Source organism: Cutibacterium sp. LaCa_89 (assembly GCF_058177555.1).
In genome coordinates, this window is the sequence record NZ_CP190889.1 from 2,474,130 (window position 1) to 2,531,800 (window position 57,671).

Below are 57,671 nucleotides of genomic sequence, written 5' to 3' on the forward strand. Positions count from 1 at the left end.
CATCGTCTCGGGGTCGTCGTCGGGGTCAGGAATGTCCTCGCCCAAGAAGTCAGCGACGTCGCGAGCAATCGGCCAGTCATTGGCCTGGGTGGAGTCGGACAGGAAGACCTGCACGTTGCGGCCGCGAACCCGGACGATGACGTAGAACTGGTGGTCGATCGAGACCATGCCGACGGCTCCTGCGTCGCCAGGGAGACGGCGCAGCTGGGTGATGAGCTCGTCGAGATCGTTGGCGAGCATCGGCTCCATGGGGACCGCGGTCCGCTCGCCATCATCGTTGTAGAGAGCTACGACGAAGTCGATCTCGTCCTCGCCTGCGTCCTCGAGATCATCGTCGTCATAGTCATCGTCATCATCGTCGTCGTAGTCGTCCTCGTCATCGGGCAACTCGTCGTACTCATCGAGATTGTCGTAGTCATCGACGTCATCGTCGGGAACAAACTCGTCATCGCTGAACCGGGACATGACGACCTCCTTGGGGGCGAACGTCTCCATCGTTGCAGACATCTGGCCGCGGAAACAGTCGCAGGGCCGATTTGAGCGCGAACTTCTCGACGGAAGGAAGGTCCGGGGCAGTGTGGACGGTGTTGTACCTGCCGTTATCGGCGAAATTCGCCGAGGATTGGCCGAATCTTGCCATGGCAGCGTCACCCCCTACCGACAAGCTCCCCGACAGCAGCTGCTTCCGTACACCGGCGCCACACATCCCCCACCCATTCACTCCTCGGCCCCCGAATCTGGTGGCCGAGTGCCGCCAGTTACTCCTCATGTGCCAAGGTTGGTTTCGTGGAACTCAATGTCATGGATCATCCCCTCGTCTCCCACAAGCTGACCCTGTTGCGCTCGGTGGACACCCCCAGCCCGGTCTTCCGCCAGCTCGTCGAGGAGCTCGTCACCCTCATGGCTTACGAGGGCACCCGCGAGGTGCGCATCGAGCCGACCACCGTCACCACCCCGCTCACCACCACCGAGGGTGTCGCCCTGGCCCGCCCCAAGCCGCTCGTCGTCCCGATCCTGCGCGCTGGCCTGGGAATGCTCGAGGGCATGATGCGCCTCGTCCCGTCGGCCGAGGTCGGCTTCGTCGGCATGACCCGTGACGAGGAGACCCTCCAGCCGATGACCTACGCCGAGCGTCTTCCCAAGGACCTCTCCGGCCGTCAGTGCTACGTCCTCGACCCGATGCTGGCCACCGGTGGTTCTCTGGGCGGCACCGTCGAGTTCCTGGTGCGCCGCGGCGCCGACCACATCACCTGTCTGTGCATCCTGGCCGCCCCAGAGGGCATCGAGAACTTCCGCAAGCTCGTCAGCGATCTCGAAGTCCCCTGCCACCTCGTCGTGGCTGGCGTCGACGATCACCTCGACGAGCACGGATACATCGTCCCCGGCCTCGGTGACGCCGGCGACCGTCTGTACGGCCTGGCCGAGTGACGCAACTGCGCCCCGACGACCTGCGCGGTCTGGCAACCCTGCTGGGTTCCCCCGAACCCAACAGGGTCGTCCCGCCGTGCTGGCACTGGGTCCTCCTCCTCGACCCGGTCAACCCCGCCAGCCTCGACGAGGACGGGTACACCATCGGCTCCCCGATCACCCCGAAACCGGGTATGACGAGGATGTTCGCCGGCGGTCGGGTGCGCACCACGGCCCCGTTGGCCCTCAACCGCGAGACCACCCGCACCACTGAGGTCGCCTCGGTCACCGACAGGCAGGGGCGTCGCGGCCCTCTTCACTTCGTGACGATGAGATCCACCTGGGCACAGGACGGCCAAGACTGCCTGGTCGACGAGCAGGAATACGTCTTCCTGCCAATCCAGTCCTCCGATCCCTCACCCGCGGGTGCCGGGCAGACCGACGGCGACGGGTTCCTGGCCACCGAGCCTCTGTTGGTGACCTTCTCGGCCCTGACGGCCAACCCGTACCGCATCCACTGGGACCGCAACTTCTGCCGTCGCAACGGTCACGACGGACTGGTCGTCCACGGACCGCTGCAGGCCCTCCTCATGGCGCAAGCCTTCCCAGACGAGACCTTCGTCGGGAAGGAGTTCTCCTACCGCTTCCGCGCCTCCGTGACCGCCCCGACCCGACTGACGGTCGGCATCGAGGACGGCGAGGCCCAAGTCCGTCGCCCCGACGGTACGGTCACCGCGACAGCAGCCCTCGAGGAGTTCTGACCCAGACGCCCCGTTCGGACTTCCTGGGCCGCAATCCCATGAGGCAGGGAGCGAACTCAGTTCGCCAGTCCCTCGACGACCTCAGCTCCTGGCAGGGACACCAGATCAGCACCACTGACGATGAGCTTTGAGCTGCGCAGCCCCGATCCGATGCACACGGCCTGGGCCTCGGCGACGCGCGGATCAATCCAGATCGGCCACTCAGCGGGCAGGCCCACTGAGGTGATCCCGCCGTACTCCATTCCGGACAGGCTGACGGCCTCGTCCATGGGCGCGAAGGACGCCTTGCGGACGTCGAGCTTCTTGCGCACCACCTTGTTGACGTCAACCCTCGTCGTGGCAAGGGCCAGGCAGGCGACGTACTTCTCGACGTCACCGCGCTTTCCCTTGACGATGACGCAGTTGCCACACGTCTCGGGACCCTCACCGAAGGCCTCGCACAAGGCGTCGGTGTCCGCGATCTCGGGATCAATGCTGAAGACGACTGCCGAGGGCAACTCGGCGGCTCGTCCGGCGACCGTCGCGGCCAGCAGCTCAGGGTGATCGGCAGCAGGCAGGTGTTCAACGGAGTCGTACATGCGACCCACCGTAGTCACCGTGATCACACGATGGGACCACCTCTCACACCACGGACGGATACCGTTGACCGTGGTTGTTTCGACGACAAGGAGAACGATGACCGACGATACGAAGGAAGCGACCGGCGAATCCCGCCCGAATGCCAACGATCCAATTCCCACCGACTACGCCGGCCGTGCCAAGGGCATGGGTGTCTCGCTCATCGACGGTGGCGCCGCGTTCCGCGTGTGGGCCCCGCACGCCGAGACAGTCGCCGTCACCGGAACCTTCGACGACTGGGCAGCCCAGCCCAGGGGAGACAATGACGACGCCGAGAAGGTTCGCTCGGCCAAGTTCCAGCTCGTCAGCGAGAACAACGGCTACTGGTACGGCCAGGCCGCCGGTGCCACGGTGGGCGACGAGTACCGTTTCGTCCTCATCAACGGTGACCAGGTGATCTCCCGCATCGACCCTTACGCCCGCCACGTGACGAGCTCGGTCGGCAATGGCATCATCACCGATCCCGGCGCCTACGACTGGGAGGGTGACGACTTCACTCCCCCGACCCTGAACGAGCTCGTCATCTACGAGATGCACGTCGGAACCTTCTTCGACAAGGATCCTGACGACGACAAGCCCGCCGACTTGGCCGACGTCGAGTCGAAGATCGACCACCTCGTCCACCTGGGCGTCAACGCCGTCGAGCTCATGCCTCTCATGGAGTTCGCCGGGGACTACTCGTGGGGTTACAACCCGGCCCACATCTTCGCCGTCGAGAGCGCCTACGGCGGCCCGGAAAAGCTGCGCGACCTCGTCAAGACCTGCCACAAGCACGGCCTGGCGGTCATCATCGACGTCGTCTACAACCACTTCGGCCCCTCGGACCTCGACCTGTGGCAGTTCGACGGATGGAGCGAGAACGACAAGGGCGGCATCTACTTCTACAACGACTGGAAGTCCTCGACCCCGTGGGGCGACACCCGTCCCGACTACGGCCGCGGCGAGGTCCGCGAGTTCATTCGCGACAACGCCATGATGTGGCTGGAAGAGTTTCACGCCGACGGCCTGCGCTACGACATGACCCCGTACATGCGCAGCGTCGATGCCGGTGAGATGAACATCCCCGACGGTTGGAGCCTCACCCACTGGATCAACACCGAGATCCGCGAGAAGTTCCCACGCGCCATCACCATCGCCGAGGACCTGCACGGTGAGCCCAAGGTCGTCTCCACCGCTGACGACGGTGCCGCCTTCCACGCCCAGTGGGACAACCATTTCGTCCACCCGATCCGCGCTGCTGTCATCACCGCCTCCGACGAGGCTCGTGACATGGACGCCGTGCGCGATGCCGTCGAGTTCTCCTACGGTGACGCCTTCTCCCGCGTCATCTACACCGAGTCCCACGACGAGGTCGCCAACGGTTCGGCCCGCGTCCCCCAGGAGGTCGACGACGACGATCCGACCGGCTACTACGCCCAGAAGCGCTCCACCCTGGGAGCGGCCCTGGTACTGACCTCGCCGGGTCTGCCGATGATCTTCCAGGGCCAGGAGCTCTTGGAGGGCGAATGGTTCCGCGACACCGTCCCGCTGCATTGGGATCAGGGCGCTCAGTTCAAGGGCATCTTCCGGATGTACCGCGATCTCGTCAGTCTGCGTCTCAACGAGGAGGGCCACACCAAGGGCCTCACCGGACAGAACGTCGACACCCTGCACCTGCACCCGGACAACCACGTCTACGCCTTCCACCGCTGGGCTGACGGTGGTCCGCACGACGACGTCGTGGTGGCGGTGAACCTCGACTCCAAGGCCTGGGGCGAGTACACCATCGGGATGCCGGCTGCCGGCCGCTGGGTGACCAGGTTCAATTCCGACGCGAAGGTGTACTCGGACGCCTTCGACGGGGTCGACGTCCCCGAATGGTTCGACGCCGTCGAGGACGATTACGACGGCCACCCGGCCTCGGCGACCCTTGTCCTGCCGCCGTACAGCGCGATCATCCTGTCGCGCGATTAAGGCCGTCACCACACCGATACGTGCGACGACAACAGCGTCGCCGGGGCGGAGGGACGTCACGACGATTCTCCCTGCCCTTCTTGCGTCCGAGCTTCCTTCTCTGTTCGATTTGTAGTTGGGACCACGAGGTCCATACTTTTTGGAGTGAGTCGCAGACATGGACGGCAGGCAGTGGCAAAGGCCACCCAGCCGATCAGTGATCCTGAACCGATCCGAGCCATGAAGCCGGGGCTGGCCCTGGCTGCGTTGGGAATCGTCTTCGGTGACATCGGAACCTCGGTGCTCTACTCCCTTCAAACGATGTTCTCGATGGAGAACCATGCCGTTCGCCCCACCCACGGTGACGTCATGGGGATCATCTCGATGATCTTCTGGTCGATCCTGCTGGTGGTGTGCGTCAAGTACGTCATCTTCGTGATGCGTGCTGACAACGACGGTGAGGGCGGCATCCTCGCGCTTATGGCCTTGGTGCGTCGTCTTATGGCCAGCCGCAAGGGCACTGGCATGACGGCAATGTTGCTCGGCATCATCGGCGCCGGGCTGTTCTACGGAGATTCCCTCATCACCCCAGCGATCTCGGTGATGAGCTCGGTGGAGGGCATCACGGTAGCCAATCCGGGCGCCGAGATGATCGTTCTGCCAGCCTCGGTCGTCATCCTGACGATCCTGTTCATCGTGCAGAGACGAGGGACGGCAGTCATCGGCAAGGCCTTCGGGCCGGTGATGGGTATCTGGTTCCTCACCCTGGCCGCCCTGGGCATCCCGTGGATCATCAGCAAGCCCTTCATCATCACGGCCCTGTCCCCGCACTGGGCGATCCTCTTCGCCATCGAGCGACCCGGGATGGCCTTCATCGCGATGGGCGCTGTCGTCTTGACGATCACGGGCGCCGAGGCCCTCTACGCCGACATGGGTCACGTCGGCGCCCCGTCGATCCGACTGGCTTGGTTCGCCGTCGTGCTGCCGTGTCTGCTCATCAACTATCTGGGGCAGGGAGCGATGATCCTCGAGCATCCCGACTGGATCGACAATCCCTTTTTCCGGCTGGCACCCGGCTGGGCGACGATCCCGCTCGTCGTCATTGCCACGATGGCTACCGTCATCGCCTCCCAAGCCGTCATCTCCGGCGCCTTCTCTATGAGCTCGGAGGCGACCCGTCTGGGACTGTTGCCACGTCTGAGCGTGCGTCACACCTCGAAGTCCGAGGGCGGCCAGATCTACATCCCGGAGATCAACTGGATCCTCTTCGTCGGCGTGCTGGCGCTCATCCTCATCTTCCAGACCTCGACGAAGCTGGCCACCGCCTATGGCCTGGCCGTCACCGGCACCTTCTTGCTGACGACGAGCCTGTTCCTGGTGCTGGCCCACCGAGCGTGGCACTGGCCCATGTGGGCTCTCATCCTCTTCGGTGTCGTCGTCGGTGGCGTCGAGCTGTCGATCTTCGCCGCCAACCTGCTGAAGATCGCGTCCGGCGGCTGGATTCCGCTGGTCTTCGCGGCCATCATCATCGCCATCATGACGACCTGGCGACGCGGTACCGCCTACATCGCCAAGCAGCGGCAGAACGACGAGGGTCCGCTGGACGACTTCCTCGACTGGGTCCATGAGACGGAGCCGACCCGCGTGCCCGGACTGGCGATCTACCCACATCCGGGACGGGCGACGACCCCGTTGGCCATGCTGAACAACCTCAAGTTCAATCATGTGCTCCACGAGCACAACGTCATCATCTCGATGGTGGTGGAGAACGTCCCACACGTGCGTCACGTCAATCGCATCGAGAAGGTCGATCTCGGCAAGCCGACCGACGGCATCGTCTACATCGCCTGCCACGTCGGATTCGCCGACTCCCAGGACGTCCCGAAGGCACTGGCCCTGGCGGCAGACAAGTGCCCGGTGCTCAAGGAGCACCTTGACGACGCGATCTATTACCTGTCGCTGGTCGACGTGAAGCGCTCCGAGTCGGAGCAGGGGGCCAAGATGACCGCCTGGCGCAAGGTGCTCTACGTGGGTCTAGCACGCAACCAGGCTGACCGGACGCGAGTGTTCCGCATTCCGCGCACCCGTGCAGTGGTCATGGGTGAGGCCGTCGATCTGTGACGATCCGGCACTGACGTCCGTGTGATTCTCCGGGGCTCGAGGGCCCCGGGGAATCACGCCGTTGTGGGGGCGATGAGTTCCAGGAACCGCACCGCGAAGGCCTTCTCGGCGGTGACGACGTCCTCGTCACGACGCACTGCTTCGGCAGCCGAGATGGCCTCTGACCAGGGGAGACGCTGTTTCCACTCCTTCTCGGTGTGGCCGATGGTCCAGCCGTCGAAAATCTCCGGGGTGCATTCCGGGTGGAACTGGACTCCCCAGACGCGTTCGGCGAATCGGACCGCCTCGATCTGTCCGGAGGGATCGCGGGCAAGCAGCACGGCGTCCTCGGGCAGGACGACAGCGACGTCATTGTTGAAGTGGATGCCACGGTGGCCGGAGTAGACCGACAGCAACGGGTCCTTCTCCCCGTCCGGGGTGAGGTGCATCTCGGCCGGTCCGAGGCAGAGATGGTCTGAGGTGCACACCCGGCCTCCCAGGGCGACGGTGGCGAGCTGGTGACCCAGGCAGACACCCAGGAAGGGGATGCCCGCGTGGACGGTGCGCACGATGAGTTCTCGGGTGGGCGCGAGCCAAGGAGCCTGGACGTCATCCAGGCAGCCCATGGATCCACCCAGCACCACGAGGGCGTCGGCGTCAACGGTGGGTGGCACCGGGTGGTCCCAGGCATTGACCTCGACGACGTCTGCGCCGGCGTCGCGCCAGAGCTGTCCGAGCCTGCCGGGGTTGCAGGAGGACTCGTGGACGATGACCAGGATCCGCGTCATGGCGGAAAGACTACGGATTTTCTGTCACCGCCGTGTGCCAGAGCTGTTGCGAACCGTGTGCGGATCGTGACGTGTCGGAGGGGTTCTCGGTTATGGCGCGCTGGCGCTGGGGTCAGTCCTCCGCCAGGACTCGCTGGGCAGTTGCCGGGTCATTGGTGATGACGGCGTCGACGTCGAGGATCCGGGCAGCACGCAGGTGGTCGGGGGTGTCCAGGGTCCATGTGCGCACCGTGAGGCCGGCGTCGTGGAACGTCGGGACGTCATCGCGATCGGCGAGGAGATGGGCTCCTGGATGGACGGCCTGGACGTCGAGGTGGCGGGCGTAGTCCCAGGGATCGACGATGTCGTCGGCGTAGAGGATGGCGCGTTCGACCCGGTTGTGAGTGCGCTCGGCGACTTCGGCCATGCAGCGGTGATTGAACGAGGAGATAACGATGCGGTCGGCCATGTGGTGGGTGTCGATGGCACGGGCGACGGCCTCGATGAGGCTCGGGTAGCGCTCGACGCTGTTCTTGAGCTCGATGTTGAGGCCGAGGGTGGTGGGGACGAGCAGGTCGAGGACCTCGTCGAGGAGGGGGACCTGGGCGGGCGGGTGGTCGGTGTTGGCGGCCGCGTTGAGGGAACGGACCTGGTCAAGGGCCATGGAGACGATGGGGCCGTGTCCGTCGGTGGTGCGATCGACGGTTTCGTCATGACAGACGACGACGTGGCCGTCGCTGGTGAGTTGGACGTCGAGTTCAATGCCGTCGGCGTCGAGGTCGATGGCGTTCTGGAAGGCGGGAAGGGTGTTTTCCGGGAACTGCATGCTCGAGCCGCGGTGGGCCCACACGGTGGTCATGTGGTCATGATGCCACGGGCATTGACCAGGGTGCCTGCGCCAGTACGCTGGATGGCATGGTCATGACCGGTATCGTGTTCACCATTCTGTGCATCCTGGCCGTCGCTGTCCCACTCGCGCTGCTCATTCTCGCCCTGCTGTCAATCCTCAGCTCGGACATGCTGACGGGAGCCTGGAAGCTGATCTGGATCGTGGTGTGCTTCTGTTTCCCGATCATCGGGCCGATCGTGTGGTTCATCGCCGGGAAGAACATGGCGTTGAGCTGAGTTCCCAACCAGGGAACATGGTGTACACGCCGTGCCAATGGACGTCCGTGGAGCATTGATCCGGCGTCCTTGCCACACTCCTCCAAGAACCACGAAACCCCGCCACGAGGGCGGGGTTTCGATCTTGCGCGCCCGGAGGGATTCGAACCCCCAACCTTCTGATCCGTAGTCAGATGCTCTATCCGTTGAGCCACGGGCGCTTGGCGCTGCGCGCGTTGCTAAACGTTACAACGCTCGATCCTGCAACGCAAACTTGAGGACCTCCAACCCCATCCAACCCGCTTAAACAACGGATCTGAGAGCCATCGGCACCCGAACTGCCGTCTGGCGCCCCAATGGGCACCTGGCAGTAGCACTCCAGGAAAGCACCGCACCCGGCGCCCTCCAAAAAGGAGTCACCGGGCATCCGCGGAGGTGGCGGGATTTGAACCCGCGATGGGATTACCTCCCAAACCCGCTTAGCAGGCGGGCGCCATAGACCTGACTAGGCGACACCTCCAAGTGCCGTGTCAGCCTACCGTCTCAACCCCCATCCCTCCAATTCCGGCCCCTTTTCGCATCCGCGTCAACACCACGGCGCCCCAGACAAGAGCAGCCGCTCGCGGCTGTCTCCCCGCGTGTCGCGATTTGCAGACCCTTGGCCAGCCGGTCCCACGCCCCATTGGTGCCAGCGGTTACGATGGGGTCCGCCCCATCGACATTTGCGGAAAGGCACGAGCATGGCTGACGAGTCACACGGCGCCAACTCGCCGTCTCCACGTCACGCCGCCAGACCGGACTGGATGGACGACCCGGAGGCCAACGAGGACACCCATGTCCTGCGTCGCGCGGACCTCGAGGCCGCAGCGCGAGGACCCGTGTCCTTTCCCCGTCCACGTCGCTCAGCCACCGAGCCCCCCATCAATGCCCCGCAGCCGCCCCGCGAGCCAAGACCATGTCCCACCCCGGCCCGACGCGCCGCGTCGTCATCACCGGCGAGCAGAGGTCGGCACACCCCATTGCGGTGGAACGAGGAGGCCAGACTCAATCATGCCTTCCGCACCTGTCTGGGATGGACCGTTCTCGGAGCGATCGTTCCCGGCCTGACCCTGTCTCGCAGCCGCACCCCACGTCGCCGGGTCGCGGGACTGACGGTTACCGGCTTCCTCCTCATCGCGCTAACCATCGCCGTCTTCTTCATCCTGACCAACCCGACGGTCGCAGCAACCGTCGTTGCACGTCCAAAGCTGCTGACCGCGCTGACCTGGGGCCTGCCGATCCTGGCCATCGTCCTGGTCGCTCTGCTCACCTTCTCCCACCTGGACCTCCGCCCCCGCGGTATCACCCAGGGCCAGCGATGGCTCTCGACCGTCCTCGTCACCGCGTTGTGTACCACCATCGCGACCCCCTTGGCCGTCGCCGGGCGCTATGCCTACGACGGGGCACACATGCTCGGTCGGATCTTCACCGACCAGCGCTCCGGCACTCGTCCCTCCATCGACTACAACCAGGACGTCAAGGCCATTTGGGCCTCCAAACCACGGGTCAACGTTCTGCTCGTCGGAGCTGACGACACCAAGGCGCGCAACTACAGCGCCGATAATTCCATGAACACCGACACGATCATGGTGGCGTCGATCAACACCTCCAACGGTGACACCTCCATCTTCCAGATCCCCCGCAACACTGCGAAGATGCCCTTCCCGGCTGATTCGCCACTCCACCAGGACTTCCCTGATGGTTTTGTCGGGAAGGACGGCGACGGCAGCAACCCCGACTACATGGCCAACGAGATTTGGTCGACGGTGTCGACCCACCACGTCGATCGCATGGGCGAGACCGACTACCCCGGCGCTGACGCCCTCAAGCTGGCCACCGGTGAGGCTCTCGGCCTCAAGATCGACTACTTCGTCATGCTCGACATCGACGGCCTTCAGAAGCTCATTGACGCCCTTGGCGGCGTGACCGTCAACGTCAACGAGCGTCTGCCCATCGCTGGCAACACCGAGGGCAAGAAGCCCGACGGCTACCTCAAAGTTGGCCCTGACCAGCACCTCGACGGTTACCACGCCATGTGGTACGCCCGGTCACGGTCGGAGAGCACCGACTACGACCGCATGGGACGTCAGTCCTGCCTCATGAAGGCTGTTCTCGACCAGGCCAGCCCGCAGACCGTCCTGACGCGCTTCGAGTCGATTGCTGACGCCTCCGGTCAGATGGTCGTCTCCGACATCCCGCAGGGCATGTTGCCGGCCTTCGTCGACCTGGCCATCAACATGCGTGACGCCAACATCAACCGCGTCGTCTTCACCAATGGCAAGCACGGGTTCGTCTCGGCCAATCCGGATTACGACCTCGTCCGCAAGCAGGTGGATGCCGCCATCCACGGCGTCTCAGAGTCCAGGAACAAGAACAAGCCGGTGACGGGAGCCTCGGCAGCCAAGCCCAGCAAGACGGCCACACCGACACCGACCCGGAGCGAGTCGAAGAAGTCCTCGCACAGCGCCACCCCAAGTTCCGCGTCGACCAACCGTGACGTCTCGCAGTCGGTGACTGACGCCTGCGCCTACAACCCTCAGGAGCCGTGACGAGCGGCGCTTGGGCAGGATCTCCCTGGGTTGCACACCTCGCTGGCTGCCCCCGTGCAGGCGGGTGAGTCGGCTAGAGCCTCGCAGGCGGGTGACCTGAGCAGGTGAGGCCCGCCGTCGTCAGTGGTGTGGGGCCGCAGTACTCCCTCGAACGACCAGCGGAGCCGACACCATCTCCGAGGTGGGCTCATGACGAGCCCCCTGCAATTGAGCCATGAGTTCCTCGGCAAGACGCTGACCGATTGCGGCAAAATCCTGACGCACCGTCGTCAACGTCGGCCACACCAGATTGCCCAGGATGTCATCGAATCCCACCACGGACACGTCCTCAGGCACCCGGACCCCCATGTCCAGCAGACCGATGATGAGGCCTGCCGCCATCTCGTCATTACTGGCCACCACTGCGGTCGCGCCGGCGGCCTTGAGGTGGCGAGCGGCCTCGCATCCCGACGAGGCCGTCCAGTCTCCGACGACGACGTCGGGAACATCACAGTCGTTGGTCTCCAAACACTCCTGCCAGGCTTGACGACGCACCGCGGCCTGGCGGGAGTAGGCCGGCCCGCTGACGAGGTGGACGGTTTGGTGCCCCAACGCCAGGAGGTAGTCGACAGCAGCGCTCACCCCAGCGGCTTGGTCGCACCCCACGGTCGAGAATCGGCTGCACGTCGGACCGGCCACGACAACCGGGGCACCTGGCGGCACCTCGAGCTCGTCAAGTCGATCGAGCTCAAGACCCTCGATGATGAAACCGTCGACCCGCCCCGACATCCGCTTCATGGCGTGCCCGTAGGCCCCGACGAGGTCATCGGTGGGCTCGAGGCGATCCAGGACGACGGCGAAATCACTACGCCGGGTGGCGTCGACGATGGCCTGAACAGTGCGCAGCTCGCCGGTGCGAGAAAGATCCGTGGCAAGGACGCCAATGGCACTCGTGCGCCCCGAGCGGAGGCTGCGAGCGGCGAAATTGGGCGAGTACCCCACCTCGGCCATGGCCTGGAGAACCTTCTCGACGGTCTTCGGTCGGACCGCGTCAGAGTGATTGACGACGCGTGACACAGTCTGCTGAGATACTCCGGCAGCTGCGGCGACATCGCCCATCGAGGGTCGGGACGATCCACGACGCTGTTGCTCGGTCATCACAACACCCTTCACGACAGTGGGCCATCTGCCCGCATCCGGCTCGCCACCGCGTCCACCGTCGGACGGGCGTGAAACTGGCGAATTCTGGCCCACATCATTGCACCCGGAGCGCGGCCGGACCCGGGGTGACGACATAGAGATCAGGGTGGGTGAATCCTGCGTCACGGAAGGCCTTGACGACCTGCCTGGCAGCGTCGTTGCAAACGTCGCGGTCGACCAGGGCGATGGCACAACCACCGAATCCACCACCGGTCATCCGCGCGCCGAGGGCCCCGGCAGCGCGGGCTGCGTCAACGGCGGTGTCCAGCTCGGGGCAAGTGACCTCGTAGTCGTCACGCAAGGAGTCGTGGGAGGCGTCCATGAGCGGTCCGACCTCGCGGATGCGTCCGGCGTCGACGAGCTTGGCGAACTGAGTGACGCGGTCATTTTCGGTGACGACGTGACGGACGCGGCTGGCCATCTCCTCGTCGTCGAGGGCTGACAATGCGGCGCCGAGGTCGCCGACCTCACGCAGGCTGGCGACGCCAAGAATGCGGCAGGCGCTCTCGCAGGCGCGACGTCGTGCCTCGTACTGACCGTCGACGAGGCGGTGGGAGGCTCGGGTGTCGATGACGAGGAGTTCCAGGCCGGCGGCGTCGAGGTCGAAGGGAACCTGACGAACCGACCAGTCGTCGCAGTCAAGGAGGATGGCGTGGCCGTCGGTGGTACGCAGGGACGCCGTCTGGTCGAGGCCCCCGGTGGGAGCTCCGGCGACCTCGTTCTCCGCGGCGCGGGCGGCATTGACGAGGTCGGTGCGGCCAGCGTCAGAGTCGGACAGGCCGAGGTCGTAGAGATCCGCGAGAGCCAGCCCGACACCACACTCGACGGCTGCCGACGAGGACAGACCTGCCCCCAACGGGACGCAGGTGACGAGAGCGGCCTCGAACCCGCCGATCCCGTAGCCAGCCTCACGCAGGGCCCATGCGACGCCGGCGGTGTAGGCCTGCCAGCCATTGACCGACCCGGGAGCGATCTCGTCGAGGGTTCCTTCCCAGGAGAGGATGGAGTCGGCAAGCTGGGAGACGAGGACAACCTTGTCGTCGTCTCGACGTCGGGCGGCGACGTAGGTGCGGTGAGGCAGGGCGATCGGCAGGCAGAAGCCATTGTTGTAGTCAGTGTGCTCGCCGATGACGTTGACACGTCCGGGAGCGGCCCAGACGCCGTCGGGAGTGCCGCCGATGTGCTCAGCGAAGAGGTCACGGGCGCGGCCTGCGCCATCCTCAGTCGACCACGCCGTGCCAATCGTGGTGGCCTCGGGATCCGCCGCGAAGGCGTCAGTTGTCTGCGACATAAGTGGCTCCTTTGCCCGTCAAAACCGTTGTCAGTGAGGAAGACCGCACCGCCGCTGCCGACGATGGCAACGGCTCGGCGGGCACTTCGCTCACTCATAATGTTTACGTACTCAAAAATAGCGGGTCGGGGTGTGACCCTGCCACGTCGGGAGCCTATGGTTCCCCGAGGGGGCGGTGCCCACAACGCCGTCACTGCCCTCGTAATGACAGAAAGGACCACCCCACACAATGCCGTTGGAGACGCTCATCAACGCGGGATTCGTTGACTACCTGATCCTGCTCATCTATTTCGTGTTCGTTCTCGGAATCGGGCTGGCTGCCAGACACCAGGTGTCCGACTCCCTTGACTTCTTCTTGTCCGGGCGAAGCCTGCCCGGGTGGGTAACGGGGTTGGCATTCGTATCAGCCAACCTCGGTGCCGTGGAGATCATGGGTATGTCGGCAAATGGAGCCCAGATCGGCATCCCGACCGTGCACTACTTCTGGATCGGAGCCATCCCGGCAATGGTCTTCCTCGGCATCGTCATGATGCCCTTCTACTACGGCTCTGGGGTGCGCTCGGTGCCAGAGTTCATGCTCAAACGATTCGGGCCGGCTGCGCACTTGGTCAACGCGATCTCCTTTGCACTAGCCCAGTTGCTCATTGCCGGTATCAACCTCTACCTGCTCGGGACGATCGTCCACGCCCTACTGGGATGGCCGCTGTGGGTTGCCCTCATCGTTGCTGCGGTGATCGTACTTGCTTACATCAGCCTTGGTGGCTTGTCGGCAGCCATTTACAACGAGGTGCTGCAGTTCTTCGTCATCGTCGCCTCCCTGCTGCCGCTGGTCATTATTGGTCTGCACCGTGTCGGCGGATGGAATGGACTCAAGGCCAAGATCACCGCCGCAGCGGAGGCCCATCCTGATGCCGTGACCCCGGCTGCCCAACAGTTGCATTCCTGGCCTGGACAGGCGCTGTCGGGATTCACCGACCCGGTGATGTCGGTCATCGGCATCACCTTGGGCCTCGGATTCGTGCTGTCCTTCGGCTACTGGACGACGAACTTCGTCGAGGTGCAGCGCGCCATGGCGTCCGACTCGCTGTCGTCGGCGCGCAAGACTCCGATCATCGGCGCTTTCCCGAAGATGCTGGTGCCGTTTCTCACCGTGCTGCCAGGCATGCTGGCTGCGGTGCTCGTGCCGGAGATCGCTCGGATGAAGGCGGGCGAGAAGATTGCCGGTGGCGCGTCGGGCAACGTCGTCCAATACAACGACTCGGTGTTGTTCCTCATTCGCAACCTGTTGCCGACCGGCCTGACGGGTGTCGCGATCACGGGCCTGCTGGCGGCGTTCATGGCCGGTATGGCCGCGAACATCTCGGCGTTCAACACCGTCTTCAGCGTGGACATCTGGCAGCACTACGTCATCAAGGACAAAGCTGACGTCTACTACGTCAAGGTTGGCCGAATCGCCACGGTCGTCGCCACGGTCGTCGCGATTGGGACCGCGTTCCTGGCGTCCGGCTTCTCCAACATCATGGACTACCTCCAGACCCTCTTCGGGTTCTTCAACGCTCCGCTGTTCGCGACGTTCGTCCTCGGCATGTTCTGGAAGAAGTCGACACCTCACGCCGGTTGGTCGGGACTCGTCGTCGGTACTCTCAGCGCCGTGACGGTGTGGGTCATGAGCCTGACTGGTGTGTTCACCTTGCCAGGTCAGGGAACCGCGTTCCTTGCTGCCACGGTCGGCTTCCTCGCCGACATCATCGTCAGTGTTGTAGTTTCGCTGTTCACGACGCCGAAGCCGGCTGCGGAACTCGTCGGTCTGGTGTATTCGGAGACGCCGAAGGAGAGCCTCGTCGATCCGCACGAGAAGAGCCTCCCGTGGTATCGACGCACGGTTCCGCTCGGCATGACCGTGCTTGCCATCACTGTCGTTCTCAACATCATTTTCTGAGGAGGTTGTCATGCCGAACGGAACTTCCACGGCCCGTCGCAATCGTCGCAAGGTCGCCCGCGCGATGGATATTCGTACCGTCATTGGTGACTTGCTTGCGCTCTACGGAGCCATTCTGACGATCACTGGTCTGGTCAGGGGGGCAGACGCTCGAGCTGACGTGTGGGCGGGGATCTGCCTGCTCATCGCCGGGGCAGCGTTCTTGTTGTGGGTGAAGGTTCGCCCCATCGAGGTGCCGGAGGATCTCAGCAAGGCGGATGCTGGAAAGCATGAGGAGAGCTGACACCAGCTGGTTGAACTTCGTGCTGAGGCGTGGCCGGGCCGTGGGTAACGCGGTCCGGCCACGTCGTCATTTACCATCGCTTTCCTCGCACACTACCGATCCCGTCCTGGTCCGGGGCATGCATCGTACGTCCTCGTCCCCTCCTCTCCACATACACGTTGGACACGCAAGAAGGCCGCGGCATACCGAACTACTTCTGGAATGCCACGGCCTTCTTGGGCGGTGATTGGGGTCAGACGCTTTGACGGTAACCGCGTGAGTTGTCGAGGCGGTGTGCGACGTCGACGGCCAAATCATCCATTTCCTGAGGGTTCCCGACGCCGGGACGAACGATGTGAGTGCGCCCGACTTGGCCGTGGTAAAGGGTGAGACGGGAACGCGACTCCGTGAGGGCTGCCTTGGTGACCTTGTCCCAGGTGCCGCGGCGATCCTGCCCAGCACCATGGATGTGGTAGCCCGTGTCATCGAGGTCAACGTACAGCTTCATATGGAGCATCGACCAGGCTGCCGTCACCGCGAGGGCAATGCCACATGCGAGAACAGCAATGAAGAGGATGGTCACGGCTTCATGCCAGTTGTTGGCGATGCTGATGATCATGAGGACAGCACCAATGATCGAAAGGATGCCGGCGATGACGAAGCCACGGATCGGAGGCTCCGGCGACATGACGTGCCGGGTCGTGCCAGGCGGAAGATCCGTGAGGTTCTTCTTGGCCATCCCCATCTCCCGTCGCTGCAAGGTTGATCTGTGAGGGCTCGGCCCCCGGGTGCCAGGCCTGAGGGGCTGACCTCATGGCGGCGAGAGTGGGATTCGAACCCACGGAGGTTGCCCTCGGCCGCTTTCAAGGCGGCTGCACTCGTCCACTATGCGATCTCGCCAACCGAGCTCTGCCCGGTGGTCACATCTTAGCCATGATTCGGCGGTACTACCCACCGTCTCGGGCAACGGCAGGATATGAGGCCTGCACATGGCCATTGATGTGCGCTTTGGTTCTCCGGCGCTGCCCGGAACATTCACGGTGACAACACCCACCCCGGAACGTCCGGCTCGGAAGCTCCTCCTTCCCCCCTCCTCTCCCACACACGGAACACTTGCCCCCAACAGGACCACCTCCGGTGGCATCCAGCCATCGGGGCACTGACGCGGGTATCGGAACCGCGAGCCCCTGGGCCTGCTCTCACCGCACTCCCGGTTTTGTCAGCACTCCAATGAGCTCGTTGACCTTGAGTGGCTTGGAGGACGACCGCGTCGTGACGATCTCGCCCGACTGGTCACCCGATTGCCACCCGACTTTCCAGACCTCAGTCATGCGAAGGGTGTAATTGCCCGGATGCTGGTAGATGTAGCCGCAATGTGGGGATTGGGCGCGCGGATCGGCGTTTGCGGGACGAGGGGTCGAGTGAGTGCAGCGGATGGTCTTCTCACCGGTTTCGTAAACGGTATCCACTCGCTGTGCGTCGAGTGATACGACGATTCCATGTGCGGAGTCGCTCGCGGTGTGACGCTCAGCCCCTGGGTTGTGGAACCACAATGGCTGCCCTACGGCCGTGATGTTCCACTTGTTGGCCGAGGGACGCGGCTCGATGTCGATGACGGGTTTCGCCAATCGAATGCCCGTCGCGATGTCGATGGACCAGGCTCTGATCTCATCAGGTGTGGGGCCAGCAGGTCTCGTCGGTGCAGGACGCGGGGCTCGACGACCCGGCTTCGGCTTGTCGTCACGCGTATTCAACCCTGGCAAATATGGTATTCGGTTGAGGTTCAATATGGATGAATCAATGTATGCGTCACTCCCCCACCGCTTGCGTGGCTCGGGCGATCCTGGTGACGCGGGATCACGGTGCTTGTCGACATGGGGATGACGGCGCTTGTGATGGGAGCCCCGGTGACCTGGGGTGCCGTGCTTGGAGCCCCGATCGATATTGATGCCAGGCTTTCGGTGGGAACCACGCTGGTGGTAGGTCGCAATGACGTCCCCCGTATTTTCCCTGTCATCGATGCCCACGTCTGGCTCCGCGAACGCCTGCATCGACATGAAACCAACATGAAGAAGTGCAAGCCCCACACACGAACAAATCAGTTTTCGCATTTGTCTACGCGCCTCGAGCTCGCTGCAGTCATCACAAGCCTGCCGTTTTTTCGATTCATTGAAATAATGTTCCGCCGCAGAGTCCCTTGTGCCACCTCTTCTCCAGCATCATTTACAAAGGCCCATTGCCGCTCATCTGTGCACGACCTAATTGTTACTAAGTACCCCGGTTCCGTCTTAATCCGAGACAGATTCACGTCGCCAAATCCAGCCGATTCCGGGGCCACATGATGACCCCGTTTCTTGACTTTCGTGTAATACTCCTGCAGGACTTCCTCCCACGGACCTCCTATCACTTCCTTAAGCCCTGCAGGCAGAACATTCCCTCCACCCTCCTGCTCAAACAGCAGCGACTGCTCCAAGTACGTCTCATAAACCTTCTTCGCCTCCAGGAACAACGCATCCTCTTTCGTCCCCGGGACCGGTGTCGCCGTCGCCTTCACAAACCTCGGCCCATCCGAACTCGGAGTCGCGGTCGAATTCGTCGTCACCACGCTCGGGGCTGGCGTCACTCCGCCCATCGAGCCCGGAGTGTCCCCAGCACCACCACAGGAAACCGTCCCCAAAACCGCCACGACAAGGGCTGTTGTCGTCGCCACATGCCGTCGACAGCGTCCGCCGTGCTCACCATTCATCACCATGGCGACAATCCTGAAGGTCCGCGCAACCGTTGAGAACCCTCGCATCCGAAATCTGTGGATAACCCCGAAAATCTGTGGATACAACCCATGGGTGATGTGAAGAATCCCAGCGTCACTCCTGCCCTGTGGCAGGCTTGAAGTATGCATGCGATCACCGTCCGCCCAACTGACAAGACAGACTCAAAGGGCCGCCATCGCCCCGGTCCGGAGTGCATCGAATGGACCGAAGTCCCCACACCCGAGCCCGGTCCGGGCGAGGTCCTCGTCAAGGTGAAGGCAGCAGGCATCAACCGCGGCGACCTCCTGCAGCGCCAAGGCCTCTACCCGCCACCGAAGGGCGTTTCCGAGACCATGGGCCTCGAGGTCACCGGGACTGTCTCCTCCCTCGGCACCGATGTCGACGGCTGGTCCGAAGGCGACGAGGTCGTCGCCCTGCTCGCCGGCGGCGGATATGCCGAGTACGTCATCGTCCCGGCCGGCCAGCTTCTCCCCATCCCTGCAGGCATCGACCCGGTCACCGCATCAACCCTCATCGAGGTCGCGGCCACCGTCATCTCCAACATGGACCACGTCAGCCTGTCCGAGGACGAGACCTTCCTCGTCCACGGTGGCGCCGGCGGCATCGGACAGTTCGCCATCCAGTACGCCAAGTCCCTCGGTTGCACGGTCATCACCACCTGTGGCACCGCCGAGAAGCAGGAGTTCTGCCGCAACCTCGGCGCCAACGTCGCCCTCGACTACCACGAGGACTGGGTAGCCGGCGTCAAGGAAGCCACCGATGGTCGCGGCGTCGACGTCATCCTCGACGTCATGGGTGCCAAGTATCTTGGCCTCAATGTCGACGCCCTGGCGACCGGCGGCCGCCTCGACATCATTGGGATGCAGGGCGGCATCAAGGGAGACCTCAACATCGGCAAGCTCCTCAACAAGCGCGCCCTCGTCACCGCAACCAGCCTGCGCCCACGTCCCCTGGAGGAGAAGGCCAAGATCTGCCGGCGGGTCCGTGAGATTGCCTGGCCGCTCTACAGCAACGGCAGCATCAAGCCCGCCCCCGTCGAGACCTTCCCCATGCCCGAGGCAGGCAGGGCTCACGCTCGCCTGGAGTCCGGCGAGGTGCTCGGAAAAGTCGCGCTGACCCTCTGAGCCCCTTCAACAGAGAACGACCTGCCACGACTTCGGCTGCGGCAGGTCGTTTTGTGTACCCGGCGATCTCGTTCCCGCGCCCCCACTCGGCCACCCACCCCCTCGCCTCAACGCAACCCTTCCCCCGCTCCCGTGTGGCAATCGGGGTAATGCCTACGGTCTCTGCCAGCTGAGATGGCACCACCCACCATCAGCACCAGAATCTCCACCACCTCCACCAAATCACATATCCATTTGAATGGCTGCATATATATGCGCTAGGGTGAGCGACGTGTCCAAGGTCATCACTCAGCTTCCCGTCGGCGAGCGCGTCGGCATCGCATTCTCCGGAGGTCTCGACACCTCGGTAGCCGTCGCGTGGATGCGCGAGAACGGCGCGATCCCGTGCACCTACACCGCCGACATCGGTCAGTACGACGAGCCCGACATCGCGTCAGTGCCGGGCCGCGCCCTCGACTACGGCGCCGAGATCTCCCGACTCGTTGACTGCAAGGCAGCCCTGGTCGAGGAGGGCCTGAGCGCCATCGCATGCGGCGCCTTCAACGTCCGCTCCGCCGGGCGCCCCTATTTCAACACCACCCCGATCGGACGGGCCGTCACCGGAACCCTGCTGGTCCGCGCCATGCACACCGACAACGTCTCCATCTGGGGCGACGGCTCCACATACAAGGGCAACGACATCGAGCGGTTCTACCGCTATGGCCTGCTCGCCAATCCGCAGCTGCGCATCTACAAGCCCTGGCTCGACGAAAAATTCGTCGCCGAGCTCGGCGGCCGCGACGAGATGAGCGCCTGGCTCACCGCCCACGACCTGCCCTACCGCGATTCCAAGGAGAAGGCCTACTCCACCGACGCCAACATCTGGGGCGCCACCCACGAAGCCAAGACGCTTGAGTCCCTGCACGTCTCGATCGAGTCCGTCGAGCCCATCATGGGCGTCAAGTTCTGGGACCCTGACGTCAAGGTCGACACCGAGGAAATGACGATCTCCTTCGAACAAGGCATACCCGTCGCCATCAATGGCAAGGAGTACGACGACAAGGTCGCCCTCGTCCTGGAAGCCAATGCCATCGGTGGTCGTCACGGGCTCGGCATGAGTGACCAGATCGAGAACCGCATCATCGAGGCGAAGTCCCGCGGCATCTACGAGGCCCCGGGGATGGCCCTGCTGCACATCGCCTACGAGCGGCTCGTCAACGCCATTCACAACGAGGACACCCTCGCGACCTACCACAACGAGGGGCGTCGTCTCGGACGACTGCTTTACGAGGGCCGCTGGCTCGACCCGCAGTCCCTCATGATCCGTGAGTCGCTGACCCACTGGGTCGCCAGCGCCGTCACCGGGTCAGTCACCCTCAAGCTGCGTCGCGGATGGGACTACTCCATCCTCGACACCACGGGCCCGAACTTCTCGTACCATTCCGAGAAGCTGTCGATGGAGCGCGTCGAGGGCGCCGCATTCGGACCGACCGACCGTATCGGTCAGCTCACCATGCGCAACCTCGACATCGCCGACACCCGCGAGAAGCTGGAGCTCTATTCCGACCAGGGCCAACTCACCAGCCATGCCGACCTCGTCGGACAGCTGGAGTCTGGCGGCGCGGCGGCCATCGCGTCCAATGGATATGACGACGATGACGACAGCCAGAAGGCTCTCGACGCCGCCGCAATGGAATTCGGTGTTGACTGATCATTGGCCTCCTGAGTTCGGGCCGTCCGGGGTTACCTCGGACGGCCCGAATGAGTTACGCCAGCCGTTACCCAGTATTCAGGATGTGGGCTCTTGCACAGAGTCCCCCCTCAGCTGGCACACTACCGCCATGAGCAACAACACGACGCCGCACAATGACTGGAATAGCTCCGATTACCCCTCACAGCCCTACCCACAGAACAACCAGCCGTCTTACCCTTATGGGCCCGCTGGCTCCAGCCCATCGCCGTCTGACAATGACCAGAAGGGATTCTTCGGATCCCTGTTCGACATGTCCTTCAACTACTACGTGACGCCTAAGATCGCGAAGATCGTCTACATTCTGACGATCATCTGCGGCGTCGCGATGTGGATCGGCGCGATCATCACAGCTGGCGGCGTCGGCAGTGCCATCGGGGAAGCCGCTAACGACAGCTCCGGTGGCAGCGGCGTACTCGTCGTGTTCGCAATTCTCCTGGGATGGATCCCGGCATTCTTGTTCATCATTGGCGTGAGGATGCAGATCGAGTTCGTCCTTGCGCTCATCAAGACCAGCGAGAACACCTCCGCTCTCCGCCGGACGTTGAACCGTTGACCCATTCCCGACGGGCCGCACATCACTGCTGGTGTGCGGCCCTTGCCATGCCAAGATCGTGGACGCACGAGTCAGCAAGGTCGTTGTAGAGTGCTCAAATGCACGGTTACCGGGATGTCATCGCCATCCGGGAGGTGTGGACGACCCTCCTCTTGTCTGCTCTCATCCGGATTCCGATTTTCAGCCTCGGAATCGTCATGAGTGTCCATGTCGTCAGCTCACTGCATCTGGACTACGTACGAGCTGGCGCCGTGACGACCGTCGTCACCGTCGCAACCATGATTTCCGGGCCGTGGAGAGGCAGCATGGTCGACCGCAAAGGGCTGCGGAGAACCATGCTCCCCTCTCTGATCATCACGACGATCGCCTGGGGACTATCGCCTTGGCTGGGGTATTTCCCACTCCTCGCACTGTGTGCCATAGGCGGCCTGTGGAACTACCCGATTTTCACTATCCCACGCCAGGTCTTGATGGTCGCCGTGCCCACGTCCCGACGCCGTGCCGCACTGTCACTGGACTCGGTGACCGTGGAGATCTGCTACATGATCGGCCCGACGGTCGCCATCATTGCAGCGACGACCATCGGAACCCAGATCACCATCACGGCGTGTGGCTTCATCGCTGCCATCGGCGCTGCAGGGCTCATGATCCTCAACCCGGCGACCACGGAGCCGTCCGAGGCCGACCCGGTACCGCCCGCCGCACGGACCCCAGCGTCAGCGGCACCGGTCGTTCAAGCCCCTCACAATCGAAAAATGGCATGGTTGTCCCCCCGGTCGGCATCCATCCTCTTGGCCGTCATTGCGACCGGATTCTGCCTGGGCGGTATTGAACTGACGACCGTCGCAGCGATGAGGTCGATGGGCCATCCCGAGATGATCGGGTGGGTACTCGCAGCCTCCGGTTTCGGGTCGGCGATCGGTGGCGTGCTGTACGGCGCCCTGCCGCGAGGGGCGTCCACGGCGCTTCTCCTCGTCTTCCTGGGCACCACGACCGCATTGCCCTCCATGTCCAGCGGCCCTGGGTCAGCTGCCATCCTGCTGTTCGTCGGTGGTGTGTTCTGCGCACCGACGATTACCTCTTCCGTCGATGCCCTGACCGACTTGGTGCCGGCGGATTCTCGAGGAACCATCATCGGATGGCAGGGATCGTGCCTCAACGGAGGCACGGCCATGGCAGCCCCGTTGATTGGCGCCGTCATGGACTCTCACGGGTGGCAGTGGGGATTCCTCGTCGCTGGCATCACCAGCGCCATCATCGGAGCCCTCGTGTGGACGACGGCCAAGGTGGTGACGAGACGCCAGACCGCGTAATCGCTGATCCGCCTGTCCGACAGGCCCACCCCACTGTTTCCCGATCACTGTCACCCCGAACCATCGTGGTGATCCTGCAAGCGGGCTACCCCGCTGCCACAACAGAGGGCGCCAGCCCCACAAGCGACCGGAATGACCACGGGGGAACGGAAGGGCGGGAAGAGGGGAAAGGAAGAGGGGCTAAACGGAGTCGGTGGAACGGGCAGGGGACGACAGGTCCCATCACGGAGAAGAGCCCAAGGGCGACACAACCCCCTCAGGCCCTTCTCCCTCACCACTCGCTCGGCGAGTCCGCCGACATGGGCGACGGCCTTCCCGGACTCAGCTCTTCGACATGGGGCCGAACGGGTTCCTCATCACGCACATCGACGTTCGGCCCGAGGCCCGCACCTTCCGCGTGGCCCGGGGTCGCACCAGATGGACCGAACCCGTCAGATCCTGCAGAAGCCGCTTTCTCCGCTGTCGCCTTGCGATCGGCGTCGATGCGATCCCGGACTGCCTCCTCCGAGGACGGAACCGACATCGTCTGACGCTTCGGTTCCTCATCCTCGGCAGGTGCAGGTTCCGGAGCATCCTTCCACTCATCGCCCAGGTAAATGATGGTGTCGCCATCCTTCGGGCCGTTCATGTCAACGTTCGCGACATTCACCGACGACGGCTTGACGACAAACATCACGACTGCCTCAGGCATGGCCTGGCGGAACTGTTCCCAGGTCCGATTCTCGTCCAGCTCGACCCGACGCACCCTTTTCCCACTGCGCCACATCTTGTCCATCGCCGAGTGCGTTGTCGGCGGGTCGAAGGCTGTTCTCGCCTTGAGAATCTGCGCGGTACCGGTGGTCGCGTCCTCGGCGTCGCCCTCATCCAGACGCTCGAGCTGGAACACGTTAGCCCGCCCCAACGCACGCCGGTAATGCACCGATGCGATGGAGTTCGTGTCGTCGTCAGGGGTACACGCCACCATCGACGCGATTCCCGCAAGGTCCATGTCCTCGGTCGCGTACTCGGACAGGAAGTCCGCCGCCTCACACCTGAGCCCCGCTTTCCGAGCCGCGTAGAGGTCGTAGGCACGCCGGGTAACGATGAGGGTGGGGACGTCCAAATCGCGCAGGGTCTTCGCCGTATCGATGCTCCAGGCCGGGGACCCCGCAAACATCACTCCGCGCGGGCTTGCCGACGCCAGCCCCAGCTTCTCGGCGAGCCTGCCGATACCCAGGCCGTAAATGGCCACCGTGCAGACGATGACGAGGAACACCAGCGGCACGAGCCGGTCGACCTGGCTCGCCATCCCCGCAATCTGGTCAGCGAACGACACCAGCTGCTTCGCCCGCTCGGGCTCAGACTCGGCAATCTCCTTGGCCTGCTCCCTGACATGACTGGCGGACTCGCTGAACTCCATCGCGAAGATCGACGCCACCGACGCGGCCACGATTCCTCGCGGAGCCATGAATGCCATCAGGATCCGCTCCTGACGAGTCGTCTCGGTTCGCGTCAGCCCCAACATCACCGACACCGGCCGAATGACCAGCACGAGCAGGGCGACGAAGATCAGGCCAGTAGGAAGGATGTCGCCGATCTGGGATGGCGTCACTCGTCCGGCCAGCATGATGAACAGCACCCCGACGAGCAGCACCTGCAGATGCTCCTTGAACTCGATGACGGGCTCGAGCTCGAGATTGCGCTGGTTTGCCAGGTAGATGCCCAACATCGTCACGGCGACCAGCCCGGACTCCTCACGCAGGAAGTTCGCCCCGACGCAGGTACCGACGGCGACTCCGACGAAGATCACGCCCTGCAGGAAGTCCGGAATGAGGTGACGCCTCATCATGGCCGTGACGACCCACCCGATCGGCGCTGCGAACAGCAACCCGACCAACAGGGTCAGCGCCAGGTCCAGCACACCTTGTCCGATCGAGGACCCACCGATGCTGCTGATGGCCTGGTAGACCAACAGGGCCAGGATCGCGCCCAGCGGATCGACGACGATGCCCTCCCACCTCAGCAGGGCGCTCACCCGTCGGGTGGGCCTCAACTGACGCAAGATCGGGTTGATGACCGTCGGACCGGTGACGATGAGGATCGCGCCCAGCAGCAGGGAAACACGACCGTCGAACCCCAATGCCATCGCGGCCAGGGTGATGAGAACCCACGCGATCCCTGCGGTGACGGTGCACAGCCGAAGGATTGGCCGTCCCAGGTCACGAACTTCGCGGAGCTTGAGCCCAAGTGACCCTTCGAAGAGGATGATTGCCACTGAGAGGTTGACACCGTCAAACAGGAGTTGTCTTCCGATGATCTCATCGGGGGTAACCCACTGTCCGAGTGCGAAACCAATCACCAGGAGGAACAGCAGCGCGGGGAGGCGTAACCGCCATCCGAGCCACTGGGCACCGACCGCAAGTGCGAGTACGAGCGCCATGTATGTTGCTGCATCCACCCGGGCACTCTAACCGGCACAGTGCCGGTTTTCCCACGCGGGAAGCGTGGACACTGAGCGCCGGGGCCAGCAACCCCGTGGATGCCGTGGGATGTAGACGAAAGTCGAATGGATCGACGACGAACTGTCCGAAAGTACAGATCTGGCTGTCCCGGAAGTCTCCCCCGCAATCCATCCCCAACGACAAATAACCCTGAAATGAGTACGTGCACATCCGCCTGACAAGCCTCTTCGGACGTCCAATTTGGTCACCGTCAACGTCAGATCGAGGCCCGAAAAGCACTTGTAACATCACGGCCGTTGACGTTGAAACACGCCGCCTTGGCCCATTGGAAAGGAGCCATCGTGAATCGGACGAACGATTGCGCCCTCCCGTCCTGCGCCAACCTCAGAACGGTCTTCCAGCATCCCTTGCTCGAGGGTGACAGCACTGCCGCCACACCCGACGAACAGCGCCTGGAACGCACTCTGCAGGCTCGCGCTCGAGCCGCCTGCTCCGCCTGCTCTCTCTTCGAACAGTGCCTTGAGAACGCCATCCTCGACCACGACGTCGCTGGATTCGCTGCTGGCACAACCCCGCGTCAGCGTTCTCGTATTCGCTCCTGCCTGGGGGTTCGGGTTCGTCCCGACGACTTCGAATCCTTCGCCGGGGTCATCGCTCGCGGGCATCAGGTGGCCACCCAGGACGTCGTCAGCCTCCGTCAGGCTCACCCCGACCAGCCACTGAGCTTCATCGCAGACCGTCTCGGTTGCTCGCTGTCCACCGTGAAGCGGCACCTGCGTCGGGCTCGCGACACCTCTTCGGCCCCGCGCCGCAAGACTCCTGCGAAGGTCAAGACGACCAGTCTGGCCGCCGCATACGAGTCGGTGACCGGGCGCCCGCACCCGAGCCGCGCGAGGTTGGCTGCCTGAGAAAAAGTCACGCTCTGTTCACCGCATGATCATCGCACGGTGGCAGGCTGGCTGACATGACATTCAATCCTCGTATGGTGGCCCTCGACATCGACGGGACCCTCGTCGATTTTGAGGGCGGACTTCCGGACTCGGTCCGTAAGGCGGTCGCCAAGGTCGACGTCCCTGTCGTCCTGGCGACCGGGCGAGGGCTCTTCGGAGCGATCCCCGTCCATGAGGCCCTCGGTCTGCAGGGGGGACACGCGGTGGTGTCCAACGGAGCTGTCACCGCGACGATGTCCCCCGTCGAGATCGAGTCCCAAGTCACCTTTGATCCGCGACCCATCATCGATCACGTCATGGACGTCTACCCGCAGGCGCTCATCGCGGTCGAGGAGGTCGGCGTCGGTTACCGCCTCAACCAGCTCTTCCCCGCCGGGGAACTGCAGGGCGAACTTCACATTGAGACCATTGACGAGTTGCGCTCCCGCCCGGCCCCGCGCGTCATCATCCGCGATCCGAACGGTTATGCCGACTCCTTCCGCGACCTCGCCCACAGCCTCGACCTGCACAGCGTCTCCTACGTCATCGGCTGGTCGGCCTGGCTCGACATCACTCCGGAGGGTGTGACTAAGGCCTCTGCCCTTGACACCCTGTGCCGTCTCAAGGGCATCGATCCCAAGGACGTCCTGGCCATCGGCGATGGCAACAACGATGTCGAGATGTTGCAGTGGGCCGGACGCGGAGTCGCTGTCGGCGATGCGCCCGACTCCGTCAAGGCCATTGCCGACGACGTCGCTCCCTGCTTTGCCGACGGTGGCACCGCGGTTGAGCTGGGGCGCTGGTTCTGAAATCGTCTCCCGGCCACTCAGGCCGGCTACCCTCGATCATCGGGGAACCGACCTCAGTCGATCCGCCCTGCACGCAGCACCCCCGGCTCGATGTGACACTCCGCCCCGAGGTCCATCGGAGCAATTCGTCCGGCCGCCCGCGCCTCAAAGAGCTTCGGCAACAGCATCGCGGTCAGAGTCGTCGGTGAGATGGTGTTGACGTAAATCTTCGTCCCACCCTCGAACCCGGCCAGGGTAGAGATGCGCAACTTGAGGATGATCCGCCACGGCACCGGTACCCCGGTCCCTATCGGACGGTAATGCCACTCCTCATTGGCCGGCACATCATCGCTGACGGCCACGTGGGCGGCGTGCAACAGGTCCGACATGGCGTCAATCCCGTTATCGTCGACGCGCCACGGCTGGTCGGCGCGGCTCGTCGACCACACCTCGACCGAGGGGTACCTGTGACCAAAACCGACAGTCATGACAGCGCCCTCGTTACGGGCCAGCACCAGTCCGTGCTCGACAGCGAAATCTGGCCCCCAGCGATTGAAGATGCCCGGGTCTAGGACGGCCTTGGGAAGCACCGACTCGTTGTCGGCTCCCACCTCGTCAATGGCCACCAGCTGCTTGTGCAGATGATCGAATGACGCCCCGGCCGGCTTGAGCCAGTTCTGGAAGGCCACCACGTATCGGACGTGCTCGTTGTGTCGGTGCAGCTGGACCATCGAGTCGACGGTCAAGGCCATGAACGCCCGGTGCTCGTCGACGGTCAGGCTCGCCGATCCCGCGACGTCAGCCGTCGTCGTCCCCTCGTCGGTGTAGTGCCGCCTGGCGACGATGACGTCGTGTCCCCCGGCGAAGAAGGCCGCAGAGGCCTCCCGCAGCTCCTTAGGGCCGAGGTCCTCACCGCGCTGGTCCGACCCCATCGCCTTGAACTTGGCGTTGAGGACCGACCGAACATGGGCCTCTCCCCGCGGATTCGACAGGTATTCCTCCTGCCAGTCGCGCGAGGCCCGCGGAAGGTCCATTCCCCAGTTGAGTTGCCAGTACTGCCAGGACAGGATCTCGAAGAGATTGGGGATCCGTCGGAACTCCGGGACGGTGTCGTCGAGCTGATCAGCCGGGACACGGCGCATGAGGTCATGGCCCCGCACCAGACCGCCCTCCCGCTTCACCAACCGAGTCTTCTCCGGAGGGGTCGACAGCAGGTTGTCCGGGCAGAAGGTGCAGGCCGCCTGACGATCGTGCTGGGTCAGCTCCCGGGTCTGCGTGGCCGGTTTGCTCAGCGGGCGGGCCCCACGACCAGGCACCGTCCACACCTTCGTACCCGTGAACGGGTTGACCTGCTTGATGGTGCCGTCGGGCAGTTCCCGGTAGTACGGCCCGTCGCTCACTTCGGCGGCTCGATGAACTCACGCCCACCAAGATAGGGACGCAGCGCCTCGGGCACGCGCACCGAACCGTCAGCCTGTTGGTGGTTCTCCAGCAGCATGATGATGATGCGGGTCATCGCGCACAGGGTGCCGTTGAGGGTGGCCAGCGGTTCGACCCCGTCAGGTCCGCGATGGCGGATGGAGAGACGACGTGCCTGGAAGGTGGTGCAGTTCGAGGTCGAGGTGATCTCGCGGTAACGGCTCTGAGTCGGCAACCAGCCGTAGCAGTCGTACTTGCGAGCAGCCGAGAGGCCCAGGTCACCGGAGGCAACGTCGAGCACCTGGAACGGGATTTCCAGGGCCGAGATGAAGTCCTTCTCGAAGCTCAGCAGCTTCTCGTGCCAGCCCTCCGCCTCATCGGGCAGGCAGTAGACGAACATCTCGACCTTGTCGAACCAGTGGACGCGGAAGATGCCGCGGGTGTCCTTGCCGTAGGAGCCGGCCTCGCGTCGGTAGCACGGGGAGAAGGCGACGTAGCGCTTCGGGAGCTCGGCGTCGTCGAGGATCTCGTCGGAGTGGAACGCAGCCAGGGCAACCTCGGAGGTTCCCACCAGGTATTGGTCGTCCTTGGGCAGGTAGTAGACGTCGTCGGCGGCCTGGCCGAGGAACCCGGTTCCCTCCATCGCCGAGGGCTTGACGAGGGCCGGCGGGATCATCGGGGTGAATCCCCACTGCGCCGCCTTGGACATCGCCAGGTTCAGCAGGGCGAACTCCAGCTGGGCGCCGACGCCGGTGAGGACGTAGAAGCGGGAGCCGGCGATCTTGGTGCCTCGCTCCATGTCGATCGCGCCGAGGGACTCGCCGATCTCGAGATGGTCCTTGGGCTCGAATCCCTCCGCGACGAAGTCACGTGGGGTACTGACGGTCTCCTTGATGACTCCCTCGTCCTCGCCACCAGCGGGAACGTCGTCAATGACGATGTTGCCGAGGGTCTTGGCGAGTTCGATGAATTTGGCGTCAGCCTCGTCAGCGGCCTTCTTGAGGTCGGAGACCTCGCCGGCAATCGACTTGGTGCGAGCCAGCAACTCGGCCTTCTCGTCCCCGGACGCCTTGGCAATGCGTTTGCCCAGCCCCTTCTGTTCAGCACGCAGGTTCTCGTGGGCGGCGATGGCCTCACGGCGAGCCTCGTCAGCGGCGACGATGTCGTCGACGACCGAGGGATCCTCGCCGCGGGCGACCTGGGAGCGGCGAACGGCATCCGGATCCGTTCGCAGGAGCTTGGGATCGATCATGTCGCCGATCCTACCGGTCAGGAGCCTGCGAGGAGTTAGAGGCCAAGAGACGTGCAGGGCCCGGGTGATTCCACCCGGGCCCTGCCGACGTTGTCGTCAAGCGATCACGTCATCGCCTGAGTCCTCGACGTCACTTGTTCTTCGGCTGCTTGGCCTGATCGATGTCGATCTGCTCCTTGGCGACCTTGCCGGACACGGTCTGGGTGTCCTGAATGGTCTCCTTGCCGATCTTGATCTTCTCGGCGGCGACGGTCTCCTTGTCGATGGTCGGACGCTCCTCGTGGGTCACGATGTCCTGGGCACCCTCGGAAAGCTTGACGTCGTCACCGGCGACCTTCTCGTCGAGAGGAACGCGCTCGACGTGGATCTCCTCGCGCTCGACCGGAACCTCGACGGTCTCGGTGTCATGGACGATGTGCTTGCGGATGCGCACACGACCGGTCTCGACACGCTCCTTGCCAACGTTGAGGCGCTCCTCGTGGCGAACGACGGAGCCATCCTCGGCCACCGGGGACTTCTGGTCAGCAGTGGTCTGCGGCGTGGCGTCGGCAGCCTTTTCGGTCTTGGCGTCGGCAATACGATCACCGGAAACACCATTCCCAGCAACGCCCGGGTTGCCCTCCTTGTCGACGACCTTCTGGCCGGCAACGCCACCAGCAGCTCCACCGGACACACCGTTGCCCGCGTAACCCGGGTTGGCGTCCTTAGTGGTGTCCTTCTCTGAGGCGAAGGCATCGGAGTAGTAGCGGTACAGCTCGTCCGTCTCATCCTCGGAAAGGTGGCCGTCCGGGTCAACGTTCGGGGCGTCCTTCACCTTGTCCTTGGTGTAGGGAGCGCGGATCTCGTCACCAGAGGTCTCGAGGCCCTTGAACGGGACGAAGGTCTCGTTGCGTCCGAAGAGACCGGTCTTGACGGTCACCCAAGCCGGCTGGCCGGAGGCGTCGTCGAGGTAGACCTGACCGATCTCGCCAATCTTGTCACCAGACTGGTCAACAACGGTACGGTCGTAAAGAGCGTCGATATTGGCGTTCGTAGGCGTCTTGTCAGTCGGCATTCTCAAGTCCTTTCGTTTAGATTTCTACCAAATCCCATTCGGAGAGCCGAGCGGAATCGGTTGATGTCTTCAACGATACGAACCTGAGGGCCACAGTCAAGTCGGCTCATGTTGCGTTAATCGCATTTAACCAAAACTCTTGTTCTGGCAACCTAGATATGTTATGGTCCCTGACCGCGACGAGGAGGCATACGTCACCATTTCCCGATGACCCCCTGGAACCACTTCTCCGCCGCCAGGTAATCCTCATCACTGAAGCCGCGGATGACGTCAGGACCCTCAGGCGACGCAAACCCCCTTGTAGAGCCGTTTGGATAGGACCCGAGGAAGATCACCTGACGGCTGATCCGATACAACCCCTTGAGCGCAGCAGCCATCCTCTCATCCGCGACGTGGCCAATGGCATCAATGGAGAAGCAGTACTCACCGAGACGATCCTTGGTTGGCCTTGATTCAATTCTCGACAAATTAATTTTGCGGAAAGAGAACTGCTGCAGGATCTCCAACAAGGCACCTGGATGATCGCTCGGGGGAACGACGACAACAGTGGTGCGATCGTCCCCCGTCCGAGCAATCATCTGCCCACTTCTCGCAACCAAAATGAATCTCGTGACGGCATCCGGATTGTCCGCAATTCCCTGTGCCACAGCTGTCAATCCGTACATCGTTCCGGCAACTTCGGCGCAGACGGCGGCATCGAAGCGGGACCGTGGATCCGACACTTCCTTCGCCGCGGAGGCAGTCGACCCGCCCTGGGCGATTTCGGCGTGCTCCGGGAGGTTGGCGGCAAGCCAGTCCCGGCACTGATTCGCGGCATGAGGGTGGGTCACGACGTGACGGATCGACGCCAACGACGTCCCAGGCCGAACGTAAAGATTGAATTGCACCGGAATGACGACCTCGCGAACGATTTGCAAACCACCCAGGGCAGCGAGAGTGTCCAGGGTCGCGCTCACACCACCCTCGACGGAGTTCTCAATGGGAACCAACGACGCCTCGACGTCGCCGTCGACAACTCCCTGCAATGCGGCGCCAACCGTCGCATAGGGGCGAGCGTCGACGTGGCCGAGAGTCTTGAGTGCCTGATGGGTGAAAGTGCCTGCGGGGCCGAAATATCCGTACACGCCGTCAGACTATCCACGTGGTCATCACAGTGGCCCCGACTCCGTCAGGCGGGCACTTCTCGCAGCCGATCGAGGAGCTGGACGCCATCCCACGCCGAATCATCGGGGCTCGTCCACTGCGGAGCCGGACGATCCAGGGCGTCATCAAGAAGGTCAAGGTATTCCGCCCGGTCAACCTCGGTGACGCCGAGACTGGCCAGGTGCGGGGTGCTCCATTGCACGTCCAGCAATCTCGAACCGAGTTCACACACCAACCTCAACAGAGCAGTCTTGGAGGCGTCGCGCCCGTGTCGAGGGTCGTGGAACATCGATTCACCACTGAACAGTCCACCCACACTGACGCCATAGAGCCCGCCCACGAGGCGACCCTTGTCGTCCCAGGTTTCCACCGAATGGGCCCAGCCTCGCTCATGGAGGTAGCCATACGCCTCGATGACGCGGTCATCGATCCAGGCGTAGGGACGATCCGGGTCAGCGCATCGTGCGATGACGTCGCCAAAGGCGCGATCGACGGTCGTCGTCTGGTGCTTGGTCGTCTTGCGCAAACTGCGAGCGACCTTGAGATGACCGGGAAGCAGAACACCTCGATACATGGGAGACCACCACGCTGTCGCCCCCTGGAACTCCGGGGGCACCTCCTCGTCAGTGATGGGCATGGGAAAGACACCCTCATGGAGTGCCGCCAGCACCAGGTGGGGGCTGAGAGCCCCGGTGATCGCGATGAGGTCATCGTCAGGCCATTGATCCGGATCTCCGAAAAGCTCTGGAACCGTCACTGACCTGGCCTCCTGTCGTCGCGGGTCCATTGTCCACCCTCACCACGACATCGAGCGCGAACGACAACCGAGGCTCACCTGACAAACCCCCACCCCCAACTATTAGGTAAGGCTCACCTTTGCTAAGGTCTCGTCTGCTCATGTAAACGCACGAGCACACATCTCACACAATCTAGGAGCCAGGCTCATGAAGTCCTCCATCCTTCGATCGGCGGCTGCCGTCGTCGCAGCATTGACCATGGCCGCCGGCATCGGTGGCTGTTCCACCGAGAAGTCCGACTCTGGATCCGGCAATTCCAGCAAGAAGGCTCTCAACGTCGTTGCCTCCACCGGATACCTCGGAGACGCCGTCCACAACATCGCCCCTGACGCCAAGGTCAAGGTGCTCGTCAAGCCCGGCGGCGACCCCCACACCCAGGAGCTCTCCACCGGTGACATCGAGGCCATCGAGAAGGCCGACGCCGTGGTCTGGACCGGCCATGACATGGAACACCACATGATGGACCACTTCGACAAGCTCGGAAACAAGCAGGTCCCCGCCGCTGAGTCCATTCCCGAGTCCGATCTGCTCCCCTGGGAGGAGGACGGCAAAATCGAGGGCCACGACCCCCACGTGTGGAACTCCCCCGACAACTGGAAGTACGTCGTGACTGCCACCGCCAAGAAGCTGGGCGAGATCGACAAGACCAACGCTGACACCTACAAGAAGAACGGCGAGGCCTACAACAAGAAGATCGATGAGGGGAAGAAGAAGGCCGGCGAACTCTTCAACCAGATCCCCAAGGATCGCCGCATCCTTGTCACCGGTCACGACGCCTTCAACTACCTCGGCAAGACCTACGGCATCGAGATTCACGCCACCGATTTCGTCTCCTCGGAGTCCGAGATGAGCGCAGCTCAGATGGACAACCTCGCCAAGCTCATCGCCGACAAGAAGATCAAGACAATCTTCCAGGACAACCTCAAGAACCCTGAGGCCATCAAACACCTCAAGGAGGCCGTGGCCGCCAAGGGTGGATCCGTGACCGTTTCCGACAAGCCGCTGTACGCCGACTCCCTCGGCGAGAAGGCCCCGGTCGACACCTACCTGGGCGTCTTCCAGTACAACGCCGAAACGATCACCAACGCCCTCAAGTGAGCGCAACGGTGCCGCCCATGAGCAGGTGGGCGGCACCTGTCGACAAGGAGAAGCCAATGTCCTTACCCGAACCAGCAGCCCTCGAGGTTGACGACCTCACCGTCGCATACCAGGACAACATCGCTCTGTCCCACACCAGCCTCAGCTTGCCCACAGGTGAGGCCTTGGCCCTCCTTGGCCCCAATGGGGCTGGTAAGTCCACCCTCATGAAGGCCATTCTCGGACTCATCCCCACCCTTACCGGATCCGTCCAGATCTTTGGGAAGCCCCTCAACCAGATGCGTCGCCGCATCGGGTACATGCCGCAGGCCGCTGACGTCGACTGGGATTACCCGGCGACGGTGGGGGACGTCGTCGCTCAAGGAACCTTCGGGAGGCTCGGGTGGTTCAAACGTCCCGGAACTGCAGAGAAGCAGATCGTCCGGGAGTCGCTGGAGACCGTCGGCATTGCGAAATATGCCGACCGGCACATCACTGAGCTCTCCGGTGGACAGAAACAGCGGACCTTCATGGCACGCATCCTCGCCCAGCGTCCCGACTTCTTGTTCATGGACGAGCCCTTCGCCGGGGTCGACGCCGCCAGCGAGCGCACCCTGATGTCAGTTCTTGACATGCTCGTCTCGGAGGGGAAAACACTCGTCATCGTCCATCACAATCTCGCCAGTGTGGCCGACATCTGTACCTGGGCGTGCCTGCTGGCCGAGGGGAAGGTGGTCTCGGTCGGCCCTCTCGCCGAGGCCTTCACCACCGAGACGGTGCACACCGCCTACGGCATCAGCGACGACATCTTCACGGAGGCACGATGAGCGCCCTCGTTCTTGCCGAGATCGTGCCTGCCTCGGAGTTCTTCGGCAGCTACACCTACCGGACGATGCTCATCGGCACAGTCCTCATCGGATTGTTCTCTGGCGGGCTGGGGTGCCTGCTCTACCAGCGCAAGCAGTCCCTGTTGGCCGACGTCATCGGCCACTCCGCGATAGCCGGGGTCGTCGGAGCCTTCATGGTGTCGACAGCGGTGTTCAACGTCAACGGCCGCTCCATGGCCACCTTGACCATCGGCGCCGTCATCTCCTCAGCGCTCGCGGCCTTGCTGGCCAACGTCATCAGCGCCCACTCCCGGGTGAGTATCGACGCGGCGATGGCAATCTGCCTGGCACTTTTTTACGGCGGTGGCATGGTCGGGCTGCGCATCATCGCCCAGTCCACCCTGCCCAACCGTCAGGGGATCAACACCTACCTCTTCGGCAACGCGGCCACTCTGACGACTGAGGACAACATCGTCATCCTCATCTTCGGGCTCATCGCGGTCGGAGTAGCGGCATTCACCTGGCGTGGGCTGACACTTTTCATCTTCGATCCAGTCTTCGCGACGATGTCCGGATACTCCGGGCGGACCGTCTCGACGATTCTGTTCCTCGTGACGACGACATCCATCGTCATCGGGGTCAAGACCGTGGGACTCGTACTCATGATCGCCTTCGCCATCATGCCGGCGGCCGCAGCTCGGTTGTGGGTGCGACACATGCACACCATGATCGTCCTCGCCGCGATCCTGGGAGCGGTCTGCGGAGCTGCCGGCTCATACATGGCCGTGTGCATGGGCCGGGTGCCGACCGGACCGGTGATCGTCGTCGTGCTGTTCGTCGTGTTCGCCTTCTCGATGCTCTTTTCTCCGCATCGGTCACTGACCCAGATCCGGGTGTCGCGGCGCCGCGCACTGGCGGCACAGGCAGAGGGGAACTGACATGCCACTCATCACGTCCATCCTGCTGTTGGCCATCGTCACGGCTGTCACCTGCTCGGTGCCCGGGATCTTTCTCGTGCTGCGCCACCAGTCGATGCTCGTCGACGCGATGTCCCATGCGGTGCTGCCGGGTATCGCCATCGGAGCGCTGCTTTCAGGGTCATTGAACTCCCCGCTGCTGGTTGTCATCGCCACCCTCATGGGGTTGGTGGTCGTCATTGGTGCCGAGTGCCTGGCCCGCACCGGACTGGTCACCGGCGATGCCAACCAAGGGCTGATCTTCCCGATGCTGTTCTCCATCGGTGTGATCCTGCTGTCGACGGTGCTGACAGAGGTTCACATCGACGAGTCGACGATTCTCGCCGGCAACATCAACCTGCAGGCACTATCGGTGAATCACATCGTGTTCGGGACGATCGACATCGGCCCCATCACAATGTGGAAGGAGATCGTGGTGTGCGCCATTACCGCGATCGTCCTCTTCGCGATGCGGAGGGTGCTCGCGGTGGCGACCTTTGACCCGCAGCTTGCTCGCACCATGGGTCTGCCGGTCCGACTGACCAACGGAATCCTCATGTGTCTCATCGCCCTCACGGTGGTGGTGTGCTTCGACGCGGTGGGGTCGATCCTCGTCGTCGCACTCATGATTGCTCCGCCGGCCACCGCGCTCTTGATGGCGAAGACCCTGCGTCGGATGGTGGGGTGGACCATCGTCGTGGCGGTGGTTTCGGCCATTGTCGGATTCGAGCTGGCAAAGATCTGGGACCTGGCGACCTCGTCCATGATGTCGGCGGTCTCCGGTGTGGTGTTCCTGGTTGTGCTGGCCGGTACGAACATCGCGACGCGCATTCGACAGCGTTCCCTGGCCAAGAAACCAGCCCCGACCGAGGTTCATCCTCGCGACAGTCGGGCAGTGTCGACCAAGGCGGTCCCCGACGCTGTACTGTCCTGACGTCATGCCGGGCGACTGACGATCGTCGTCGGTTGCCCGGGTTGTTCGCACGAGCTGGTTACACGGGTCGGTTGCCCGAGCCCGTCGTGCTCGTCAATTGCCCAAGGTGGTCACGCCCACTGCCCGCACTCGTTGACTGCGCGGTAATTTTTGTCAGCCGAGGTCGAGGCCAGGCACTCCAGTGTTCCCTCCCCTATCTCGGCTGACATTTTTCGCACTTGGCAGCGAAGGAGCCGCTTTAGGAAGCAGGGATGCCTCGGGGCTGTGATCCTTGTCCGGGAGGACAGTCTTCGCACCTTCGGCAAGGCCCACGACGAACCATACTGGCCGAATTACACCTGTGTGAGTTGTCCCCAGTTGGTGGATAAACCTGTGGATAACTCCCGAGGAATGCCGGTGCCGGACCCCTGATGGCGGCCCCTCGCCCTGTGACACCGGACTCGCACATATTTGGCAACGTCATATTTTCGTAATTGATGTAGCCTGGCCGCATGGTCAAAGTCCAGCGTCTGGCGCGGGTCCGTGAGGTTCGCCACGACATCCCCAACGTCATCTCGATCGACTTCGAGCCGTGTGACATGCCGCCCATCACCTCGGTCGACGATCACGTCAAGATCGCCCTGCCGTCCGACGGGTCCAACCTCCGCACACCTATCAGCAATGACTCCTATCCTCTGCTGCGCACATACACCCGCCGCCGCTGGTCCGATGACGGGTCGTGGGGCATAGATGTCCTGCAGTTCGGGCCCGAGACCAAGGCGGACGCCCATGACGGCCCCGGATCCCAGTGGTCGAAAATCGTCGAGCCCGGGGACGAGGTTGCAGTGAGGGGGCCGGGAGGCCACTGGCAGATGCCTTCGGACCTCACCCACTTGCTCGCCGTCGCCGACGCGGTCGCTCTCCCAGCAGTGGCGAATACCCTCGCTGCCCTGCCGGAATCAGCCCGCGCCACCGTCGTCCTCGTCGACGGGCATCACCATTACCCCCTCCCCGAGAACGACCGCATCACGATCGTGCCGGCTCCCCGCGATCCCGTAGAAATTGTCGCCACCGTCCGAGGCCTTGCCCTACCCGACGACGTCCACACCTTCGTTCATGGAGAGGCCGCGATGGTCCGTCCCATGCGCCGTCATCTGCGCCTCGAGCGTGGACTGCCCAGGGAGAGGGTGCAGCTATCGGCCTACTGGTTCGCCGGGCGCGACGCTGACGGATGGCGCGCCATGAAGCAGGACTTCAACCGCTCGATGGAAGCTGAGTCGGGAGACTGAGGGAGGTTCACAACCTGGGTGATCTACGCACACAGCGTCGAGGGCCGACCTGCTTCAAGCAGGTCGGCCCTCGACGCGTCAGATAATGATCAGGCGGTGACCACGTTGGTCACGATGAGGCCAATCATGACGAGACCCACGACGATGCGATACCAGATGAAGCCGGTGAACTTGTTCGAGGAGACGAACTTCAGTAGCCATGCGATGGAGGCGTAAGCCACGATGAGGGAGACCACCGTCGCCAGAATCGTCGGCCCCCAACCAATCGCATTGCCGCCTCCGCTGCCGGTGGAAATGTCACTGGCGGCCGAGATGGTCTCGTAGATACCGGCAGCCACGAGCACCGGGATACCCATGAAGAACGACAGGCGAGTTGCGGTAGCGCGATCGAACTTGCGGAACAGACCGGCAGAAATCGTCGCGCCCGAACGGGAGATACCGGGAAACAGCGGAGCCAGTGCCTGGAAGCAGCCAATGACGGTGGCGTCGACGATGCCGACTTCCTTCATGCCACGGTCGAGGTCTGACTGACGGTCACCCAGCCACATCACGCCACTCCAGACGATGAGGGCAATGGCGACCACCCACAGGGAACTCAGGGTGTTCTCGATGGCGTCCTTGAACAACAGGCCAACGATGCCCACCGGAATCGAACCCAGGATGATGCCCCAACCGAGGGTGTAATCCGGATCGCTGCGGTCCTCCTTGTGGGCCAGACCTTTGCACCACGCGACGACGATGCGCACGATGTCAGACCAGAAGTAAATGATGGCGGCGATGATCGCGCCGACCTGGATGATCGCGGTGAAGGCAGTGATCCCGGCGCCCTGGATGTCGTACCCCAGCAGCTTTTCGACGATACGGAGATGGCCGGTGCTGGAGACAGGCAAGAACTCGGTGATGCCCTCGACAATGCCAAGGATGACGGCGTGCAGCCAGTTCACGGATGAAAACCTCTCGATTGGGGGTCGTGCGGATGCGGCAGGCGCTGATCCACGTCACTGCATCCGGGCTCACACCATAGACGGAGATACCGACAGTTCTGCTGTGCAAATACCCTGTCGCCTGACATCAATGACCGTGGTCGGGGCTGAGACATCCCACCTACGACCACGGTCGTCATGCGCACAACTTCCTCACAGTGGCGACCATAAGCTGTAACAGCATGGGCCCACGCGCATCATCATATCAAGCGGGCGAACCCCGCGTGACTTAACGCCATTCAGCGTTCTCGGTGGAATCCACATTGCGAGAGCCGAGCTCGGCGTCCAGCCGAAGCAGGCCTGGACCGTCGTCCCCGATGAGCTCGATCCGACCGACGATCTCGCCGACGGTCGACTCCTCCTCGATCTGCTCGTCAATGAACCAGTGGAGCAACGGAATGGCGTCGATGTCGCCGGCTGAGGTGCAGGAACGGTAGAGCTCACGGATGGCCTCGGAGACCTTCTCCTCATGGGCAAGGGCCGTCTGGAAGATCTCCAGCGGGGACAGACCGGGCTCGACCTCGGGAGCTTCGATGGTTCCGATGCGCGGGTGGTTTCCGCGATCGAGGACGTGGTCGATGAACTTGTTGGCGTGAACGATCTCTTCGTCCGCTTGGTGGCGTAGCCACGTGGCCACGCCGGAGAGGTCCTGGGCGTCGGCCTCGATGGCCAGCTGACGGTAAGTTATGTCAGCGGTGAGTTCGAGGGTGATCTGATCGTTGAAGGCCTTGACGATGTCATCGGACATGTTCATGTCTCGAGCCTACGAGGAGCACCCAAAAACTCCGGGGTGACGAAAAATGGCACCCCAGATGAAGGGGCATCACTGCTGTGAATCTCCCCCACCTGACGCGACAATTTTCGTGCTCACGGGTCACGCGGACTGGATGAATCGGCCTCTTGGGCCATCCCCTTTGCCGCTCTGGACAGTGAGAGCCCTCAGGAAGAGGCCAGCCCCGTTAATGCCTTCCGACAAGGCGTCCAAGGCGACGGCTGACACTCCTCGGCGATTTTCACCGCCAGGTCAAGGCCACAGGGCGTACGTCTGACCATTCCCGACGCACCAGACGGAAATCCCCATCACCCCGACCTCGAGAGGCACGACATCGGCCAGGATCTCGACTGCTCTGCCCCGTAACTCAGGCGGAACCTGGTACCCCATCGTGACGTGGGGATTCCACCACCGTGGCCCGTAGTAGTTGAAAGCGGTAACGCCCACCTCGGCCAGCCGACGATGCAGAGCCTCATGGGGTCTCCGGAGCGTCTCCGGAACCCGCGAGGCGCGAAAAACGTCAGCCGCAGCCGGAGAGGAGCACGATTCGGCACCTTCTCCCTGCGAGGTGTCAGAAATTGTCGTGGGGGTGAGGGGGCCAGAGACAGCGGCGGGGGCAGGGACGCTGGTGTCCGACCAGGCCACCTCAGGGCGGGTGACGTCGGGGCGAGTTGGGTGGTGAGGGCACAGCGCCACCACACCATCAGAATTCGGCAACTGGCACGAGGTCGTCAGCGTCACTCGCTCCGGCCACCCGACGTCGACGAGATCAGAATCAACTCCATTCATGGTCGAGACCGCCGCCACCGTGACGTGGGCAGGCTCGCGCAGCACCGGAATCCCCGCTGCCATGAGCTGGTTCCGGACATCACGAAGTACCTCCTGGGCCTCGTCATCGAGGGTGAGGGACAACGTGTGAGTGAACACAACGCCAGGCTGCCAGTCGCTGTCTTCTGTCACACCTCACCCCAATCTTGTTACAAATCTGTTACCAACGTCACACTTTCCACCCATTTACGGCATAGTTCCGATCACGATGCCAAAGGAGGCGCCAACAGTGGCACGTGAAACACAACTGGTCCGTGAGGAACACAGCCTCGGACGGGCTGCACTCAACACTCTCAAAGGGTGCCTGGGAAACCTCGTCGAGTGGTACGACGTCTACACCTACACGGTCTTCGCAACATATTTCCAGAACCAGTTCTTCAGCCCTGAGGACAAGAACTCGCGCATCTACGTCTATGCCGTGTTCGCCATCACCTTCCTCATGCGTCCGCTGGGTTCTTGGTTCTTCGGGCGCTGGGCCGACCGGCACGGACGTCGCTCCGCCCTCACCTTCTCGGTTCTGGTAATGGCCTCCGCCTCATTGGTTGTGGCGATCCTTCCTTCTCGCAACCAGATTGGTATGTGGGCCGCGGCGCTCCTCATCATCTGCCGTATTGTCCAGGGATTCGCCACCGGTGGCGAGTACGGCACCTCCGCAACGTACATGTCGGAAGCGGCTGTTCCTAATCGTCGCGGCTTCCTGTCATCCTTCCAGTACGTCACCCTCGTTGGTGGCCAGGTCATCGCCCAGGCCGTCCTGCTCATCGAGACCGCAACGTTGACCCACGACCAGATCGCCACCTGGGGTTGGCGTATCGCCTTCGGTATCGGTGGCCTCGCGGCCGTCGTCGTACTCTGGATGCGACGCACCATGGACGAATCCCTCACCGAGGAGCATCTGGAGAACATTCGCACGGGCCTGGACCGCGATTCCGGCACGATGCGCACCCTGCTGGTCGATCACTGGCAGCCGCTACTGCTGGTCTTCCTCATCACCATGGGCGGCACCGTCTGCTTCTACACCTACTCGGTGAATGCCCCCGCCATCGTGAAGTCCACCTTCAAGGAGCAGGCAATGACGGCGACCACCGTCAACCTCATCGCGCTGATCTTCCTCATGTGCCTGCAGCCAGTCGGCGGCCTCATCTCCGACAAGATCGGCCGCAAACCGCTGCTGGTCTTCTTCGGCGTGGGCGCCGTCTGCTACACGTGGGTGCTCATCGCTTTCCTCCCCAAGGCCACCAATCCCTTCGGTGCCTTCGGCCTGCTGTTCGTCGGCTACATCATCCTGACCGGCTACACCTCGATCAACGCCCTGGTGAAGTCCGAGCTCTTCCCGGCCAAGATTCGCGCCCTCGGTGTCGGCCTCGGCTATGGCCTCGCCAACTCCTGCTTCGGTGGCACTGCCCCGCTCATCTACGAGGCCTTCAAGGAACATGACAACGTGACGTGGTTCATCGTCTACGTGACGACCCTGACCTTCATCTCGACCTTGATCTACATCTTCGGGCTCAAGAACAAGACGGCCACCCATCTCGATCACGAGCAAGGGCACGCCTGGACACACAACGATGAAACGCCCCCGCCGGCAGCCCGCTGACCCCCAGTGGCCATGCGGTAACCCCCGCGCGGCACACAATGGAGTCAGGCTTCGTCATGACTTTCGCCGGTGGTGACGCAACAAAAGGAGGGCACCCACATGGGTGCCCTCCTTCATGTCTGCGTGTGCATCAGATCACGCGGCAGGAACGGTCTCCACCGTGACGTGACCCTTGATGGCGTCATGCAGCTTGACGCCGACGGTGTGCTTGCCGATGGTCTTGATCGGCTTGCTAATCTCGATGGTCCGCTTGTCAAGGGCGGGGCCACCAGCCTTCTTGACGGCCAGGGCGATGTCGGCAGGGGTGACGGCACCGAACAGACGACCGCTCTCGCCGGCCTGGACGGTCACCTGGACGACCAGGTGCTCCAGCTGAGAACGGACCTGCTCGGCCTCCTCCTTGGAGTTGATCTCCTTGGCCTCGCGGGCGCGGGTGATGTCCTTGATCTGGGCCTCAGCACCGCGCGTCCACTTGATGGCGTAGTTTTGCGGCAGCAGAAAGTTACGGCCGTAACCGTCCTTGACCTCAACGATGTCACCGGGGACACCGAGCTTGGCCACCGGAGCAGTGAGAATGAGCTTCATGTCTTTCCCCCTTCTCAGCGAGCCGTCGAGGCGTACGGGAGCAGTGCGAGCTCGCGGGCGTTCTTGATCGCGATGGCGACCTTGCGCTGATCCTGGACCGACAGCCCGGTGACGCGACGAGCGCGGATCTTGCCTCGCTCAGAGATGAACTTGCGCAGCAGGGCAGTGTCCTTGTAGTCAACCGCGCCGATGTGCACGGTCTTGACGGGGACGACCTTCTTCTTGTTCACAGACTTGCGCTGTGGACCGGCCATTGTGGTGCTCTCCTTCGTGTGAAAGCCCGGCTCTCGCCGGAATGTGCCTTGTCCGTGGCCCCATGCGGGGCACCGAACCTGATGTTTCTTGTATCGATGACGCCGGTGATCGGCGGATCGGATCTCCCAATCAGAGACCTATCGATCAGAACGGGGGTTCATCGGTCTGGGCCGAGGCCCAGGGATCGACTCCGCCGCCGCGGTTGGCATCACCGTTGTTATAGGACCCCTGGTTACCGGAGTTTCCACCCCAATTACCACTCTGGCCGCCATTACCGCCGGACCAGCCGCCATTGCCGCCACCGGGGTTTCCGCCCCAGTTGCCGCCCTGGCCGCCACCAGCATTGCCACCCCAGTTGCCTCCGCCGGAGGACTGGTTGCGAGCCACCTTGGCCGAGGCGAACCTCAGCGACGGACCCACCTCGTTGACGTCGATCTCGTAGGAGGTACGACGGTTGCCGTCGCGGTCCTCGTAGGAGCGAGCCTTGAGGTTGCCGTTGACGATGACACGCATGCCCTTGGAGAGGGACTCGGCGACATTCTCGGCGAACTGGCGCCACACGGAACAGTTGAGGAACATTGCCTCACCGTCGCGCCACTCGTTGGTCTGTCGGTCGAAGGTTCGCGGGGTCGATGCCACCGTGAAATTCGCGACAGGCACCCCGTTAGGGGTGAAGCGCAGCTCAGGATCAGCAGTCAAGTTGCCAATCACCGTGATGGGTGTTTCGCCAGCCATGTCACTCTCCGCGGTTCGGGGTTTTGCGAATCAATGGTTCCAGTGTGCCGCTCACCTAGGACAGTCTTCGGAATCTCCCGAAGGACAGCGGCGAACAGCGCGGGTCCTCGATCCTCAGTGGATCTCGGGACGCATGACCTTGGTGCGCATGACCTTCTCGTCGATGGCGAGAAGACGGTCCATCTCCTGGATGGTCGCGGGCTCACAGGTCGCGTTGATGACGACGTAGATGCCTTCCGACTTCTTCTGAATGTCGTAGGCCAGGCGGCGCTTGCCCCACACGTCGACGTTGTCGACGGTGCCCTTCTCGTCAGTGATGACCTTCAGGTACTTCTCCATGAGGGAATCGACCTGACGCTCCTCGGCGGTCGGATCAATGATGATCATGACCTCGTACTTACGCATACGCTGACTCCACCTCCTCTGGTCTCAGCGGCCACGAGTACATCCCGTGGCAGGAGGGCGAATGCCACCGATCGGGGTCTGCCCGACCGGCCAGCCGCCACTGTGGACAGCCAATTGAGCAGCATACCGGCTGGGTCGTCGTTCTCCGAATCCTCGGGACTCATCGCCGGCCGCCTCACCTCCATGACGCCCAGAATCCATGATCCGCGTAGCGCGAGGCCACTTAGGTCGCCCTAAGCAGTTGGTAACGATTTCATCAATTTCTTCTTCGAGGTCTCGCGCTCATCGGGGCGATCCGACAGAGTTCTCCCCAAAGCGGCCGGAACTGCACCCGAGGATCCGACATACGGGCACCATGTCTGCTGTGCCAGATCTTTGGACAATCTGTCTGCCACGTATGCGAGCCCGGGAGGTCCGGCCGCAGTGTCAAAGAAAGACGGTCACACATATGCGTACATCTCGAGGAGGAGGACTGCTCGCAGGCATTGTTGCGCTGGCGCTGGCAGCTACTCCGGCCGCGATGGCCGCCCCGAGTCCAACACCACCGCCCCTCTCTCCCCCTCCCGCGGCTCAGAAACAGTCCGAGAAGGTCAAGGTCATCGTACTGCTGAAGGGGCAGCCCTCCGGACGCGGAGTTGAGAAGACCAATCTCGCCGAGCTGAGCCGCACCATCAGTGCCATTCAGTCCAAGGTCCCGATCAAGGTTGACCGCCGATTCGGCATGCTCCTCAAGGGGTTCTCGGCCTGGGTGGAGACCTCTGACATCCCCGCTCTGGAGGCCCAGCCAGGCGTCGCCTCCGTCAAGCCGGTGCGCGCTTACAAGCCGGTCGATGACGACGCCAACCTGGCGACCGGGGCCACCGCAGCTCGCAAGACCGGACTCGACGGACGAGGCACTGTCGTCTCCATCGTCGACACCGGTATCGACATCAAGCACCAGGACATGCGTCTCGACGCCGAGGGCAAGGCCGGCGCCAAGCTCAAGGCTGCTGACGGATTCACCGACAAGGTGCCTTATGGCTACAACTTCGCCGACCGCAACACCAACGCCAAGGACACCACTGCCTCCCAGCACGGCATGCACGTTGCCGGCATCGTGGCTGCCAACGGTGGGGCTGACGCTGACGCCGTCACCAATGGACGCGTCAACGGCGCCGCCCCCGAGGCCCAGTTGCTCGCCATGAAGGTGTTCTCCAACGATCCCGCCAAGTCCGGATCGGCCTACACCGATGACATCGTCGCCGCCATCGAGGAATCGGTGCGACGCGGCGCCGACGTCATCAACATGTCCCTCGGCTCGGCCGATGGCGTGGACTCCGCCGACCAGGGCGAGGCCCTCGCCATCGCCAACGCCCAGCACGCCGGCGTCCAGGTCATCGTCGCCGCCGGCAACGACGGCCTGTCGACCTCCGCCCAGGGCAACGAGGTCGACGCCCTCGGGCTCCTCGACAACGGAGCTCTCGGTAGCCCCGCAGCTGCCCCGGCCGCATGGTCCGTCGCCTCCATCACCAACGTCCACAAGGTCGTCACTGCCGCGAAGGCCACCTGGGAGGGCGGCTCCGCCGACGTTGGATACCAGCAGCAGGCTGGCCCCGCCGACTTCGAGACTCACACGCTGGTCGCTGCCGGCATCGGCAAGCCCGACCAGGTCCCCGCCGAGGTCAAGGGCAACTGGGCCCTCATCGAGCGCGGTGAGATCTCCTTCGCCGACAAGGTGAAGAACGCCGTCGCCAAGGGTGCGACCGGTGTCATCATCTTCAACAATGCCGGCGGCGGGAACGATATCCCCGGCATGGCAGGTATCGAAGGCTCCACCGTCCCGGTCTCGGGCATGGGACATGACGACGGCCAGAAGCTCGCCGACGTCATGAAGTCCGGCAAAGAGGTGTCGATCCAGCTCACCAAGTCCAACAAGCTGGTCGACAACCCCGATCCGTTGCTCGCCTCGAGCTTCACCTCGTGGGGTGCCACCCCGGACCTCAACTTCAAGCCTGAGATCGCCGGCATCGGCGGATCGGTCTACTCGACCCTCAACGACAACAAGTACGGCGTCATGTCGGGTACCTCGATGGCCACCCCGAACGTCGCCGGACTGTCGGCCCTCATGCTGCAGTCCCTCAAGAAGACCAACCCTGGCCTCTCCCGTGTCGCAGCGGACTCCACCCTGCGCACCGCGATGTCGAACACCGCCGAGATCCTCACGTACTCCAACAGTGTGCCGCTGGCTCCCCGTCAGATCGGCGCCGGCCTCGCCCAGGTCGACCGTGCCGCCAAGACCCGCGTCCTGGCGACGGTCAACGGCAAGCCCAACGCCGCTCTCAAGGAGATCACCTCGGCCCGCAAGGTCAACGTCGTCCTCACCAACCTCGGTGACAAGCCGCAGACCTTCACCACCAGCCAGACCTGCGTCGTCAATGAGGATCACAGCGGTGAGAACCCGCTGACCTCGTGCTCGACCAGCGAGAAGGCGACCGCCGCGACCAACACCGTGACGGTTCCGGCCCACGGCACCGCCAACGTCTCCTGGACCGTCACCCCGAAGACCGGTGACGCCCACTGGATCGAGGGCTGGTTCAAGTTCTCGTCCACTGATCCGTCCCAGCCCGATCTGGCCCTGCCCTACATGGGCTTCGTCGGCGACTGGAACGCCGAGAACATCATCGACACCCCCGTCTACTCCAAGACGCCGTCGCTGATGTCCCAGGTCTTCGGCGAGAAGAACCCGCACAAGACCGTCCTGGCCAGCAAGGCCTATGGCTCGATGACCATCGAGCGCGGCGTGGGAGCCAACTTCTTCTCCCCCAACGGCGACGGGATGCTCGACACCATCTTCGCCCAGACCCTGCTGCTGCGTTCGGCCCAGGAGCTCAAGTTCTCCGTCGTCGACGCCAACGGCAAGACCGTCCGCGAGCTCGGTTCGGACCGCGACCTGCAGCACATGCTGCTGAGCAGGCTCGCCGGCATCCGGACCAACGCCGCCGAGAGTGATCCCGATCGCGGCTGGGACGGCAAGGTGTGGGACGCCAAGAAGGCCGCTTTCGTCACCGCTCCCGAGGGCAAGTACACCTTCAAGGTGCAGGCTCGTCTGTCGCCGAACTTCAGCTGGCAGACCGTCGAGATGCCCTTCGTCCTCGACGTCACCGCCCCGAAGCTCGCCACCTCGGTGCGCGCCAACGCCGACGGCACCGCCTCGGTCATCGTCAAGGTGACCGACTCGGGTTCGGGTGCCGGCCCGGTCGCCGCGCGCGATGGCTCGGGCAAGATGTTGACCGCCGACACCAAGTCGGTGCCCGGCGCGACCGTCTTCACCGTTGCGAACCCGGCTGCGGCCAAGTACGTGCAGCTCACTGCCGTCGACCGCGCCTTCAACACCGCGACCTCCGTCGTCATGCTCGACAAGACTGTCCTGGCCACCCCCGACTCCCTGCCCCAGGGTGCCGTCGTCAACGCCGAGACCCCCGACTCCTCAAGCTTGTTCCAGGTCGAGAAGCAGGCCTTCCTGCGCAAGGACAAGACCCTGCCTATCCGCGGTGTCGTCTCCGCCCAGGTTGCCAAGGTGATCGTCAACGGGGTTGACGCCACGATCGACGCCGACCACCACTTCACCGCGATGGTCGGATGGACCGAGGGACACAACAGCTACGAGATCGTCGCCTACGACGCCGCCGGCAAGGTCCTCGACCGCTCCACGACGTGGATCGACGTCGACCTCAAGGGCCCGCAGCTCACCGCTGACGCCGCTCGCAATTCGCAGAGCCTCGTCACCATCAAGGAGGACGGCACCGTCGACGTCTCGGGCACCGTCTCCGACGACCAGGCCAAGGTTGGCGACCAGCGTCGTCCGCTGACGGTCATGATCGACGGCAAGAAGGTCCAGGCGAATGCTGACGGCACCTTCAAGGCGACCGTCGCCCCGGGCAAGTCAGCCACCCAGGTCGTCGTGGCTGCCAATGACGGAGTGAACGTCACCACCGTCACCCTGCCTCTCGACCGCCCGGTCTCCGAGGACAACGCCTTGCGCATCACCTTCGACAACCCGGCCATGGCTGATCCGAACTCCCCGTTCGGCCAGCAGAACGTCTTCCTGGACGGCAAGGATCCCAACGTCGACACCAAGTCGAACCCTCGCACCTACACGATCTCGGGTACCTTCAACCGTGCTCCGAAGTCCTTCACGATCGAGGGCAAGGAGGTTCAGCTCGATTCCAAGCTGCACTTCTCCGTCAAGGTGCCGATCAACCAGGGCCTGACGAAGATCAGCTACACCGTCACCGACACCACCAAGGACGCCAAGATCCTTGAGAGTGCATGGCGAGTGTTCTACGACAGCCGGGTGCCCGGCATCGAGCTGGATCGTCCGCGTATCGCCGAGGATGGTGCCATCTACATCACCACGCCGTCGCAGGACGTCACCTTCGCCGGCCGGGTGTGGGACAACGCCTTCGGTTACAACCTGGCCATCAACGGCAACATCGTCAGCAACTTCTCCAACGTCTGGGATCCGGGCGCCAAGATCAACAAGCGCGGATTCTCTGAGGATGCCACCGCCTCTGACGGCGACCGCATCCTGCTGGGTCTCTACGACCTCATGGGCAACGGCCTGGAGCAGATCATCCCGGTGATCAGCGACACCGAGGCTCCTGACGTCGAGGTTGCCGGAGTCAAAGCTGGTGACGTGGTGTCCGAGCCGACGACGATCACCGTCAAGGCTTCTGACGCTCACCTTCGCAACATGAAGGTGACCCTGGACGGCAAGCAGGTCGCCTTCAAGGCCACGAAGGTGGTCCCCGCCGAGGGCGCCGAGGTTGCCTTCGAGGGTGAGCCGGACGACACCGGCGCCACCGCCCCGTCGACGTCCCCGTCCTCCGAGGCTTCCGCCGCTCCGTCGGCCAGCGCTCCGACCACCACCTCGGCTGCTCAGGCCGAGAAGGTCGCCGCCAAGGCTGCCGCTGCCCAGGAGGCCGTCGACAAGGAAGCTGCCAAGGATGACGCCAAGCCGGCCAAGACCGGTGAGGGCTACACCCAGCTGACGGTCGAGCTGCCGACCAAGGACCTGGCTGCCGGCGCACACCAGCTGGCCGTCACCGCCACCGACCGCGCCGACCGTCGTACCGACGTCGCAGTGCCGTTCACGGTGGACGCTGCTCCTCGCATCGAGGGGCCGGGCGCCCTGGTCGTCAACCCCGACGAGAACGTCCTCGACCAGATCCGCGCTGCCTACAAGGTGGTTGACGATCTCGACGGCAACCTCGTCGTCAACGCCAACTTGAGCGGGCTCGTCATGGACCAGGCCGTCCCGGTCGTCCTGACCGCGGTCGACTCGGCCGGCCACGTCGCCACCAAGACCGTGCAGATCACCATGCAGCGTCCGGAGCGGACCCTGACCGGTGAGTGCGGCTCGATGAAGGGTCGTTTCGCCAAGGGTGACTCGATCTCGATCACCTGCCGCACCGACGCCAACGGGGACGTCATCGTCACCGTGAAGAATGCTGGACCGACCGTCACCGGAACACTGACCCTCAATCTGCCGACCGATCGCAAGATCCTCGTCCTTGAGAATGGCAAGGTCGTCGGGACTGCGAAGGGCCAGGTCGTTAACGGCAAGGTTGTCCTCAACGCCCCGTCGAAGATCACTCTCGACTTCGTCGCCAACAAGGCTGACGCGGGTGACACCCAGCCAACCATTCCGGGCAAGACGAGGCCTGGACACGGCACCAAACCTGGGCACGGCACCGACCCGGGTCATGGCACGAAGCCTGGCCACGACACCAAGCCCGGTCATGGCAGCGAGCCTGGTCATGACACCGAGCTTGGCGACGACGGATCCAATGGTTCCGGGACTCCGCATCGTCACTACCAGCTGCCTTCCACCGGTGGTGACCCCGCAACTGGCCTGACCGGTCTCGCCGGACTCGTCGGGATGGGAGCGCTGGCCAGCATGGCAGTTGCAGCCATCCGCAAGTCGCGTCGCTGACGCCTAGCAACGCATCGCCCCTTCACCTGTTGGTGAGGGGGCGATGTTCGTTGTGGGGGTTCTGGCAGGGACTGAGATCGAGGCCTGCCGTGGGGGCTGTCTCCGTCAGGGGCCTGCCGACGATGCGTCGCGGTGGTGAGGTGTCAGCGGCCGCGTGGCGGCCCAGGAATGAGGATTTCCCCGCCGGCCCGCCATGCGCGCAGGCCGGATGCGAGGAAGTCGCAGGTGTAGCCCTTCTCCCGTACCCGGTCCACCAGGTGACCGGATCGGAAACCGGAGTCGCACACCAGGACGAAATGCGGATCGGGTTCAGCCAACGGGTCATCGCCATAGACTGCGGTGAACGGGTCGGCGATCAACTCCTTGGGGTTGATGAGCCGCGACCCAGGGGCGTGGCCGGCCTCATACTCGCGGGGAGTCCTGACGTCGACGAGAACTCCTCCCTTGGCGAGGATGTTGAGGACGTCGGAAAGCTCAAGGCCTCCCTCGGCCATTCCATGATTCATCAGCAGGTCGCGCAGTCCCATGTCTGCACAGTCTAGGGAAAGTGACCGAACGGTGATTCACACCTTCTCGTACTGGGTGGCGACTCACCCGATGGCGAAAATTCCCGGCATGGCAGGGCCCGGGAAGCGTCGATGCGCGTTCCCCGGGCCTGCTGACGAAAATGGTCACTCTCTGATCGACGCTGTCTGTCGACGAGCGGGCTGTGACTCAGGCGCTGATACCCTCCAGCACCGCGCGAATCTCCTGCGGAGTCGAAGCCGACATCAGGCGGTTGCGGAAATCAGCCTTGACGAGATTCCGTGCCAGGGAGGCCAGGATCCGCAGGTGCTCGTTGCCAGCTGCGGCCGCGGGAACAGCGATGAGGAAGACGAGGTTGGCCAAGGAACCGTCCGGGGCTCCCCAGTCCACTCCCTCGTCACTGCGAGCAAAGGCTAGGGCCGGACGATCGACGCCATCACACTTGCCGTGCGGAATCGCGATGCCGTCACCCAGGCCGGTGGTTCCGACGTCCTCACGGGCGCGGACGGCCTTGATGAGCACATCGCGGTCGACCAGCGCGCCGCTGGCACCGATGAGGTCAACCATCCTCTCGATGGTGTCATTCTTGTTCCCTGCACTCAGGGACAGATCAATCGATCCTTCGGCGAGCAAATCTGCAATCGTTGCCATGTTGTTTCTCCTAACGATGTCGTTGTGGGGTCAAGGTCACGCCGCGACGGCACGTTCCTTCTTCCGAGCTGCTGCTTTCTTGAGGGCCAAGGACATGAAAGCCGTCACCAGAGCACCGATGATGATCGCGGCGAAGAAGCCGAGGATGGGGCTGCACGCGCCGAGTACGCCGACGATCGGTCCGCCGTGCATGACGACGTCGTGCACCCCGAACATGCCGGCCAGCACAGCGGCAACGGCTCCACCCACCATGTTCGACGGGATGACACGGGCCGGGTCAGCTGCGGCGAACGGGATGGCACCCTCGGTGATGCCGAACAGACCCATGAAGAGAGCGGCGATACCGGCGTCACGCTCCTGCTTGGTGAACAGATGACGACCCATGAGGGTGGCCAGGCCCATGCCGAGCGGGGCGACCGGGATGGCGGCTGCGGCCAGACCCATGACCTTGCCCTGGTCGACGGCGATCATGCCGCCGGCGAAGAGGAAGGCCACCTTGTTGACCGGCCCGCCCATGTCGAAGCTGACCATGAGGCCGATGATGATGGCGAGGATGACGATCGAGGAGGTCGTCATGCTGGCCAGGAAGTTCGTCAGGCCATTGAACAGGGCCGCCAGCGGGCGGCCGAGCACGTAGACGTAGAGCAGCGAGACGATCGCGGTGCCGAAGATCGGGATGATGAGAATCGGCACGATCGGCTTGACGTACTCATGCCACGGGATCTTTCGCATCCACTTGGCAACGTAACCGGCGATGATGCCGATGATGATGGCGCCGATGAAACCGGTGTTGAGGCCGGTCTTGGCTCCGTCGGGGGCAGTCGTCGTCAGGTAGGGGAACTGATCGCCGCTGTTGGCGATGAAGCCGGACACCATGCCGACGACGAGGCCGGGACGGTCAGCGATGGCCTGAGCTATGAAACCGGCGAGCACCGGAATCATGAGGGAGAAGGCCAAGGTTCCGATCTGCAGGATGGTCTGCCAGAAGCTGCCCTCGGGGACGGCGACGCCGCCAGCAGTGGGTTTGCCACCAATGCCCAGGGCCAGGGCGATCATGATGCCGCCGCAGACCACGAAGGGGATCATGTGGGAGACACCGGCCATCAAAGCGGCGTAGAGGGTATGCCCGACGGAGCCCTTGTCGTCCTTGCCGGGCTTGGCATGGGTGACTCCAGCGGAGACCTCGGCGGACTCGGTTTCGATCTCCTCCTTGGTCCCGCCATGAACGGGGGCGGACAGGGCCTTCTCCATGAGTTCGGCCGGACGGGATATGCCGTCCTGAACACCGGTGACGAGGACGCGCTTGCCGTCGAAGCGGGACAGGTCGACCTCGGTGTCAGCCGCGATGATGACGGCATCGGCCTCACGGATATCCTCGGCGGTCAGCTCGTTCTCGACGCCGATCGACCCCTGGGTCTCGACCTTGATCTGGTCACCAGCTTCCTTGGCCGTCTCCTCCAATTTCTCGGCTGCCATGTATGTGTGGGCAATACCGGTCGGACACGCTGTGATTCCGATGTATTTCTTCATCGTTCTCCTTGATGTGGGGGTGCGCTCGCCCGTCATTGTCGGGCCCTGGTGTGACTCGTTGTTGTCGGCGTCAATGTCCGACGTAATCAGATCCGTCAGGCGACTGGGGGCTCTCCACACCACAACGAGCGGGTCCCCACGAATCTCCTCGCCAAACCAGGCACGTTCGGTCATGCTACCTGCCACCTTCTGCACGATCCCCATCGACCTTGAGCTGTCCTCGAGCCGAGTCCTCGAGACCCCGCCAGCACGCGGCGAGAGTCTCCCGGTGACAAAAATCTCCGCCTCACCAGGCACCTACGCACTGGAGTGCCTGGTCCGTGCCCGTGCTGACGAAAAACGTCAAGGAGAACCAACGAATAGGTCAGGCTCCATCACGGCTTGCCGATCCGCTGGTGACCTTCAGCCCTTTCGGGTGCGATCGGAGGTCACGGGCCTCTGGACATATGTCGCGTCGTCGTCAAGACCCTTGCACGGTGGCTGGATCTGGCCGCGTCCGCCAACCCGCCTTTCCCAGGCACGATCGACGGCATTCTCGTTGGCGGCGAACCAATCCCGCAAGGTGGAGCGAAGATCGGACTCCACGGACATGTGAGCCGCGTCGCCGGCGAGATTCACCGCCTCGGTCGGATGCTCGTTGAGATCGTAGAACTCACTCGGACCGTCCGATCTGTCAACTAGCTTGGGGGAGCCGTCAAGAATCATCCGACCGCCGCCATATTCGTCATAACTGATCACGGAGGCCTCGGCGTCATCGGCTTTCTCGCCAGCCACCAACCCGGCAGGGCAGCATGCTCGCCCGTCACACCGATTTGCCACGCGAGCTGCAAAGAACTCAGTTCTTTGAGTTCTCCTTACCGGCCTTCCGACGCACCGCGATCCTGCTGTACATCTCCTCGACGATCTCGGTGAATCTCTTCTCCACCTCACGACGTCGCACCTTGAGGGTCGGTGTGAGCAGGCCATTGTCCATCGTGAACTCGTCCCACAGCACCCGCAGGTCACGGATCTGTTCCTGGTGAGGCAGCTTCTCCGTGATCTCGGCCACGCGACGCCGAATCTCCTCGGCCAGCTCCTCGGATCGCAGCATCTCCGGCCCGGTCATCGACGAGATGTGCAGCCTCTCGGCGATCTCCTCCACCTGAGGCAGAGAGGGCTTGACGAGCAGGGTCAGGCACGGACGATTGTCGCCCAGCAGCACCGCATGCTCGAAGAGAGGATCCTTCATGAGGGAGTTCTCGATCGGCTGCGGGGAGATGTTCTTGCCATTGAGGGTGACGATGATGTCCTTGAGCCGATCGGTGATGACGAGGAAGCCGTCGTCGTCGATGTACCCGATGTCGCCGGTGTGCAGCCAACCGTCCTCGATCGCCGCAGCCGTCTCCTCCGGGGCCTTCCAGTACCCCTTCATGATGTTCGGTCCGCGGTAGAGGATCTCCCCGTCGTCAGTCGTTGACATCCGGCTGCCCACCAGCGGCCTACCGGCAGTGCCGAACTTGCATCCGCCAGGGGAATTGAAGCTCACCAGCGGGGATGCCTCCGTCAGGCCATAACCCTGGCACACCAGCAGACCGCACGCGGCGAAGAACTCCTCGACCTCCTTGCGTAATGGCGCACCACCGGCCGCCAGCACGGTCTTGGGCCCTCCGACGGCGTCACGAATGGCCTTCAGGACGAGACGATCGGCCACCTTGTGTCGTGCTTCCAGCGAGACGCTGGGACGGCGTCCGTCCTGCTTGGTCTGCCACCAGTCGCGCCCGACCTCGAGCGACCATTCGAAGATCTTGAGCTTGGCGGGTGAATCGGCGACCTTCTCCCGCGCCACCTTCATGACCTGCTCATAGAGTTTCGGCACCGAGACAAAGAGGGTCGGACGAACCTCTGCCAGCATCTCCGAGATCGTCTTGGGATTCGGCACGAAGGTGTTGAGGCAGCCGTGTCGGATGACCACCATCGACCAGCCCCACTCCAGGGCGTGCGACAAGGGAAGGAAACTCAGCGAGTGGTCGGCCGGGGTGAAGTCGAAGAAGGCGTCAAGAGCCTGCAACTCGGCCAGGGCCGCACGATGGCTGATCATGACTCCCTTGGGCTCCCCTGTGGTCCCCGAGGTGTAGATGAGGGCGGCGACGTCGTCGGCGCATGATTGCCTCATGCGCTCCTCGACGACGGGCTGCATCTCCTCAGAGACCCCAGCCTGGCGGACCTGTTCCAAGGAGAGCACCGTCAGCCCATCGTGATCACCAACGCGATCGGCCGGGTCGATCAGCACGACAGTCTCCAGGCAGGGCATCTGGTCCCGTGCCTCGAGAATGCGATCAAGCTCCTTGGGTCCAGCGGTGACGATGGCCCGAACCCCTGCATCAGTGACGATGTGGACGATCTGGTCGGGAGTTGACGTCGGGTAGATCGGCACCGGGACGACGCCGATCGTCATGCCCGCAAGATCAGCCTCGATCCACTCCGGGCAGTTTCCGGCAAACAGCGAAATACGATCCCCCCGCTGCAAGCCATCCTCGGTCAGTATCCCGGGGGTGACGAATGCTCGCGCCAAACCGGCAACGCGTCGACCCGTCTCAGCGTAGGTGCGAATGATCCACTGGCCACCCTGACGAACCCGAGTCGCGGGACGAAAACCATGGTTTGCGACCGTGTCACGGAACATGTGGGCAAGGTGATTCTCGACGAGACTCTCGCCCGGTATCGGCTGGCCGAGAAGTTCCCCAGCTGGGTCGAGTTCAGCCTTGTGGAACTGATGTGTGCTCGATGTCATGACCGTTCCCCCTCGCCGGTGTAGACCTGACACCCCTATCGTAATGTTCTCTGATCGTCCGACGTGGGTAGCCCTCACAAGCGTTCCCGCAGCCAGTCGATATCGCGTGCCTGACCCTCGGCATCCCCCGGTGTCTCGACGACGACCGGAGCGTCCGCAGCACGGATGACGTCGACGAGGGCGTCGGCTCCGCACTCCCCCTCACTCAGGTTGGCGTGGCGATCCCGTCCGGAACCAGCCGGTCCTTGCGAGTCATTGGCATGCACGAGGTCGATCCGACCCGTGATTCCACGGACGTCACCAACCAACGTCGTCATGTCGAGACCAGCCGCGAAAGCGTGACAGGTGTCCAGACAGAACCCGACATTCTCATGACCTGACGCGGCACCGATGGCCTCCCAGGTCCCTGACAATCTCTCCAGGAAGCGGGCCATCGCGTTGTCCCCGCCGGCGGTGTTCTCGACGAGGAGCGGCACCGGGAACTCGAAACCGTCGATGGCCTTGCGCCAGTTGTCCTGCCCCTTCTCGATCGACTCCCCGGCGCGTACGTGGCCACCGTGGACGACGACGCCTGTCGCCCCCACCTCGGCGGCGGCGTCAAGGGTCTGCTGCAACAGCTTGCGGCTGGGAATGCGAATGCGGTTGTTGAGGGAGGCAACGTTGATGATGAAGGCCGAGTGCACCACGAGCTTCAACCCAGCTTCCTCAGCAGCCTCCTTGAGGGCTTGGGCACCTCCGGGGAAGCCACAGACCGGCTTCTTCCAGGACTGCGGGTCCCCCAGGCTGATCTGGGCGATGTCGGCTCCGCGCGCTGCCGCCTGTGCCACGGCGTCGGCGGTGTCGACATGACCGCCAATGATCCACTTCGTCATGCCAACACTGTGCCACGAGGAACCGACCGTTCCGTGACTGACGCTGCTCGCCTCAGCGGAACGCCAACGAAAGTCCATTTGAAGATGGTGACCGTCCCCCGAGTGCCGTAGATTGGAAGGTATGGCAACGAGCATGGTCACGGGTGGAACATCAGGTATTGGCCGCGAGTTCGTCACCCAACTGGCTGCCCGTGGCGACAACATCGTGATCGTCGCCCGCGACACCGAGCGGATGGCCACCATCAAGGCGGACGTCGAAGCCCGTTACGGGGTGTCCGTCGAGACGATCGAGGCAGACCTCTCGCAGCGCGAGGACGTCGATCGGATAGCCGCACGTCTCGAGGATCCCGCCCACCACGTCGATCTGCTCGTCAACAACGCCGGCTTCGCGGTGCACGCCAAGATCCTCGATCCTGACGCCCTCGAACTGCAGGACCGCGCCTTCGAGGTCATGATCCGGGCAGTTCTGGTGCTCTCGGCCGCAGCCGGGCGCGCCATGAAGTCCCGCGGCCACGGAGCCATCCTCAACGTCTCCTCCTCGAGCGCCTGGATCAACACCGGCAATTACTCGGCCGTCAAGGCGTGGGTGCTCACCTTCACCGAGGGCCTCGCCAATGAGCTTGCCGGCACCGGCGTCAAGGCCATGGCCCTGTGCCCCGGGTGGGTCCACACCGAGTTCCACTCCCGCGCCAACGTCACCGCCAACCACCTGCCGGACTTCTTCTGGATCGACGCCGAGACCCTGGTACGCGAAGCTCTCAATGACCTCGATCATGGCAAGGTGGTGTCCATCCCCACCCCACTCTGGAAGTTCTTCATCGCAGTGGCCACTCACACCCCACGATCCGCCATGAGATTCCTGT

Annotated in this window: 49 protein-coding genes, 3 tRNA genes and 3 pseudogenes (2 of these 55 cut by a window edge); 24 read left to right on the plus strand and 31 right to left on the minus strand. The window is 63.4% G+C overall.

From position 1 onward, the window contains the following. Window positions 1–465, minus strand: partial view of a tRNA adenosine deaminase-associated protein gene (locus ACP8LP_RS11380; RefSeq protein ID WP_004809692.1) — the 5' portion only. The gene continues 159 nt to the left of window position 1, outside the view; the window shows 465 of its 624 coding nt (coding positions 1–465); it begins with the start codon at window positions 463–465; the stop codon falls past the left edge of the window. Window positions 466–801: 336 nt separating this feature from the next. Here ACP8LP_RS11380 and upp point away from each other — a divergent pair, with 336 nt between their 5' ends. Continuing rightward, window positions 802–1,428, plus strand: a complete 627-nt coding sequence (gene upp / locus ACP8LP_RS11385; protein ID WP_016666407.1) for a uracil phosphoribosyltransferase — start codon at window positions 802–804, stop codon at window positions 1,426–1,428. Further along, complete coding sequence (locus tag ACP8LP_RS11390) at window positions 1,425–2,168, plus strand: HTD2 family dehydratase (RefSeq protein ID WP_016666408.1); 744 nt, start codon at window positions 1,425–1,427, stop codon at window positions 2,166–2,168. Before upp ends, ACP8LP_RS11390 begins: the two co-directional genes overlap by 4 nt. A gap of 56 nt (window positions 2,169–2,224) precedes the next feature. On the opposite strand, the gene ACP8LP_RS11395 is transcribed toward ACP8LP_RS11390, so the two are convergent. Further along, on the minus strand, window positions 2,225–2,746 hold the full coding sequence (locus tag ACP8LP_RS11395; protein ID WP_279187078.1) for a YbaK/EbsC family protein: 522 nt from the start codon (window positions 2,744–2,746) through the stop codon (window positions 2,225–2,227). A 97-nt stretch (window positions 2,747–2,843) separates the two neighbouring features. Here ACP8LP_RS11395 and ACP8LP_RS11400 point away from each other — a divergent pair, with 97 nt between their 5' ends. Together ACP8LP_RS11400 and ACP8LP_RS11405 are read left to right on the plus strand one after the other, a co-directional pair. Further along, window positions 2,844–4,739 (plus strand): alpha-amylase family glycosyl hydrolase, encoded by a 1,896-nt coding sequence (locus ACP8LP_RS11400; protein ID WP_016666410.1) that lies wholly within the window; start codon window positions 2,844–2,846, stop codon window positions 4,737–4,739. Between the two features lie 219 nt (window positions 4,740–4,958). Further along, a complete protein-coding gene (locus ACP8LP_RS11405) occupies window positions 4,959–6,839 on the plus strand; it encodes a potassium transporter Kup (protein ID WP_036910099.1) in 1,881 nt (626 codons plus the stop codon). Window positions 6,840–6,892: 53 nt separating this feature from the next. On the opposite strand, the gene ACP8LP_RS11410 is transcribed toward ACP8LP_RS11405, so the two are convergent. Next, the gene (locus ACP8LP_RS11410) at window positions 6,893–7,606 is read right to left on the minus strand and encodes a type 1 glutamine amidotransferase (RefSeq protein WP_063279579.1); all 714 of its coding nucleotides are present in this window, start codon (window positions 7,604–7,606) and stop codon (window positions 6,893–6,895) included. Between the two features lie 112 nt (window positions 7,607–7,718). Beyond that, on the minus strand, window positions 7,719–8,444 hold the full coding sequence (locus tag ACP8LP_RS11415) for a glycerophosphodiester phosphodiesterase (protein ID WP_004809706.1): 726 nt from the start codon (window positions 8,442–8,444) through the stop codon (window positions 7,719–7,721). A gap of 56 nt (window positions 8,445–8,500) precedes the next feature. On the opposite strand from ACP8LP_RS11415, the gene ACP8LP_RS11420 reads away from it, so the two are divergent. After that, window positions 8,501–8,710 (plus strand): PLDc N-terminal domain-containing protein, encoded by a 210-nt coding sequence (locus ACP8LP_RS11420; protein WP_036975550.1) that lies wholly within the window; start codon window positions 8,501–8,503, stop codon window positions 8,708–8,710. A 127-nt stretch (window positions 8,711–8,837) separates the two neighbouring features. On the opposite strand, the gene ACP8LP_RS11425 is transcribed toward ACP8LP_RS11420, so the two are convergent. Together ACP8LP_RS11425 and ACP8LP_RS11430 are read right to left on the minus strand one after the other, a co-directional pair. After that, a tRNA-Arg gene (locus ACP8LP_RS11425) sits at window positions 8,838–8,910 on the minus strand. Window positions 8,911–9,119: 209 nt separating this feature from the next. Then, window positions 9,120–9,209, minus strand: a tRNA-Ser gene (locus ACP8LP_RS11430). Between the two features lie 220 nt (window positions 9,210–9,429). Here ACP8LP_RS11430 and ACP8LP_RS11435 point away from each other — a divergent pair. Continuing rightward, window positions 9,430–11,277: an LCP family protein gene (locus ACP8LP_RS11435; RefSeq protein ID WP_016666413.1), complete on the plus strand. Its 1,848-nt coding sequence runs from the start codon at window positions 9,430–9,432 to the stop codon at window positions 11,275–11,277. A 120-nt stretch (window positions 11,278–11,397) separates the two neighbouring features. Here ACP8LP_RS11435 and ACP8LP_RS11440 read toward each other — a convergent pair whose 3' ends face one another. Both ACP8LP_RS11440 and galK read right to left on the minus strand, forming a co-directional pair. After that, entirely contained in the window at window positions 11,398–12,375 is a 978-nt protein-coding gene (locus ACP8LP_RS11440) for a LacI family DNA-binding transcriptional regulator (RefSeq protein WP_036975552.1), read from the minus strand. A gap of 136 nt (window positions 12,376–12,511) precedes the next feature. Continuing rightward, complete coding sequence (gene galK / locus ACP8LP_RS11445) at window positions 12,512–13,747, minus strand: galactokinase (protein ID WP_279187079.1); 1,236 nt, start codon at window positions 13,745–13,747, stop codon at window positions 12,512–12,514. Between the two features lie 229 nt (window positions 13,748–13,976). Between galK and ACP8LP_RS11450 the strand changes: the two genes are divergently transcribed. Both ACP8LP_RS11450 and ACP8LP_RS11455 read left to right on the plus strand, forming a co-directional pair. Beyond that, complete coding sequence (locus ACP8LP_RS11450) at window positions 13,977–15,686, plus strand: sodium:solute symporter family protein (RefSeq protein ID WP_021108046.1); 1,710 nt, start codon at window positions 13,977–13,979, stop codon at window positions 15,684–15,686. A gap of 10 nt (window positions 15,687–15,696) precedes the next feature. Beyond that, window positions 15,697–15,969 carry a hypothetical protein gene (locus ACP8LP_RS11455; protein ID WP_004809721.1) on the plus strand — a complete coding sequence of 91 codons (273 nt, stop codon included), beginning with the start codon at window positions 15,697–15,699 and terminating at the stop codon, window positions 15,967–15,969. Between the two features lie 232 nt (window positions 15,970–16,201). Here the strand turns inward: ACP8LP_RS11455 and ACP8LP_RS11460 are convergent, their stop codons facing one another. From ACP8LP_RS11460 to ACP8LP_RS11475, 4 genes are all read right to left on the minus strand, one after another. Then, entirely contained in the window at window positions 16,202–16,687 is a 486-nt protein-coding gene (locus tag ACP8LP_RS11460; protein WP_016666417.1) for a hypothetical protein, read from the minus strand. Window positions 16,688–16,762: 75 nt separating this feature from the next. Further along, a tRNA-Ser gene (locus ACP8LP_RS11465) sits at window positions 16,763–16,848 on the minus strand. A 299-nt stretch (window positions 16,849–17,147) separates the two neighbouring features. After that, on the minus strand, window positions 17,148–17,615 hold the full coding sequence (locus ACP8LP_RS11470) for a hypothetical protein (RefSeq protein WP_036976351.1): 468 nt from the start codon (window positions 17,613–17,615) through the stop codon (window positions 17,148–17,150). 431 nt (window positions 17,616–18,046) lie between these two features. Continuing rightward, window positions 18,047–18,700: a hypothetical protein gene (locus ACP8LP_RS11475; RefSeq protein WP_279187088.1), complete on the minus strand. Its 654-nt coding sequence runs from the start codon at window positions 18,698–18,700 to the stop codon at window positions 18,047–18,049. A 141-nt stretch (window positions 18,701–18,841) separates the two neighbouring features. On the opposite strand from ACP8LP_RS11475, the gene ACP8LP_RS11480 reads away from it, so the two are divergent. The 4 genes from ACP8LP_RS11480 to ACP8LP_RS11495 all read left to right on the plus strand — a co-directional run bounded on the left by ACP8LP_RS11480 (window position 18,842) and on the right by ACP8LP_RS11495 (window position 23,441). Then, on the plus strand, window positions 18,842–19,843 hold the full coding sequence (locus ACP8LP_RS11480) for an NAD(P)H-quinone oxidoreductase (RefSeq protein ID WP_063279576.1): 1,002 nt from the start codon (window positions 18,842–18,844) through the stop codon (window positions 19,841–19,843). Window positions 19,844–20,105: 262 nt separating this feature from the next. Further along, entirely contained in the window at window positions 20,106–21,533 is a 1,428-nt protein-coding gene (gene argG, locus ACP8LP_RS11485) for an argininosuccinate synthase (RefSeq protein ID WP_270236955.1), read from the plus strand. A 130-nt stretch (window positions 21,534–21,663) separates the two neighbouring features. After that, on the plus strand, window positions 21,664–22,128 hold the full coding sequence (locus tag ACP8LP_RS11490) for a DUF4282 domain-containing protein (protein ID WP_016666422.1): 465 nt from the start codon (window positions 21,664–21,666) through the stop codon (window positions 22,126–22,128). 98 nt (window positions 22,129–22,226) lie between these two features. After that, entirely contained in the window at window positions 22,227–23,441 is a 1,215-nt protein-coding gene (locus ACP8LP_RS11495; protein ID WP_016666423.1) for an MFS transporter, read from the plus strand. Between the two features lie 271 nt (window positions 23,442–23,712). Here the strand turns inward: ACP8LP_RS11495 and ACP8LP_RS11500 are convergent, their stop codons facing one another. Next, on the minus strand, window positions 23,713–25,860 hold the full coding sequence (locus ACP8LP_RS11500) for a cation:proton antiporter (RefSeq protein WP_016666424.1): 2,148 nt from the start codon (window positions 25,858–25,860) through the stop codon (window positions 23,713–23,715). 363 nt (window positions 25,861–26,223) lie between these two features. Here ACP8LP_RS11500 and ACP8LP_RS11505 point away from each other — a divergent pair, with 363 nt between their 5' ends. Next, window positions 26,224–26,790 (plus strand): WhiB family transcriptional regulator, encoded by a 567-nt coding sequence (locus tag ACP8LP_RS11505; RefSeq protein WP_016666425.1) that lies wholly within the window; start codon window positions 26,224–26,226, stop codon window positions 26,788–26,790. A 74-nt stretch (window positions 26,791–26,864) separates the two neighbouring features. After that, entirely contained in the window at window positions 26,865–27,620 is a 756-nt protein-coding gene (locus ACP8LP_RS11510; RefSeq protein WP_187117050.1) for an HAD family hydrolase, read from the plus strand. A 53-nt stretch (window positions 27,621–27,673) separates the two neighbouring features. Here ACP8LP_RS11510 and ACP8LP_RS11515 read toward each other — a convergent pair whose 3' ends face one another. From ACP8LP_RS11515 to aat, 5 genes are all read right to left on the minus strand, one after another. Continuing rightward, a complete protein-coding gene (locus ACP8LP_RS11515; protein WP_016666427.1) occupies window positions 27,674–28,999 on the minus strand; it encodes a DUF4921 family protein in 1,326 nt (441 codons plus the stop codon). Further along, on the minus strand, window positions 28,996–30,270 hold the full coding sequence (gene serS, locus ACP8LP_RS11520; protein WP_016666428.1) for a serine--tRNA ligase: 1,275 nt from the start codon (window positions 30,268–30,270) through the stop codon (window positions 28,996–28,998). Before serS ends, ACP8LP_RS11515 begins: the two co-directional genes overlap by 4 nt. Window positions 30,271–30,400: 130 nt before the next feature. Then, complete coding sequence (locus tag ACP8LP_RS11525; RefSeq protein WP_016666429.1) at window positions 30,401–31,324, minus strand: DUF2382 domain-containing protein; 924 nt, start codon at window positions 31,322–31,324, stop codon at window positions 30,401–30,403. 194 nt (window positions 31,325–31,518) lie between these two features. Beyond that, window positions 31,519–32,448 (minus strand): prephenate dehydratase, encoded by a 930-nt coding sequence (gene pheA / locus ACP8LP_RS11530; protein ID WP_016666430.1) that lies wholly within the window; start codon window positions 32,446–32,448, stop codon window positions 31,519–31,521. A 44-nt stretch (window positions 32,449–32,492) separates the two neighbouring features. Continuing rightward, window positions 32,493–33,224, minus strand: a complete 732-nt coding sequence (aat, locus tag ACP8LP_RS11535) for a leucyl/phenylalanyl-tRNA--protein transferase (protein ID WP_016666431.1) — start codon at window positions 33,222–33,224, stop codon at window positions 32,493–32,495. A 187-nt stretch (window positions 33,225–33,411) separates the two neighbouring features. Here aat and ACP8LP_RS11540 point away from each other — a divergent pair, with 187 nt between their 5' ends. The 6 genes and pseudogenes from ACP8LP_RS11540 (at window position 33,412) to ACP8LP_RS11565 (ending at window position 38,326) form a co-directional block, all read left to right on the plus strand. Continuing rightward, window positions 33,412–34,362: a metal ABC transporter substrate-binding protein gene (locus ACP8LP_RS11540; RefSeq protein WP_021108059.1), complete on the plus strand. Its 951-nt coding sequence runs from the start codon at window positions 33,412–33,414 to the stop codon at window positions 34,360–34,362. 56 nt (window positions 34,363–34,418) lie between these two features. After that, window positions 34,419–35,168, plus strand: a complete 750-nt coding sequence (locus ACP8LP_RS11545) for a metal ABC transporter ATP-binding protein (protein WP_016666433.1) — start codon at window positions 34,419–34,421, stop codon at window positions 35,166–35,168. Then, complete coding sequence (locus tag ACP8LP_RS11550) at window positions 35,165–36,106, plus strand: metal ABC transporter permease (protein ID WP_016666434.1); 942 nt, start codon at window positions 35,165–35,167, stop codon at window positions 36,104–36,106. The genes ACP8LP_RS11545 and ACP8LP_RS11550 overlap by 4 nt, the downstream gene beginning before the upstream one ends. 1 nt (window position 36,107) lies before the next feature. Continuing rightward, window positions 36,108–37,058, plus strand: a complete 951-nt coding sequence (locus ACP8LP_RS11555; protein WP_016666435.1) for a metal ABC transporter permease — start codon at window positions 36,108–36,110, stop codon at window positions 37,056–37,058. Between the two features lie 578 nt (window positions 37,059–37,636). Next, window positions 37,637–37,891: pseudogene (locus tag ACP8LP_RS11560) on the plus strand (siderophore-interacting protein); the annotation flags it as partial. 18 nt (window positions 37,892–37,909) lie between these two features. Then, window positions 37,910–38,326, plus strand: a complete 417-nt coding sequence (locus tag ACP8LP_RS11565) for a siderophore-interacting protein (RefSeq protein WP_235044068.1) — start codon at window positions 37,910–37,912, stop codon at window positions 38,324–38,326. A gap of 89 nt (window positions 38,327–38,415) precedes the next feature. Here the strand turns inward: ACP8LP_RS11565 and ACP8LP_RS11570 are convergent, their stop codons facing one another. The 3 genes from ACP8LP_RS11570 to ACP8LP_RS11580 form a co-directional block, all read right to left on the minus strand. After that, on the minus strand, window positions 38,416–39,270 hold the full coding sequence (locus ACP8LP_RS11570; protein WP_016666437.1) for an undecaprenyl-diphosphate phosphatase: 855 nt from the start codon (window positions 39,268–39,270) through the stop codon (window positions 38,416–38,418). Between the two features lie 268 nt (window positions 39,271–39,538). Continuing rightward, complete coding sequence (locus ACP8LP_RS11575) at window positions 39,539–40,063, minus strand: ferritin (protein ID WP_016666438.1); 525 nt, start codon at window positions 40,061–40,063, stop codon at window positions 39,539–39,541. Between the two features lie 270 nt (window positions 40,064–40,333). Further along, window positions 40,334–41,041: a hypothetical protein gene (locus ACP8LP_RS11580; protein WP_036909917.1), complete on the minus strand. Its 708-nt coding sequence runs from the start codon at window positions 41,039–41,041 to the stop codon at window positions 40,334–40,336. A gap of 97 nt (window positions 41,042–41,138) precedes the next feature. Here ACP8LP_RS11580 and ACP8LP_RS11585 point away from each other — a divergent pair, with 97 nt between their 5' ends. Further along, complete coding sequence (locus ACP8LP_RS11585) at window positions 41,139–42,506, plus strand: MFS transporter (RefSeq protein WP_016666440.1); 1,368 nt, start codon at window positions 41,139–41,141, stop codon at window positions 42,504–42,506. A 135-nt stretch (window positions 42,507–42,641) separates the two neighbouring features. Here ACP8LP_RS11585 and rplI read toward each other — a convergent pair whose 3' ends face one another. From rplI to rpsF, 4 genes are all read right to left on the minus strand, one after another. Further along, a complete protein-coding gene (rplI, locus tag ACP8LP_RS11590) occupies window positions 42,642–43,091 on the minus strand; it encodes a 50S ribosomal protein L9 (protein WP_004809776.1) in 450 nt (149 codons plus the stop codon). A 14-nt stretch (window positions 43,092–43,105) separates the two neighbouring features. After that, complete coding sequence (gene rpsR, locus ACP8LP_RS11595) at window positions 43,106–43,345, minus strand: 30S ribosomal protein S18 (protein WP_004809778.1); 240 nt, start codon at window positions 43,343–43,345, stop codon at window positions 43,106–43,108. Window positions 43,346–43,490: 145 nt separating this feature from the next. Then, window positions 43,491–44,081, minus strand: a complete 591-nt coding sequence (locus ACP8LP_RS11600; protein WP_016666441.1) for a single-stranded DNA-binding protein — start codon at window positions 44,079–44,081, stop codon at window positions 43,491–43,493. A gap of 114 nt (window positions 44,082–44,195) precedes the next feature. Next, the gene (gene rpsF / locus ACP8LP_RS11605) at window positions 44,196–44,486 is read right to left on the minus strand and encodes a 30S ribosomal protein S6 (RefSeq protein WP_016666442.1); all 291 of its coding nucleotides are present in this window, start codon (window positions 44,484–44,486) and stop codon (window positions 44,196–44,198) included. Window positions 44,487–45,207: 721 nt separating this feature from the next. Here rpsF and ACP8LP_RS11610 point away from each other — a divergent pair. Together ACP8LP_RS11610 and ACP8LP_RS11615 are read left to right on the plus strand one after the other, a co-directional pair. Beyond that, a pseudogene (locus tag ACP8LP_RS11610) lies at window positions 45,208–47,100 on the plus strand (S8 family serine peptidase); the annotation flags it as partial. A gap of 3,171 nt (window positions 47,101–50,271) precedes the next feature. Beyond that, a pseudogene (locus ACP8LP_RS11615) lies at window positions 50,272–50,460 on the plus strand (hypothetical protein); the annotation flags it as partial. A gap of 143 nt (window positions 50,461–50,603) precedes the next feature. Here ACP8LP_RS11615 and ACP8LP_RS11620 read toward each other — a convergent pair. The 6 genes from ACP8LP_RS11620 to ACP8LP_RS11645 all read right to left on the minus strand — a co-directional run bounded on the left by ACP8LP_RS11620 (window position 50,604) and on the right by ACP8LP_RS11645 (window position 56,808). Next, window positions 50,604–50,987 (minus strand): rhodanese-like domain-containing protein, encoded by a 384-nt coding sequence (locus ACP8LP_RS11620; protein WP_016666444.1) that lies wholly within the window; start codon window positions 50,985–50,987, stop codon window positions 50,604–50,606. Between the two features lie 187 nt (window positions 50,988–51,174). After that, window positions 51,175–51,636, minus strand: coding sequence for a PTS sugar transporter subunit IIA (locus tag ACP8LP_RS11625; protein ID WP_016666445.1), 462 nt, complete (start codon window positions 51,634–51,636; stop codon window positions 51,175–51,177). 36 nt (window positions 51,637–51,672) lie between these two features. Continuing rightward, entirely contained in the window at window positions 51,673–53,166 is a 1,494-nt protein-coding gene (locus tag ACP8LP_RS11630; protein WP_036910095.1) for a PTS fructose transporter subunit IIC, read from the minus strand. A 402-nt stretch (window positions 53,167–53,568) separates the two neighbouring features. Continuing rightward, window positions 53,569–53,940: a hypothetical protein gene (locus ACP8LP_RS11635; RefSeq protein ID WP_016666447.1), complete on the minus strand. Its 372-nt coding sequence runs from the start codon at window positions 53,938–53,940 to the stop codon at window positions 53,569–53,571. 61 nt (window positions 53,941–54,001) lie between these two features. Then, window positions 54,002–55,936 carry an AMP-dependent synthetase/ligase gene (locus tag ACP8LP_RS11640; protein ID WP_484483176.1) on the minus strand — a complete coding sequence of 645 codons (1,935 nt, stop codon included), beginning with the start codon at window positions 55,934–55,936 and terminating at the stop codon, window positions 54,002–54,004. 74 nt (window positions 55,937–56,010) lie between these two features. Continuing rightward, on the minus strand, window positions 56,011–56,808 hold the full coding sequence (locus ACP8LP_RS11645) for a deoxyribonuclease IV (protein ID WP_036976359.1): 798 nt from the start codon (window positions 56,806–56,808) through the stop codon (window positions 56,011–56,013). A gap of 121 nt (window positions 56,809–56,929) precedes the next feature. On the opposite strand from ACP8LP_RS11645, the gene ACP8LP_RS11650 reads away from it, so the two are divergent. Beyond that, window positions 56,930–57,671 carry the 5' portion of an SDR family NAD(P)-dependent oxidoreductase gene (locus tag ACP8LP_RS11650; RefSeq protein ID WP_036975561.1) on the plus strand. It continues 68 nt past the right edge of the window, so the window shows 742 of its 810 coding nt (coding positions 1–742); its start codon is at window positions 56,930–56,932; the stop codon falls past the right edge of the window.

Coding starts and splice junctions, on each gene's coding strand:
- serS (WP_016666428.1), bottom strand. CDS start 30,270: ATGATCGATCCCAAGCTCCTGCGAACGGATCCGGATGCCGTTCGCCGC.
- ACP8LP_RS11630 (WP_036910095.1), bottom strand. CDS start 53,166: ATGAAGAAATACATCGGAATCACAGCGTGTCCGACCGGTATTGCCCAC.
- ACP8LP_RS11645 (WP_036976359.1), bottom strand. CDS start 56,808: ATGACGAAGTGGATCATTGGCGGTCATGTCGACACCGCCGACGCCGTG.
- upp (WP_016666407.1), top strand. CDS start 802: ATGGATCATCCCCTCGTCTCCCACAAGCTGACCCTGTTGCGCTCGGTG.
- ACP8LP_RS11435 (WP_016666413.1), top strand. CDS start 9,430: ATGGCTGACGAGTCACACGGCGCCAACTCGCCGTCTCCACGTCACGCC.
- ACP8LP_RS11400 (WP_016666410.1), top strand. CDS start 2,844: ATGACCGACGATACGAAGGAAGCGACCGGCGAATCCCGCCCGAATGCC.
- ACP8LP_RS11525 (WP_016666429.1), bottom strand. CDS start 31,324: ATGCCGACTGACAAGACGCCTACGAACGCCAATATCGACGCTCTTTAC.
- ACP8LP_RS11555 (WP_016666435.1), top strand. CDS start 36,108: ATGCCACTCATCACGTCCATCCTGCTGTTGGCCATCGTCACGGCTGTC.
- ACP8LP_RS11410 (WP_063279579.1), bottom strand. CDS start 7,606: ATGACGCGGATCCTGGTCATCGTCCACGAGTCCTCCTGCAACCCCGGC.
- ACP8LP_RS11510 (WP_187117050.1), top strand. CDS start 26,865: ATGGTGGCCCTCGACATCGACGGGACCCTCGTCGATTTTGAGGGCGGA.
- ACP8LP_RS11540 (WP_021108059.1), top strand. CDS start 33,412: ATGAAGTCCTCCATCCTTCGATCGGCGGCTGCCGTCGTCGCAGCATTG.
- ACP8LP_RS11415 (WP_004809706.1), bottom strand. CDS start 8,444: ATGACCACCGTGTGGGCCCACCGCGGCTCGAGCATGCAGTTCCCGGAA.
- ACP8LP_RS11640 (WP_484483176.1), bottom strand. CDS start 55,936: ATGACATCGAGCACACATCAGTTCCACAAGGCTGAACTCGACCCAGCT.
- ACP8LP_RS11475 (WP_279187088.1), bottom strand. CDS start 18,700: ATGGTGATGAATGGTGAGCACGGCGGACGCTGTCGACGGCATGTGGCG.
- ACP8LP_RS11600 (WP_016666441.1), bottom strand. CDS start 44,081: ATGGCTGGCGAAACACCCATCACGGTGATTGGCAACTTGACTGCTGAT.
- ACP8LP_RS11450 (WP_021108046.1), top strand. CDS start 13,977: ATGCCGTTGGAGACGCTCATCAACGCGGGATTCGTTGACTACCTGATC.
- ACP8LP_RS11625 (WP_016666445.1), bottom strand. CDS start 51,636: ATGGCAACGATTGCAGATTTGCTCGCCGAAGGATCGATTGATCTGTCC.
- ACP8LP_RS11455 (WP_004809721.1), top strand. CDS start 15,697: ATGCCGAACGGAACTTCCACGGCCCGTCGCAATCGTCGCAAGGTCGCC.
- ACP8LP_RS11550 (WP_016666434.1), top strand. CDS start 35,165: ATGAGCGCCCTCGTTCTTGCCGAGATCGTGCCTGCCTCGGAGTTCTTC.
- ACP8LP_RS11490 (WP_016666422.1), top strand. CDS start 21,664: ATGAGCAACAACACGACGCCGCACAATGACTGGAATAGCTCCGATTAC.
- ACP8LP_RS11420 (WP_036975550.1), top strand. CDS start 8,501: ATGGTCATGACCGGTATCGTGTTCACCATTCTGTGCATCCTGGCCGTC.
- ACP8LP_RS11440 (WP_036975552.1), bottom strand. CDS start 12,375: ATGGGCGATGTCGCCGCAGCTGCCGGAGTATCTCAGCAGACTGTGTCA.
- rpsF (WP_016666442.1), bottom strand. CDS start 44,486: ATGCGTAAGTACGAGGTCATGATCATCATTGATCCGACCGCCGAGGAG.
- rplI (WP_004809776.1), bottom strand. CDS start 43,091: ATGAAGCTCATTCTCACTGCTCCGGTGGCCAAGCTCGGTGTCCCCGGT.
- ACP8LP_RS11405 (WP_036910099.1), top strand. CDS start 4,959: ATGAAGCCGGGGCTGGCCCTGGCTGCGTTGGGAATCGTCTTCGGTGAC.
- ACP8LP_RS11460 (WP_016666417.1), bottom strand. CDS start 16,687: ATGGCCAAGAAGAACCTCACGGATCTTCCGCCTGGCACGACCCGGCAC.
- ACP8LP_RS11565 (WP_235044068.1), top strand. CDS start 37,910: ATGCCTTCGGACCTCACCCACTTGCTCGCCGTCGCCGACGCGGTCGCT.
- galK (WP_279187079.1), bottom strand. CDS start 13,747: ATGTCGCAGACAACTGACGCCTTCGCGGCGGATCCCGAGGCCACCACG.
- ACP8LP_RS11575 (WP_016666438.1), bottom strand. CDS start 40,063: ATGAACATGTCCGATGACATCGTCAAGGCCTTCAACGATCAGATCACC.
- ACP8LP_RS11395 (WP_279187078.1), bottom strand. CDS start 2,746: ATGTACGACTCCGTTGAACACCTGCCTGCTGCCGATCACCCTGAGCTG.
- ACP8LP_RS11495 (WP_016666423.1), top strand. CDS start 22,227: ATGCACGGTTACCGGGATGTCATCGCCATCCGGGAGGTGTGGACGACC.
- ACP8LP_RS11620 (WP_016666444.1), bottom strand. CDS start 50,987: ATGGGACTGCGCGACCTGCTGATGAATCATGGAATGGCCGAGGGAGGC.
- ACP8LP_RS11500 (WP_016666424.1), bottom strand. CDS start 25,860: ATGGCGCTCGTACTCGCACTTGCGGTCGGTGCCCAGTGGCTCGGATGG.
- ACP8LP_RS11480 (WP_063279576.1), top strand. CDS start 18,842: ATGCATGCGATCACCGTCCGCCCAACTGACAAGACAGACTCAAAGGGC.
- ACP8LP_RS11545 (WP_016666433.1), top strand. CDS start 34,419: ATGTCCTTACCCGAACCAGCAGCCCTCGAGGTTGACGACCTCACCGTC.
- rpsR (WP_004809778.1), bottom strand. CDS start 43,345: ATGGCCGGTCCACAGCGCAAGTCTGTGAACAAGAAGAAGGTCGTCCCC.